We start from the raw sequence: 55,133 nt of genomic DNA on the forward strand, positions 1-55,133 counted from the left end.
CGCACGGCAGTGCCGGCGGCGACGTTCAGCCGCTTGCCGCGCGCGGCGGCGCGGTCGAACTCCAGGCCGGGGTTGGCCTCGGCGAAGTGGTAGTGGGAGCCGACCTGGACGGGCCGGTCGGCGGCGTTGAGGACGGTGAGCCGGGTGACCTCACGGCCCTCGTTGTAGACGATCGGGTCCGAGGCGAACAGGATCTCTCCGGGAATCACGGGCGCTCCCCCTCAGACGATCGGGTCGTGGACGGTGACGAGCTTGGTGCCGTCCGGGAAGGTCGCCTCGACCTGCACGTCGTGGATCATCTCGGGGATGCCCTCCATGACGTCCTCCCGGGTGAGCAACTGCCGCCCGGACGCCATGAGTTCGGCCACCGTACGGCCGTCCCGCGCGCCTTCGAGGAGGTGCGCGGTGATGAGCGCGACAGCCTCGGGGTGGTTCAGCTTCAGGCCGCGGGCCCGGCGCTTCTCCGCCACATCGGCCGCCACATGGATCAGCAGCCTCTCCTGCTCGTGCGGGGTCAGTTGCACGGCGTCCACCTCACATCCTCGCTCCGGACCGTGCGGGATCCGGTTGCCTCGCCACCGGGCAAAATCGCTGGTGGCGTGGCCGCAGGCTAATTGGGCGGCGTTTCGGCGACGTTAACCGGACCGTGATCCCCGCTCAGTCCCCTCCGTCTCCGCCGTCCCCTCAGCCCTCTCAGTCCCGGGCCTGCGGGTCCCCCATGCTCATCAGCGCCTTCACGCCCAGCTCGACCACCTGGATCGGCACGTCCCCGAAGAGCGCGTACTGGGCGGCGAATCCCTGGGCGAGCGCCACCATGGTCCGCGCGACGCTGAGCGCGGGGATGTCGGCCCGCATCATGCCGGCGTCCTGGTACGCCTCGACGATCCCGATCCAGGCCGCGCGGACCTCGGCGAAGCCGTCCGCCAGGATGGCGTGCAGTTCGGGATTGCGCAGCGTCTCCGCCCACACCTGCACCATCAGCCGCGCGTACAGGGACTCCCCCGCCTCCCCCAGCGACGGCTGTCGGTGCAGGATCCGGCGCAGGGCCGCGCCGATCAGCACGTCCGGCGGCGGAGGCGGGCCCTCAGCCGCGGCCTCCTCGAACGCCTCGCGCACCTCGCCGAGGACCGTGGCGACGATCGCGGCGATCAGCTCCTCCTTGCCGCTGAAGTACCGGTAGACCGCTCCGGCGGAGAGGTCGGCCTCCTTGAGGACGTCCTGCATGGACGTGGCGTGGAAGCCGTTGCGGGCGAAGCAGCGGGCGGCGGCGTCGAGGATCTGGCGGCGGCGAGCGTCCAGACGCTCCTGGGATACGCGGGGCATGCCGCCAAACGTAAAACGAACGTTCCTTCTTGACAAGCGCGGCACCCGGGAGCATGGTGAAGTCAAGAAAAACGAACGATCCTTCTTTTTAGGGAGTGCCCATGTCCGCCCCGTCCGCTGCACCCACCGCGGCCGCCGCACCGGCCGCCCCCACCGGCCCGGCGACCCCGGGAAATTCGGTACCCCCGGGCCGCCGCATGGTCGCGATCATCGTCCTGATCCCGCTCGTCGCGGCGCTCGCGCTCTGGGCCTTCGCCTGGCCCAACGCCCGGACCGCGCCCCGCGACCTGCCGCTCGGCGTGGCCGGACCGGCGACCGCCGTGGCCCAGGTCGAACGGCAGCTGGAGCAGCGGGACGGCGCGTTCGAGATCCACCGCTACGCCGACGAGGCGGCCGCGCGGGAGGCCATCGAGGACCGGACCGTATACGGCGCAATGGTCGTCACCCAGGCCGGGCCGAAGCTGCTCACCGCCTCGGCCGCGAGCCCGATGGTCGCCCAGCTGCTGCAGCAGGCCGTGGCACAGCAGGCCGCCGAGGAAGGCGTCCGGGTGACGACGACCGATGTGGTGGCCAGCCCGGCGAGCGACCCGCGGGGCTCGGCCTTCGGTTCGAGCGTGCTGCCGCTGGCCCTGGCCGGTACGGCGTCCGGCGCCCTGGTCACCCTGCTCGGACTGCGCCGGGGGCGTGCGGTCGGCGCGTTGGCCGGGGCCGCCGCGCTGGTGGGGACCGCTGCCGCCACCCTCGCCGACAGCTGGCTCGGTGTGCTCGGCGGTCACTGGTGGGCCGAGGCCGGTGTGCTGAGCCTGGCGACCCTGGCCGTCGGCGCCACCGTGGCCGGACTCGCCTCACTGCTGGGACGGGCGGGCCTCGGTCTGGGCGCCCTGCTGATCGTCTTCCTGGGCAACCCGTTCGCGGGCGCCTCCTCGGCACCCCAGATGCTCCCCGAGCCGGTGGGCGCCCTCGGCCAGCTCCTCCCGCCGGGTGCGGGCGCCTCACTCCTGCGCTCGGTCTCCTTCTTCGACGGCGCCGGCGCCCTGACCCCGGCCCTGGTGCTGACCGCGTGGGCCGGCCTCGGCCTGACGGCGGTCCTCCTGGGCGACCTGCGCGGGCGCCGCACCCGGCCCACCGAGCGGTCCACCCCTGAGCCGTCGCCGGCCCCGACCGCCGCTCACTGACCCACCGGCGACCGCTCCACCAGACCGGCCGTGCGCCCCCGCTGTAGCGGACGGGGGCGCACGGCCTTGGCGTCGGCGATCGAGCAGAGCCGTCCATCGAGGAGAGCCGTCCGCGGAGGCACTCGCCCCGGCGCTAAGAAGCCCCCGACCCCCGATGCTCGGCCGCGATACCGAAGCGCTGCTGCTCGCGTGAGGCGGGTGCGATCTCGTGGACTCGGGAGACGGCGCTGATCACCGGCTCGTCGGCCGGCTCCTGGAGCGCTTCGAGCTGCTCCAGGTCGGCTGCCGAGACCAGGGCGACGAGGGGCTTCCCGTGCCGCGTCACGACGACGCGCTCGCCGCCGTAGACCACGCGGTTGATCAGATCGGCGAGCTCAGCCCTGGCTTGCGTCACCGGAATCTCGTAGGCCATGACGTCCAGCTTAGACCGGGCGCCTCGCGCCGCCCTGAGCGGAAGATCCCATTCTGACCCCGGCGCGCTTCGAGACCCCCGCCCCGCGCTTTCGGCAGATCCCCTCCTCCTCGCTACGTACGTCCTGTACATTTTTTACAGAAGTCGATCAGAGGAGGCGTGTCTCATGCCCGCGAACCGACCGTCGGCCCGTCACGTGCTGCCCGAGTTCACCGAGCGCACCAGTGCGGGTCACCGAACGATGGATCCGTATGCGAAGTTGCTGGAAGAACGGATCGTGTTCCTCGGGACGCAGATCGACGACACGTCGGCGAACGACGTGACGGCGCAGTTCATGCACCTGGAGCACCAGGCACCGGACCGCGACATCTCGCTGTACATCAACTCGCCCGGCGGCTCGTTCAGCGCGATGACGGCCCTCTACGACACCATCCGCTTCGTCACCTGCGACGTGGAGACCGTCTGTCTGGGACAGGCGGGTTCGGCCGCCGCGGCGCTGCTCGCGGCGGGCACGCCGGGGAAGCGGTTCATGCTGCCGGGCGCGCGGGTGCTGATCCACCAGCCGGCGGTGGCCGACCGGATCGAGGGGCAGGCCAGCGATCTGGCCATCCAGGCCGAGGAGCTGACGCGCAACCGCCGGAGGCTGGAGGAGATGCTCGTCCGGCACACCGGCCAGAGCCCGGAGCGGATCAGCGCGGACATCGAGCGGGACACGTTCCTCGACGCGGAGGCGGCGGTCGAGTACGGCCTGGCCGATCGGGTGATTCCGGGCCGCAGGACCTCGGGCACGCTCCCCGGCGCGAGGTGAGCCGCGGATGCTCCCACCCGAACTCCCGCCGTTGCCCGCGCTCACCCGCGCCGAGGCCGAGCTGATCGACCGTTACCTGGATGTGGTCGATCTGCTCGGCCGGATCAATCCGGCCCGGCCGGGTGACACATATCGCGGGTTGCGCGCGGCGCAGGCGCTCGTCGCCAAGGCGGCCGCCCTGCGCGATGCGCTCGAACTGATGCACAGGCGCGGGGAGAACGAAGTCCACGCCCCGACGCTCGCGCGCGCCCTTCGGGTCCTGGACGGCGAGCGACGGGCGGGCCGGGTGGCGCTGCCGCCGGAGCCGGAGGACTCACCCGCCTGAACGCGCCTGAACCGATCCCGGGTCGCTCGCCGTACTACTGACGGGGCGTCCGGTCCAGGTTTCGTGCCGTCCGGACGGCCTACTGCGATCGACCCATCGGCCCATACGTCGTGAGGACCTGTGAAGTTGCGCAACATGCCTGGTACCGGGCCGGAATATGTCATTCCGGTGCTGGTGCGGACCTCCTCGACCGGCTGGACACAACCGCTGAAAATGGTCTGTCCACCCGAACGGGCGAGTGGTGAGTAAGACCACAAATCCCCGGTTCCGTTGGGATTTTCGGACTTCTGTGCGCCAAGATCCCTTCCTGACGACAAGCCCCCGCCACAGCGGCGGGGCGATCCGGGTGGACGCCGAGTCCTGCCGCCGCCCGGATGACCGGTCGACAGAAGTGCATCGGCAGGAGTGGAGGACCCAAGCACGACGGGTCGCCGGAACGGTCACGCCATGACCGCGCCGAGCAGCCCTTGGGGTGAAGCCGCGTCAGCGGCCGGGCAACTTCGCCAGCCCGAATCCGACAGGTCATCCTTCACAGGCGGCTGACGAAGGGTTGCGCATGACTGCGCTGAATCGTGTCCCGTCGCTGTTGACCCGGGCCGGCACGGCCTCGGCTCTGACCATCGCCGCTGTCAGCGGCAGCATCGTGGTCCCGGGCGCCGCATCCGGCGCCGAGGCCGCCACGGTGGCGTCGAAGGCACTCAAGGTCGCGGCTTCCAAGAAGGGCTCCCCTTACAAGTACGGCGCCGTGGGCCCGAGCAGGTTCGACTGCTCAGGGCTGACGCTCTACTCGTTCAAGAAGGCGGGCAAGAAGCTGCCCCGTACTGCTCAGCAGCAGTACAACAAGACGAAGCACATCTCCGCGAGCAGCCGCAAGCTCGGAGACCTCGTCTTCTTCCACTCGGGCTCGAACGTCTACCACGTCGGTATCTACGCGGGGAAGGGAAAGATCTGGCACTCGCCGAAGACGGGTGACGTCGTCCGGCTGCAGAAGCTGTGGACGAAGAACGTCTGGTACGGCCGGGTCCGCTGACCCACCGTCGGGGGCGGCGGAGCTCTCCGCCGCCCCCGACGGGCGTGCGACCGGCGGTTTTGGATACCCGTTCGACCATGGCCGACGAACGCACCCGTCCCGCACGCAACGAGACCCCCCTCGAACGCGCCGACCGCAATTTCTCCGAACTGCTCCAGGAGTTGCGCGTCACCCAGACCGGGGTGCAGATCCTCTTCGCGTTCCTGTTGACGTTGGCCTTCACCCCGCGCTTCCCGGACCTGGACTCCTTCCAGCGCGCCACCTACGTCGTCACCCTGCTGCTCGCGGTCCTCGCGGCGACGCTCTTCACCGCCCCGGCCGCCCTGCACCGCTCGCTCTTCCAGCAGAACGCCAAGCCCCTCATCGTCCAGGTGTCGTCCCGGCTGGCCACCGCGGGCCTGATCGTGCTGATGCCGGCCTTCACCGGCTCCGTCCTGCTCGTCGTGGACGTGACGCTCGGCCGGAAGGCCGGGATGGCCGCCGGGGCCGGCACCTTCCTCGTCTGCCTGCTCCTGTGGGCCGCGCTCCCGAAACTGGTGGTCCGCTTCTCCGACCACGCCGACTCGTCGGCACGGTCGGCCACGGACGAGGGCCCCGTCAGGGTTCCTGCGGACCGCCCGCGCTGACCGGCCGCACCGGGACCGTCCACGGCAGTTCGATCGCCACCGTTTTTCCGCCCTCCCGTGTGGGTCTGACGCTGAGCCTGCCGCCGCACTCGGCGGTCAGCCAGCGGATGATGACCATGCCCCGGCCGTTGTCCTGCTGGACGGCGGCCGGCAGCCGTTTCGGGAAGCGTGGATGGCTGTCGGTGACGCCGATGCGCAGGCGCTCGTCCCGGTCGAGGGCGAGGTCCACGGTGAAGGTGGGCGACTGACCGAGGGTGTGCTGGACGGCGTTGGTGGCGAGTTCGGACACGATCAGGCGCACGGTGTCGGCGACGTCGGTGTCGCCCGGCAGGCCCCATTCGGCGAGCACGCCGGCGACGTAGTTCCGGGCCGTGGACACCGAGGCGGGATCGCTCGGCAGAGTGACGGATGCTTCCAGGTGATCTGCCATGGCGAGGCGTCCCTTTCCCACGGGACCGGTGTCCGACAGGGAGCGGATGGTTCGACTACGGTCCCGGACTGGTGCTTCGCGCCAGACTGCCACTACCTGGGCTGTCACGGGTGGCGATCCACCAAGATATGCATATATCTGTCGCTCGAAGCGGTGAACTATCCGACGGCCGACCGTATTTGGGTGAGGGTTTCGTCCATCCTCTGTCGTCACCCCGACTTCGCGCGCCGGGCGGAAGGAGAATCCCATGCAGTACGGTCCGGCGGTGCGCCGCCGCAAGCTCGGTGCCGAGTTGCGTGTCCTGCGCACCCGTTCCGCGCTCACCAGTATCGAGGCGGCCCATCGGGTGGGCTGGCACCAGTCCAAGGTGAGCCGGATCGAGACGGGCGCCAGCGGCGTGAAGCCCGCGGACGTGCGCAAGCTGCTGGACGCGTACGGGGTCGCCGACACCGAGTTACGGGAGCTGCTTTTGGCGCTCGCGGGCTCCGAGGACGGTGGCGGGCGGCACAACTGGTGGCACGCCTACCGGGGCGTACTGCCGCCGACGTACCGGGACTTCATCAGCCTGGAGTCGCAGGCCGGGGGGATGCGGACGCTGGAGACCTCGGTGGTGCCGGGTCTGCTGCAGATCCCCGAGTACGCGCGGGCGGTGACCCGGGCCGCGGTGGAGGGGCTGGAAGACGACAAACTCGACGCGCTCGTGGAAGTGCGGCTGGCGCGGCAGGAGGTGCTGCGCGGGAACCCGCCGCTGAAGCTGAGTGCCGTGCTCGACGAGGGCGTTCTGCGACGTGAGGTGGGCGGTCCCGAGATCATGGCCCGGCAGCTGGGCCGGCTGGTCGAGGCGGCCCGGCTTCCCCAGGTGCGACTGCAGGTGCTGCCGTTCACTGCCGGGGCGCACATCGGCGTCACGGGCCCTTTCGTAATTTTCTCATTTAGGAGCACTTCCGATCTGGACGTGGTTGTTCTCGACCACTTGACGAGTAGCCTCTACCTCGAACGGAAAGAAGACCTCAAGGCGTATGTCGAGGCCTTCAACGCCCTTCAGATCCACGCCCTTTCGCCCGAGGACTCGTTGGATTACATCGCCGGGCTAGCCGCCGGCGCGTAAGGAGGCACCATGTCCGCACTGCCTCGGAACGTACCCACCAGTACCGCACTACGCGGAGTGCGATGGCTGCGCAGCAGTCGCAGCACGGGAATGAACAACTGCGTGGAGACGGCCCGTCCCGCGTCCGGCCGCTGGGCCGGTCTGGTGGCCGTACGCGATTCGAAGAACACGGCGGGGCCCGCCCTGCTGTTCGACCCCGACGCCTGGGAGGGATTCATCACCACGCTGCGGTGACCACCACCGACGGCGTTCGCACTTCCGCTTACGGCGACGCACGGCCCTGACGCCGACTCACGGTCGCGTATCGCCGATGATCCCCACAGCCCGGTCGATCTGCCCCCGTGTGAGATCCGCGCGGGCGGTCAGCCTCAGCCGGGACACGCCGTCCGGCACGGACGGGGGGCGGAAACAGCCGACGGCGAGACCCGCCGCACGGCAGTCGGCCGCCCACCTCACCGCCTGATCCGGCGACGGCGCCCGTACGGAGACCACGGCGGCGTCGGGCCGCACCGCTTCATGGCCCGACGCCGTCAGCCGTGTGTGCAGTTCCCGCGCCACCTCACGGGCGCGTGCGGCGCGCTCCGGCTCACGGCGCAGCAGCCGGAGCGCGGCGAGCGCCGCGCCGGTCGCCGCCGGGGCGAGGCCCGTGTCGAAGATGAACGTCCGGGCCGCGTTGACCAGGTGGTCGATGACCTTGGCCGGGCCGAGCACGGCACCCCCCTGGCTGCCCAGCGACTTCGACAGCGTGACCGTCACGACGACGTCGGGGTCGCCCGCGAGCCCCGCCGCGTGGGGCGCGCCCCGGCCGCCGTCGCCGAGGACCCCGAGCCCGTGCGCGTCGTCCACCACGAGCCCGGCGCCGAACTCGCGGCAGGCGGCCGCGAGGGAGGCCAGCGGGGCGGCGTCGCCGTCCACCGAGAACACCGTGTCGGAGACGGCTACAGCGGGCACCCCGCCGCCCGCGGCCAACGCCTTGCGGACCGCCTCCGGGTCGGCGTGCGCCACGACCTGGGTGGTGCCCCGAGCCAGACGGCAGCCGTCGATGAGGGAGGCGTGGTTGCCCGCGTCCGAGACGATCAGGGAGCCGTGCGGGGCGAGCGCGGTGACGGCGGCGAGGTTGGCCGCGTAGCCGGAGGAGAAGACGAGGGCGGCCTCGAAGCCGCAGAAGTCGGCGAGTTCCCGCTCCAGTTCGGCGTGGAGTTCGGTGGTGCCGGTGACGAGCCGGGAGCCGGTGGCGCCGCCGCCCCATCGGCGCGCGGCCTCGGCGGCGCCCTCGGTGATCTCGGGGTGCCGGGCCAGACCCAGGTAGTCGTTGCTCGCTAGGTCGAGGAGCGGGGAGTCGGCGGGCCGGGGGCGCAGGGTCCGTACCAGCCCGGCCCGGCGGCGCGCGGAGGCCTGCTCGTCGATCCAGCCGAACGCCATGGGTCCTCCGGGGTGGTGTGGGCAGCCCGCGGCGCCGCGCCGTCCTGGACGGCACGGCGAGGGCTTTTGTAGGCAGTGCACAGACACTAACGGCCGGACCAGCCGCCCACGATGTGGCAATACCCACACGTCGATCGCACTCTGTTGTCCGAACCATCCTTGGCCGGGAGCGGTCCCGTAGGACAGGATCGGCTCTCATGGACCTGCTGAACACGCTGGTGGACAAGGGGCTCCGGCGCGAGCCGCTGAGCCGTGCCGAGGCGCTCGCCGTCCTCGGCACCTCCGACGACGAGCTGTTGGACGTGGTGGCCGCGGCCGGGAAGGTGCGCCGGCACTGGTTCGGGCGCCGGGTGAAACTGAACTATCTGGTCAACCTCAAGTCCGGCCTCTGCCCCGAGGACTGCTCCTACTGCTCCCAGCGGCTCGGCTCGACCGCCGGCATCCTCAAGTACACCTGGCTCAAGCCCCACGAGGCGTCGGAGGCCGCCGCGGCCGGGCTCGCCGGGGGCGCCAAGCGGGTCTGTCTGGTGGCCTCCGGGCGCGGTCCGACCGACCGGGACGTCGAGCGGGTCTCGGACACCATCAAGGCAATCAAGGACGAGAACGAGGGCGTGGAGGTGTGCGCCTGCCTCGGTCTGCTCTCCGACGGCCAGGCGGAGCGACTGCGCGAGGCCGGCGCGGACGCCTACAACCACAACCTGAACACGTCCGAGGCGACGTACGGCGAGATCACGACGACGCACACGTACGCCGACCGGGTGGACACGGTCAACAAGGCGCATGCGGCCGGTCTGTCCGCCTGCTCGGGTCTGATCGCGGGCATGGGCGAGAGCGACGAGGACCTCGTCGACGTCGTCTTCTCGCTGCGCGAACTGGACCCTGACTCCGTTCCGGTGAACTTCCTCATCCCCTTCGAGGGCACCCCGCTGGCCAAGGAGTGGAACCTCACCCCGCAGCGCTGTCTGCGGATCCTGGCGATGGTGCGGTTCGTCTGCCCGGACGCCGAGGTGCGGATCGCGGGCGGCCGGGAGGTCCATCTGCGCACGATGCAGCCGCTCGCCCTGCACCTGGCCAACTCGATCTTCCTCGGCGACTACCTCACCAGTGAGGGTCAGGCGGGCAAGGCCGACCTGGAGATGATCGCGGACGCCGGGTTCGAGGTCGAGGGCGCCGACCAGGTGACGCTCCCGGAGCACCGGGCGACCGTGACCGCCGGTGGGGGCTGCGGGTCCGGGGAGAGCGCGGGGTGCGGATCGCACGCGGGGGGCGGCTGCGGGTCGCACGAGAGCGAAGGCGCGGGCGCGGGTTGTGGGTCGCACGCGGGGGGTGGGGTGTGCGGTTCCGCCGCACCGGCCCCGGCCGCCGCGACTCCGACCGGCGAGGCCCGTACGGATCTGGTGGCCGTACGCCGCCGGGGCGCCGGTACCGACCTCGCGCCCAATGCCTGAGCTGAACGGTCCGGGCGTGCCCGAACTGAGCGTGCCCGAGCTGGTGGAGCTCGACCGGCGGCATGTATGGCATCCGTACGGGCCCATGCCGGGCCGGCAGGAACCGCTCGTCGTGGAGTCGGCGAGCGGGGTCCGGCTGAAGCTCGCCGACGGTTCGGGCGAGCTGGTCGACGGCATGTCGTCGTGGTGGTCGGCGATCCACGGCTACAACCACCCCGTCCTGAACGAGACGGCGCGCGAGCAGCTCGGCCGGATGAGCCACGTCATGTTCGGCGGGCTCACCCATGAGCCCGCCGTGCGGCTGGCGAAGCACCTTGTCGACATGTCGCCCGAGGGTCTGGAGCATGTGTTCCTCGCCGACTCGGGATCGGTGTCCGTCGAGGTCGCGGTCAAGATGTGCCTGCAGTACTGGCGTTCGCTGGGCCGCCCCGGCAAGCAGCGCCTGCTGACCTGGCGCGGCGGCTACCACGGCGACACCTGGCAGCCGATGTCGGTGTGCGACCCCGAGGGCGGGATGCACGAGCTGTGGCAGGGCGTCCTGCCCCGGCAGGTGTTCGTGGACGCGCCGCCGGTCGAGTACGAGGAGTCGTACGCGGAGGCGCTGCGCTCGACGATCGAGCGGCACGCGGACGAGTTGGCGGCCGTGATCGTGGAGCCCGTGGTCCAGGGGGCTGGTGGGATGCGCTTCCACTCCCCCGCGTATCTGCGGGTGCTGCGCGAGGCGTGCGACGCGCACGACGTGCTGCTGGTGTTCGACGAGATCGCCACCGGGTTCGGGCGTACGGGCGCGTTGTTCGCGGCGGACCACGCGGCCGTCACGCCGGATGTGATGTGTGTCGGCAAGGCGCTGACCGGCGGTTATCTGACGCTGGCGGCGGCGCTGTGCACCGCGCGGGTGGCCGACGGGATCTCGCGGGGCGAGGTGCCGGTGCTGGCCCATGGGCCCACCTTCATGGGCAACCCGCTGGCGGCGGCCGTCGCCTGTGCCTCGATCGAGCTGCTGCTGGGCCAGGACTGGCTCGCGGAGGTCAAGCGGATCGAGACGGGGCTGCGGGAGGGCCTGGCGCCGGTGCGCGAGGTACCGGGGGTGACGGACGTACGGGTTCTCGGCGCGATCGGTGTGGTGCAGCTCGACCACGCGGTGGACATGCGGGCGGCCACGGAGGCGGCCGTGCGCGAGGGCGTGTGGCTGAGGCCGTTCCGCGACCTCGTCTACACGATGCCGCCGTACGTCACGGGCGACGAGGACGTGGCACGGATCGCGCGCGCGGTGTGCGCGGCGGCCACGGCGGGATGACGGAACAGAAGAGGACGACATGACGGTCCTGGTGGTCACGGGGACGGGCACGGAGGTCGGCAAGACGGTCACCACGGCGGCGGTCGCGGCGGTGGCCGTGGCGTCCGGCCGCTCGGTGGCCGTGCTGAAGCCCGCGCAGACGGGCGTACGGCCGGACGAGCGCGGCGACGCGGACGAGGTGGCCCGGCTCGCGGGTGCCGTCACGGTCCGCGAACTCGCCCGCTATCCGGAGCCGTTGGCTCCGGCGACCGCCGCGCGCCGCTCGGGCCTGCCGCCGGTGCGCCCGGAGGACGTCGCCGAGGCCGCGGCGAAGCTGGCGACCGACCACGACCTGGTGCTGGTCGAGGGCGCGGGCGGGCTCCTGGTCCGCTTCGACGAGGCGGGCGGCACGCTGGCGGACACGGCGCGGCTGCTGGGGGCGCCGGTGCTCCTGGTCGCCTCGGCCGGGCTGGGCACGCTGAACGCGACCGAACTGACGGCCCGCGAACTCGCCGTGCGGGAGGTGGAGTTGGCGGGTGTCGTCATCGGCAGCTGGCCCGGGGCGCCGGATCTGGCCTCGCGGTGCAATGTGGCGGACCTGCCGGTGGTGGCGAACGCTCCGCTGCTGGGGGCGGTGCCTGCGGGGGCGGGGGCGTTGCCGCCCGCCGATTTCCGGGCGGGGGCCGGGAGTTGGCTTGCGCCGGCGCTGGGTGGGGTGTGGGACGCGGTTTCCTTCAGTGCCGCCGAAGCCGCGCCGTAGGGGACCTGTGGCGAATCGACCGCGGGTTCGTCGTGGCTGGTCGCGCCCCGCGGCGGAGCCGCAGATGTGACAGCCCCGCGCCCCTGACGGGGCGCGGGCCGGCCTTACGTATCCGTCTCCCCCAGCAGCCGCACCAGCTCGATCCTCGACCTGATCCCCAACCGCGAGAACACGCCCCGCAGATGGTGGTCGATCGTGCGCGGGCTCAGCAGCAGCCGCGCGGCGATCTCGCGGTTCGTGGCACCCTCCGCCGCCATGCGGGCGATCATCAGCTGCTGGGCGGTGAGGCGGGCGGCGAGATCCTCGGTGCCGGGCGCGGCGGAGGCACGCTCCCCCAGAGCGCGGAGTTCCGCGCGGGCCTGGGACGCGCAGTGCGGGGAGCCGAAGTGGTCGAAGGCCTCCAGCGCGCTGTGCAGGCGGTCGCGGGCCTCGGTGCGGTTGCGGAGCCGCCGCAGGGCACTGCCGAACAACAGTTCCGTACGGGCGCGTTCGAAGTCGCGGGTGCCGGAGGCGTGCAGGTCGAGGGCGGTGCGGTAGTGCTCGACGGCCTCCTCGCCGGTCGCGAGGAGGGCCCGGCAGCGGGCGCTGAGCGCGAGGTCGTCGGCGCTACGGACGGTACGGGCCCAGCGGTCGTAGTCGGCGTGCGCGGCGACGGCCACCCGGGTGTCGCCGGTGCGGACGGCGGCTTCGACGTAGTGCGGGGTGGCGATGTGCCGGATGGCCCGGTGCCCGTGCCCGGGGCCGAAGCCCGCGAGGGCGCGCAGCCGGGCGGCCGAGGCGGCGTACCGGCCGGTGCTCAGGTCGAGGAAGGCGAGCGCGAACATGGCGAGCGCGGCGGGCAGTCCGAGGCCGCGTTCCAGGGCGTAGACGCGGGCGGACTCGGCGCGTTCCCGGCACACCTCCTCGTCGCCGGTGAGGGCGGCGAACATCGCGAGGGCGGCCTGGAGATGGCAGGCCCCGTTGTCCTGCCCGGTGGCGTACGCCTGGCGCAGGGCGTCCACGGCGGCGGCCTCGGCGGCCTTGGGGCGCCCCGTCCAGAACTCGGCGTAGGCCCGGAACTCCATGGCCTGCGGCACGGTCACCGTCTCGCAGCGGGCCCGCGCGGAGGCGGCGGCGCGGGCGGTGGCGGTGAAGGCGCGGGTGTGGTCGCCGAGGAGGAGGGCGGCGATCCCGGAGTGGATGAGCTGGGTGGGGTCGCCGCCGGGACCGCAGCGCCCGGCGGCGGCTTCGAGGACGTCCCGGGCGTCGTCGTAGCGTCCCTCGAACGCGGCGGCGAGGGCGCCGAGGGTGCTGGGCGGGAGGATGCCGAGCCCGTCGGCGACGGCGGCGGCCTCGCGGCACCGGCGGAGGTCCCCGGTGTAGATGGCGGCCTCGGTGGCTCGTGCCAGCAGGTGGGCGGCGCGGTCCGAGGTGTGGTCGCCGACGTGCCGGACGGTGGCGGTGAGCAGGGCGTCGAACGCCTCGGCGGCGTTGCCGGCACGGAGGGCGAGCAGTCCGCCGAGCGCGTCGTCGTCGGTGGCGGCGACGAGGCGGCGGGCCCGGTCACCGTCGCCGGACTGCCAGGCCTCGGCGGCGGCCTGGGCGAGCAGGGGCGCGCGTTCGGCCGGTTCGGGGGTGAGGCCCGCGGCGCGTTCGGCGAGGGCGGAGGCGAGGGTCGGGTCGCCGATGGCACGTGCCACCCGTGCCGCGAGACGGAGTTCGGCGGCGAGGCGGCGGCTGGGTCCGAGGGCGGCTGCGGCCCGGTGCCAGGACCGGCCGGGTCGCTCGCCCTCGCCGCTGAGGACGGCGGCGAGGAGGCGGTGGGCCTCGCGCCGGTCGGCCATGGACGCGGACTCGTAGACGGCGATGCGGGTCCAGGCGTCCCGGAAGACGATGCCCTGGGCCGTGGTGTGCGCGAGGCCCGCCGCCTCCGCCGTGTCGAGGGGGCGGGTGTCGAGCCCGGCGGCGGTGACGGCGCGTGCGTAGGCGTGGGTCGGCACGGGGTACTGGTCGGCGGCGGCGAGGAGCAGCAGGAAGCGGGTCTCGTCGGGCAGGGCCCGTACGTCCCGTCGGTGGGTCCGCAGCAGGGCGGGGGCCAGCGCCAGGGGCTCGGCGGGGAGCGGGTCGAGGCCCGTGAGCTGGCGCCGGGTGAGGGCGGCGGCGAGTTCGGCGGCGGCCCGGGGGTCGCCGTGGGCGGCGTGCAGCAGGCGTACGCGCACGCCTTCGGACAGCGTGGGCACGGTGGCCGACGCTGCGTTCGGGCTCGGCCACACGTTCGTGGGGGGCGGTGGCGAGCGATGCGGAAGTTGTGGGGGGTTCACCGGAGTCACCACGCTCATCACGTTACTTGCGAGTTAACCGACCAGTAAAGACCGGCGATTTCGCCGATGCGGCGCGCGTAGACCCCGCTGACACTCCTGACGAACCCCACCCGTTTCAGGAGGCACCATGCATCGCCGCATGCGCCGTATCGCCACGGCTCTCGCGACCGTGACCAGCACGCTCCTTCTGTCGCTCACCTTCTCGGCGTCCTCCGCCCAGGCCGCCACCCACAACCCGGTCGTCTTCGTGCACGGACTGAGCAGTTCGTCCAGCAGTTGGGACGACTGGGTCGCGTACTTCAAGGCGGACGGTTACACCGCCTCGGAGCTGCACTCCTGGTCCTACGACTGGGGCCAGTCCAACGCCACCACGGCGGCACAGCTGAAGACCAAGATCGACAGTGTGCGCGCCTCCACGGGCGCCGCGAAGGTCGACGTGGTAGTGCACTCCATGGGCGCGCTCAGCTCCCGTTACTACCTGAAGAACCTCGGCGGGACGGCGTACGTGGACGACTTCGTCTCCACGGCCGGTGTGAACCACGGGACGACCGTCGCCGGTTGGTGCCGGTGGCTCTACACGTCCTGCGGCGAGATGTACACCGGCAGCTCGTTCCTGACCTCGCTGAACTCCGGTGACGAGACGCCGGGCAGTGTGTCCTACGCCAGCTACTGGTCGAACTGCGACGACGCGCTCACGCCGGACACCACCGCGATCCTCAGCGGCGCGACGAACGTCGAGGTCGGCTGCGTCTCGCACAACGAGATGAACAACGACCACGGCGTGTACGAGCAGGTCCGCAACTTCATCGCCTGACCCCTCCCCCACCCGTCGCACAGTCGTTCCCCACGGCCGTGCGACGGGTGAGTTGGCGCTTCCCGGGGGAGAATCGCGGTATCCGCACCGCCCTCTTCGGGAGGTCCTCATGGCCCGCGCCCGCGCCGCGAAGGACGCCGTGCACCACCCCCTCTTCGCCCGGTTCTACGCCCGACTGAGCGTGTCGGCGGAGCCGAGGATCGGTCCGCTGCGTGACGAGTTGCTCGCCGGGCTGTCGGGGCGCGTCATCGAGATCGGGGCCGGCAACGGCCTGAACTTCGCCCGCTATCCCGGCGCCGTCTCCGAGGTGGTGGCGATCGAACCCGAGCACTCGCTGCGGCGGCTGGCCCTGGAGGCCGCCCTGCGCGCCGAGGTGCCGGTGGACGTGGTGCCGGGCGCGGCGGAGGCGCTGCCGGTCAAGAGCGAGGCGTTCGACGCGGCCGTCGTGTCGCTGGTGCTGTGCAGTGTGCGGGACGTACGGCGCTCTCTGAGCGAGGTGCGCCGGGTGCTGCGCCCTGGTGGTGAGCTGCGGTTCTTCGAGCACGGCCGGGGCGGTGGACGGGCCATGCGGACGGCCCAGCGGGCGCTGGACGCCTCGGTGTGGCCGCTGCTGTTCGGCGGCTGCCATGTCTCGCGTGACCCGGTCGACGCGCTCCGGGCCGCCGGGTTCGAGGTCGGGGCGGTCCGGGAGCTTCTGGTGCCCGAGCAGGGGCCTAGGCTGCCCAGCTCCTACTGTGTGCTGGGCCGGGCGCGGCGGCCTGGCCTCACTGACTCCACTGACGCAGCTCCCGCGTGATCTCGTGCACGCCGGCCTCGCCGCTCTTGACCAGTCTGGCCAGTTCGCGCACCTGTTCGGCGGAGGTGACGACCTTGACGCCGCTGGCCACGAGGTAGCCGTAGGCGACGGCTGAGGCGAACAGCGCGTTGGAGCGCTCCAACGCCGTTACGTGCACAAGGAGTTGGAGCAGGGCGGCGGCCCGGGCGTGCGGGGTGTCGTAGACGGCGACGTCGAAGATGTGGGCCTCGTGCCGGGCGACGGCCGCGACGAGGGCGCCCCAGTCGGTGACCTGGGGATCGCCGGGCGTCTTGCGTTCGGCGACCATCAGGAGCCAGGCGAGGTCGATGCGAAGCTGACTCAAGGGATCAGTGACGTCCCTCGCGCCCGTTCTCGGGCTCGGTGCCGAACTCCTCGGCGAAGACCGCCTCGTACTGCTTCATGAAGTCGGCGGCGGACTCGACGAAGGTGTGACCCGCCTCGCCGGTGTCCTGCCGGACCAGTTCCTCGATGTACCGGTTCACACTCATCCCGCGCTCCAGGGCTCGTTCTCGGGCGGCTCGGGCCGTGTCCTCGTCCACCCGCACGTTCAGCTGGGTCTTGGCCATGACTCGACGCTAGCGCCGAAGTGCTAGCGGAGCAAGGGCGCCTTGACCCACGCCAACTGGGTGCCCCTTACACCGACCCCCGAAGCCCGACCTACGACGGAGACGGCCTCGACCCTCGGGGGGATTTCGGCTGTGCCCTGGGCCACACTAGGCTCGGCCGAGAACGCCCGGAATTCGAACTGGTTCGAGCCTGGAGGCCGTTTTGTCCACTGCTGCCGCTGAGCACACCCTCGGCCGCGCGGAAGCCGAGGGCATCGCCGCCCGTGCCCGGGGCCTGACGAAGGCGTACGGCTCGGGCGAGACGACGGTGCTCGCCCTCGACTCGGTCGACGTGGACATCGCACGCGGCCGCTTCACCGCCGTCATGGGCCCCTCGGGCTCCGGCAAGTCCACGCTGATGCACTGTCTGGCCGGGCTCGACACCGTCTCGGCCGGACAGGTGTGGCTCGGGGACACCGAGATCACCGGGCTCAGGGAGCGCGACCTGACCCGGCTGCGCAGGGACCGGATCGGCTTCATGTTCCAGTCCTTCAACCTGATCCCCACACTGAACGCGGCCGAGAACATCACCCTGCCCATGGACATCGCGGGCAAGAAGCCCGACGAGAAGTGGCTGGACCAGGTCATCGACACCCTCGGACTGCGGGACCGGCTGAAGCACCGGCCCGCGCAGCTCTCCGGCGGCCAGCAGCAGCGTGTCGCCTGCGCCCGCGCGCTCGCCTCGCGGCCCGAGCTGATCTTCGCCGACGAGCCCACCGGCAACCTCGACTCCCGCGCCGGGCTCGAAGTGCTCGGCTTCCTGCGCGAGGCGGTGGACCAGCTGGGCCAGACGGTCGTCATGGTCACCCACGACCCCGGTGCCGCCGCCCACTCCGACCTGGTGCTCTTCCTCGCGGACGGGCGGATCGTGGACCGGATGGAGCGCCCCTCGGCCGACGCGGTCCTGGAGCGCATGAAGCGGTTCGACACCGTCCGGGCGACCGTCGCCCCCGAGAGCGGCCCGACCACCGAGGCCACCGACACGACCGAGGCCACCGACACCGACAAGGACTGAGACCGTGCTCAAGGCGACCCTGCGGAGTTTCCTGGCACACAAGGGGCGGCTGCTGCTCTCGGCGCTCGCGGTGATCCTCTCCGTGGCGTTCGTCGCGGGCAGTCTGATCTTCTCGGACACGGTCACCCGTACCTTCGACCGGCTCTTCGCCTCCACCTCCGCCGATGTGACGGTGGGCCCCAAGGACGACGAGTTGGAGGGCCAGCTGCCGACCGGGGCGGTGGAGACGGTGCCCGCCTCGCTCGCCGAGCGGATCGCGGGCATCGACGGCGTCGCGGAGGCCCACGTCGACGCGTCCGTGGAGAACGTCACCGTCGTCGACAGCGAGAACGAGTCGGTGGGGCCGACGACGGGCGCCCCCACCATCGCCACCGGCTGGCACCCCACCGACCGCAGCCCGGTGAAGCTGACCAGCGGGCACGCGCCGGAAGGCCCCGGCCAGGCGCTGCTCGACGCGGACACCGCCGAGAACAAGGACGTGCGGATCGGCGACACCCTGGCGGTCCTGGCCGGGCCGGGCTCCTTCGAGGTGCAGGTCGTCGGCATCGCCACCTTCACCACCACCAATCCCGGCTCCGCGCTCGTCTTCCTCGACACCCGGGTCGCGCAGACCGAGCTGCTCGGCGATCCCGACGCCGCCACCGGCATCTCGGTGACCGCCGAGCCCGGGGTCAGCGACGAGGTGCTCGAGCAGCGGATCGCCGAGGCGCTGGGGCCGACGGCGTACACGTACGAGACCGCCGACGAACAGGCCGAGTCGGCGGCCGCCTCGCTCGGCGGATTCCTCGACGTCATCAAGTACGTGATGCTCGGCTTCGCCGGGATCGCGACGCTCGTCGGGATGTTCCTCATCGTCAACACGTTCTCGATGCTGATCGCCCAACGCACCCGTGAGCTGGGCCTGTTGCGTGCGCTGGGAGCCGACCGGCGGCAGGTGCGGCGATCGGTGCTGACCGAGGCGGCGCTGCTCGGCCTCGTCGGGTCGACGCTCGGCCTCGCCACCGGCATCGGACTGGCCTTCGGGCTGATCGCGCTCATGGGCGCCTTCGGGATGAACCTGAAGTCGACCGAGATGGTGATCGGCGTGGGGACGCCCGTCGCGGCCTACGTCGTCGGACTCGGCGTCACGTTCGTGGCGGCCTATCTGCCGGCGCGGCGGGCGTCGGCCGTGTCGCCGATGGCGGCGCTCGCGGACGCCGAGATCGCCGGGGTCGGGCGGCCGCTGAAGGTGCGCGCGGTGGTCGGCGGAGTCGTCGGGGCGGCCGGTGCCGCCGCGCTCGTGGGGTGCGCGGTGTCGTCGGACACTGGGTCGGCGGCCTCCCTGCTCGGCCTCGGGGTGGTCCTCACCCTCGTCGCGACGGTCATCGCGGGACCGCTCCTCGTACGGCCGGTCATCCGGGTCCTGGGCGGGGCGTTCCCCGCGCTGTTCGGCTCCGTGGGCCGGATGAGCCAGCGCAACGCCCTGCGCAACCCACGCCGGACCGGGGCCACCGCCGCCGCGTTGATGGTGGGGATCGCGCTCGTCGGCGGCATGTCCGTGGCGAGCGCGTCGATGACGAAGTCCTTCGACCAGGAGATCGACAAGACCCTGGGCGCCGACTTCGTCGTCCAGAACCAGAACTTCCTGCCGTTCCCGCAGGAGGTCACCGACAGGATCCGCGCCACCGACGGCGTCGGGCTCCTGGTGCGGCAGCGGTTCACCCCGGTCGCGGTACGGCTGCCCGACGGCGACCGGGTCGAGACGACCGCCGCGGCCTACGACGCCCGGCTCGACGAGGTCGCGAACGTCACCTACGCCCGGGGCGACAGCGCGGCCGCCCTCGCGGAGGGTGCCATCGCCATGGACGTCGACTTCGCGCGGGAGCACGACGTGACGGTCGGCGACACGCTCCCGGTGCGGTTCCCCGCCGGGAAGAACGCCGAGCTGAAGGTGGCCGCCCTCACCGACCAGGACACCGGCGACGGCTTCGGGATGCGGGGCGGGCTGTTCTTCGGCATGGGCACCATCGAGACCCAGGTGCCCGACGGGCAGGACTCGGCCCTGTATGTGAACACCGGCTCCGGCGCGGGCGCCGACGAGCTGCGCGCGAACCTGGAGCGGACGCTGAAGGCGTATCCGCAGGTGCAGGTCCGCGACCAGGCCGACTACAAGGAGCTGGTGCGGGGCCAGATCGCCGTACTGCTCTACCTGGTCTACGCGTTGCTGGGCCTCGCGATCGTCATCGCGGTGCTCGGCGTGGTCAACACCCTCGCCCTGTCGGTGGTGGAGCGCACCCGGGAGATCGGACTGCTGCGCGCGATCGGGCTGGCCAGGCGGCAGTTGCGGCGGATGATCCGGCTGGAGTCGGTGGTGATCGCCGTGTTCGGAGCCGTCCTCGGGCTCGCGCTGGGGCTGGTCTGGGGCGTGTGCGTGCAGCAGATCCTGGCGCTCCAGGGAATGAAGGCGCTGGCGATCCCGTGGGGCACGGTCGTCGCCGTCGTGATCGGCTCGGCGGTCGTGGGCGTGGTCGCGGCCCTGCTGCCGGCGCTGCGGGCGTCCCGGATGAACGTGCTGGCGGCCATCGCGCACGAATGATGTACTCGTCGGTGTGCCCGACTCAAGTCCCTTTCGAGTGAGGAGAGTTCATGCCGCGCCCGTTCCGCTTCGGAGTCAATCTGCTCAGCCCCACATCGGGCGGGGAGTGGCGGGCGAAGTGCCGCCGCGCCGAACAGCTCGGCTACGACGTGATCCTGGTCCCCGACCATCTGGGCATGCCGGCACCGTTCCCGTCCCTGGTGGCCGCGGCGGAGGCGACCGAGCGGCCGCGGCTCGGCACGTTCGTGCTCAACGCGGGTTTCTGGAACCCGACGCTGCTCGCCCGTGAGGTCGCCACCACGGACGCGCTGACCGGGGGGCGGCTGGAGCTGGGACTCGGCACCGGGTACGTGGCGGCCGAGCACGAGAAGGCGGGGCTGCCGTGGGGGTCGCCCGGCGAGCGGGTCGACCATCTGCTGCGCACGGTCGAGGAGTTGGACCGGTTGCTCGGTTCCGACGACCTCCCCCACTCTCGGCTGCGCTCGAGCGGGGGGACCCCCATGCCGCGCCCCACGCAGCGGCCCCGGGTGCCGCTGCTGATAGGCGCCAACGGCGACCGGATGCTCCGCGTCACCGCCGAGCACGCGGACATCGCGGCGTTCACGGGCGCGCGGACGGTCGCGGGCGGGAAGCTGGAACCGCTGACCGCCGAGGAGCTGGACGAACGGGTCGGCCGGTACCAGGAGTTCGCCGCCGGGCGGAAGGAGCCCGCCGAACTCAACCTGCTGATCCAGATCGTCGAGCTGACCGAGGACCGGGCCGCCGCGGTGCGGCCGTGGCTCGGCCACCTGCCGAACCTCACCGAGGAGCAGGTCCTCCAGCTGCCGCTGGTCCTGGTGGGGACACTGGACGAGATCGTCGCCCAGGTCCTGTCCCAGCGCGAACGGTACGGCTTCTCGTATCTGACCGTCCTGGAACCGAACATGGAGATCTTCGCGAAGGTCATCGAGGCGCTACAGGGCAGATGAGACGCCCCCTCGCGACCCGGACGCCGGTCGGACCTGTGCTCCCAGTCGCGGACGACTCCGGGGAACCGGGAGGCGTCACCGGGAGGCGTCACCTCGAGGGTCCGACCACTCGATCACGAAACTCCTGGAAAGCGTGCCAGCCTGACGTCCGCCCAGGAGCCATCAGGCTCCCATCGGAGCAGTCGAGTGCCTTGCACCGCAGAGCGTCGGCGAGACGGAGCACGGGCGTCAGCACGTCGTCACCGGAGCCCCGGATGTGCAGCATGATCGAGTCCACCGGGTCCTGTGAGCCGATGTTGAGCTCGATGGACCACGTGGGGCCGCACAGTTTGCCCCAGGTGGGGTCCGAGAGGTCAGTTTCGGGGCACGCCCGGGCGACAGCCGCGAGTACGTCGTGCCGCCGGCCGAGCGGGTCCGGGGTGTGGTCGGCGGGGATCTCCTGCACCGAGGTGAGGTCGTCGGGCAGGCGGAGGAGGAGTACGTCCCAGCTCATGGTGGCCTTCCAGTCAGGACGTGAGGAGCCGTGGCAGGGCCGCTGTCGCAAGGCCCCCTACGTCACTCCCGCGTCGCAATCGCTGTTTGCGACATTCTGACGGACGGGACTGACACCGGTGTTCCGTCACGCTTCGCGCATGTCCCGGCCCACGCCCCCAGTGGGGCACGCAGCGGAGGCGGGGGGTGGGGGGGCTCTGTCAGTGGTGCCGTGGATGATCGGGCCCATGACACATGGTTCCCGAGGTGCCCTTCGGGCCTTCGCCTTGCGGCGTCCTTCGCCGGAGATCTGCGGCAGTGGGTCGGTCCGCTGCGCGCGGGCGATGTTCACCTGGCAGTGCGGCTGATGGCGGCCGCACCTCCCGCCTGGGGAGTCCAGTACACGTTGACCCTGCCGAATGAGGATGCCGCCCGCGCCGCCGCGGCCGAGCTGGCCGGGATGAGGCACCGGTTGACGGCCGTGCGCGTCTGCGATCACTTTCGGTTCGTTCCGTCGAGCTTCTGGTACCGCATGCCGTCCATGGACCCGGAGCTGGAAGGGTGGTGGCAGGTCTTCTCGCTGGCCGTGTACAGCGGGCACGAGCGCGGGGCTCTCGCACCGTTCCTCCGCGGCGAACGCATACGGGTGGCCGCCGTCGCCCGTGCCCACGGCGGTTTTCAGCAGGGGCAGAGCGAGGGGCATGCCGCGACCCTCGAAGGGGCCTTCACCACGGACGGCCTGGCCCATGACCAGGTCGGCGCCGAGGTCCCCGTTCCCGTTCCGCTGCCCGAGGATCCCGCGCGACCTCCGGACGGACCGCCGTGGGACCGCTGCGGAGTCGGCGAGCCCGCAACCACGGTCCGGGCCGTGGTGGCGGCCGCGGAGCGCCTGTACGGCGGTGCGGAGAACGCGCCCGATGCCGTGGAGTGGCTGCTCGATGAGGAGTTCGCGTTCGGCGAGCCCTATGGCGCGACGGGCGAGTTCCTCGGCGAACTCGCGGACGCCGTGGCCCACCAGGGCACCTGCACCGACACCACGGTCGAGTCCGTCCCCTTCCTCACGGAGCTGGTCTGTGACGACGGCGTCGCTCCCGGCACCCGCCTGGTCCTGCTCTGCGATCTGTTGCGGCTCGGCGCCTCGGGGCCGGCAGCGGCGGTCTCCGTGGCCGACCGCGTCGTGGCGCTCGGGGGCGCATGGGAGGAGTCCGCGGCGGAGTGCCTGACACGGCGGGCCATCGTCGGCGAGCTGCCGAGACTGCTGTCCCGCTGGGAGGAGGAGAGCGACGCGGTCAGATTCGCTCTCGCCGCCCTCACGGCGGTCTGCGGGGCGCATGACCAGCGCACAGCGTCGAGGTTGGCCACGCTCCCGGCTCCGGCGGGCAGTTCGCGCGCCCACGTCGTGTCGCTCATGGCGGCACTTCTCGGTGACGACCGGGAAGCCCTGATTTCGGCTGTGGACCGGCTGGCCGCGTGGCGGCCGAGCGTTGCCGAGAAGGGCGCCGGCCCGAACGTGGACGTGCGGAATCTGGGACTGGCCGTCCTTCCGGACCTCGTCCTCGAAGACCTGTGGTCAGGGATCACGGCGGAGGTGTGATCCCTCGGTGCCGGTGGTCGACGCCGCCCGAGGAACCGGATGGCAATCGCGGGCTGCTCACCGCCCCCGGCACGGAAACCGTTCGCCAAGCGGAACGGCTTTCTGCTTGGCTCCCCCCATGAGTGATCTTCACATCCGCTGTGCCACCCTCTCCGACATCGACGCCGTGCTGCGGTTCTGGCGCGAGGCCGCGGAGGGAACGAGCATCAGCGACGACCACGACGGAGTCGCCCGGCTCATCGCACGCGACCCCGAGGCCCTGCTTCTCGCGGAGCGAGACGGCCTCCTCACCGGAACCGTCATAGCCGGCTTCGACGGATGGCGATGCTCCGCCTACCGACTGGCCGTCCACCCCGACCACCGACGGCAGGGCATCGCCACCGCCCTGCTGGAAGCGGCCGAACAACGCTTCGCCGCCCTGGGCGGACGACGGGTCGACGCGATGGTGCTGGAAGCCAACGAACAGGCCCACCACACGTGGGCCGCGGGTGGCTACCACCGCGAGGACCACTGGCGGCGCTGGGTCAAGCCTTTGTAGGCGATGTTCGTGAGCGGCGGCCGGGCCCAGCATGCCCGGCAGGCGGCCGGGTACGCGTCGGAGGAAAAGCAGCGGCGGCGATGAGGACGAGCCGCTCGCAGACCGACCGCCTTGCACCGGGGAACGGGTGACCGACACGCCTTTGCCGATCCTTTACCATGGGTGGACCCGTCAACCTCTACGGAAAGGTTGTGAGCGTCCGCCCATGGGCGAGCCTCCCAGTACCAGCGCCGGCGCCCGACGTCGCGCGATCCTCCCGCCCCTGTCCGACCATGGGACGGAGGTGACCCGATGACCGAAGTGCTCCTCCTTCTGGTGGCGGTGCTGCTCTCGGTGATCTGTGGCGCCTTCGTCGCCGCGGAGTTCTCCCTCACCACGGTCGACCGGGGCCGCCTGGAGCGGGCCGTGGAGCGCGGCGAGCGGGGTGCCGCGGGTGCCCTCAAGGCCGTACGGAATCTGACGTTCCAGCTCTCCGGCGCCCAGCTCGGCATCACCGTCACCAACCTGGTGGTCGGCATGCTCGCCGAGCCGTCCATCGCCAAGCTGATCGCGGGCCCGCTGGAGGCGGTCGGCGTACCGAGCTCCGCGTCGCGTTCGGTGGCCCTCGTGATCGGTACGGCCCTGTCGACCGTCGTGCTGATGGTCGTCGGCGAGCTGGTGCCCAAGAACTGGGCGATCTCCGCGCCGCTGCCGGTGGCGAAGAAGGTGGCGAACCCGCAGCGCTGGTTCAGCGCCGCGTTCCGGCCGTTCATCACCCATCTCAACAACACCGCCAACCGTCTCGTACGGCTCTTCGGCATCGAGCCGGCCGAGGAGCTGGCCTCCGCGCGCGGTCCCCAGGAGCTGGCGGCCCTCGCCCGCCACTCCGCCAAGGAGGGCGCCCTGGAGGAGGACACCGCCGAGCTGTTCGTGCGCACGCTGAACCTGGCCGATCTGACCGCGGAGAACGTGATGACCCCGCGCGTCCAGGTCATCGCCCTCGAAGCCCAGGCGACCTGCGAGGACGTGGCCAACGCGACCCGGGCCACCGGCCTGTCCCGCTTCCCCGTCTACCGGGGCGGCCTGGACTCGGTCATCGGCACCGTGCACATCAAGGACGTCCTCGCCGTGCCCGCCGAGCGCCGGCTGCGCACGTCCGTCGCCGAACTGCTGCGCGAGCCGCTGCTCGTGCCCGAGTCACTGACCGTCGACCGGGTCCTCGACCGGCTCTCCGGCAAGCGCACGATGGCCGTCGTCATCGACGAGTACGGCGGGACCGCCGGCGTCGTGACCCTGGAGGACATCGTCGAGGAGGTCGTCGGCGAGGTCCGCGACGAGCACGACCCGCACGAGACACCCGACCTCGCCCCCGTCGGCACCGACGAGCACGGCCGGGAGCTGTACTCGGCCGACGGCTCGGCCCGCACCGACCAGCTCGCCCGCGTCGGCCTGCGCGCGCCCGAAGGGCCGTACGAGACCCTCGCGGGCCTCGTCGCCACCGAACTGGGCCGTATCCCGGCCGTCGGAGACAGCGTGGAGGTCGTCGGCTGGCGGCTCGACGTGGTGGACGCGGCCGGGCGCCGGGCCGCACGGGTGCTGCTGCACGCGCCGGTGGCGTCCGCCGAGGAGCACAAGGAGGAGACCCGATGACCGCCGTCCAGCTGCTGATCGGTTTCGCGACGCTGGTCGTCAACGCCTTCTTCGTGGGCGCCGAGTTCGCCCTGATCTCCGTACGCCGCAGCCAGATCGAACCGTACGCCGAACAGGGCGACCGCAGGGCCCGCAGCGTGCTGTGGGGTCTGCAGCACGTGTCCGCGCTGATGGCGGCCGCGCAGCTCGGCATCACGCTGTGCACCCTGGTCCTCGGTGTCGTCGCGGAACCGGCGATCGAACACCTGCTGGAGCCGCTGTTCCACGCGGTGGGTGTGCCGGAGGGGGCCGGGCACGTGATCTCCTTCGTGATCGCCCTGACGCTCGCCACCTATCTCCACATGCTGCTCGGCGAGATGGTGCCGAAGAACATCGCCCTCGCGGAGCCGGTGCGCAGCGCCCTGCTGCTCGGTCCGCCGCTGGTGACCCTGTCGCGTGCGCTGCGCCCGGTGATCTTCACGATCAACGCCTTCGCGAACGCGCTGCTGAAGCTGATGCGGATCGAGACGAAGGACGAGGTCTCGGCGACCTTCTCGGACACCGAGCTGGCCCGTCTCGTCGCGGACTCCAGCGAGGCCGGCCTCATCGACGACCGCGCGCAGGAGCGGCTGCGGGACGCCCTGGAACTGGGCCGCCGGCCCGTGCGGGACGTGGTGCTCCCGCTGGAGCGGGTCGTCTACGCGGGCATGGGGGTCACCCCTGAGGAACTGGAGCGGCTGTCGGCCGAATCCGGCTTCTCCCGCTTCCCCGTGGTGGACGAGGGGCGCCGGATCGTGGGCTACCTCCATGTGAAGGACGCGCTCGACGCGGCCCCGAGGGACGTGCCGTTCTCCGTCCGGGACATGCGGTCCATCGCCCGGGTCCGGGAGACCACACCGCTGGACGACGTCCTCACCGCGATGCGCCGCAGCCGCACGCATCTGGCTGCCGTGCTGGGCGGTGACGGACGACTCGCGGGCATCGTCACCATGGAGGACGTCCTCCGGGAACTGTTCGGCCAGCCGACCGTCTGAGGCATCCGGCCGATCGCCGCCCGGTCCGCCGTCCGGTCCGCCGTCCACCGCCGTCCGCCTCGGGCCGGGGGGCGGCTGGCCGGTGGCGGCTGACAGCTCACGGTTGGCGGCTGACAGACGGCCGATGGCGGCGACGGAGGGCGGACGGCGGGTCGGCGGGTCGGCGGGTCGGCGGGAGAGGGTGACCGACCGCTGGGTATGTGCTTCGGGGTACCATTTTCGACGCCATGCAGACGAATTCCAGCCCCGCCGGCCCTCCCGCCCCCGGCCCAGGTCCCGCCTACTCCAGCCTCGTCACGGTCGGGGACTCCTTCACCGAAGGCATGTCCGACCTCCTCCCCGACGGTACGTACCGTGGCTGGGCGGACCTCCTCGCCGGCCGGATGGCCGCGCGGACGCCCGGCTTCCGGTACGCCAACCTCGCGGTGCGCGGGAAGCTGATCGGCCAGATCGTCGCCGAGCAGGTGGAGGTCGCGGCCGCGATGGACGCGGACGTGATCACCCTGGTCGGCGGCCTGAACGACACGCTCCGGCCGAAGTGCGACATGGGCCGGGTGCGCGGCCTGCTGGAGGAGGCCGTGGAGCGCCTCGCCCCCTCCTGCAAGCAGCTCGTCCTGATGCGCAGCCCCGGCCGCCAGGGCCCCGTCCTGGAGCGGTTCCGGCCACGCATGGAGGAGCTGTTCGCGTGCGTCGACGACCTGGCCGCCCGGCACGGCGCCCTCGTCGTCGACCTATACGGCGCTGCCTCGCTGAGCGATCCCCGCATGTGGGACGTGGACCGGCTCCACCTGACCGCCGAAGGGCACCGCCGGGTCGCCGAGGCGGTCTGGCAGACGCTCGGCCACGAGGCGGAGGACCCGGAGTGGCGGACGCCGATGCCGGTCATGCCGCCGCCCGGGTGGACCGCCCGCCAGGTGGCCCACGCGCGGTTCGCCCGGCAGTACCTGCTGCCGTGGATCGGCCGCCGCCTCACGGGCCGATCGTCGGGGGACGGCCGGGCAGGCGCCCATTTCAGCGCTGAGCTGGGCAAGGCCTTCTGGGTCACCCCTGCGGACCACACAAACCCCGGCCCTGTGACGGACTGGCGACGGGTGGGGCCCTGACCCGGAGCCTCGCCCGGCCGCCTGCACCGACCGCCCGGGGAAGTCCTTCAGGCCGAGGCACCGCGAACGAATCCCGGTAGCGTAGGGAGTCGTCGCCCAGGGAGACGTGCGTGAGCACCACCGTGATCAACCTCAAGGGCCGCATCCATGACTTCGGCCCGCGGCTGGAGAACGCCCCCGACGACCTCGTGTACGTCGGCCGCCGCTGGACCATGGGCCACTGGGACCTGCCCGAGCACCCGCTCTACAACCCATTCCAGTACGACACCGCGAAGAAGAAACGGGACGGGACGCGGGTCGAGATCATGGTGAAGTACCGCGAGTACCTCATGGCGCGACCGGAGCTCCTCGCCCTGGTGCCGGAACTGCGCGGCAGGACGCTGGCCTGCTGGTGCTCTCCGGAGCCGTGCCACGCGGACATCCTGGCGGAACTGGCGGACGCGTAGCCCCCGCCCTGCGGATCGTCGCCGCACGTCGGCAGCATGAGAAGTCACTCATTCCCCTCTCACACCTGACTCACCGGGGCGGCTCAAGCTGAAGGTCAGCTGAAGACACCTTCGCTTCACCTTGCGTTCACCCGGAGGACACCATGTCGCGCATCCTGGTCGTGGAGGACGAGCCACACATAGCGACCCTCGTGGTCAAGGCGCTGCGCCGGGACGGGCATGACGTCGTACTGTCCGAAGACGGCGAAGTGGGGCTGTTCATCGCCGAGGCGGACGGCGTCGACTGTGTCGTTCTCGATCTCGGCCTGCCCGGACTGCCGGGCGGGGCGATGCTCGGGATGCTGCGCGAGGACCATCAGGAGCTGCCGGTCGTGGTGCTGACCGGGTACGACGATCCCGAGCACCGGGCGGAGTGTCTGGCCGCCGGGGCCAATGTGTTCCTGACCAAGCCGTTCACCGTCACCGCGCTGCGCGGCGCGGTCCGTGAGCAGCTCGCCGTGGCCGGGGCCGCGGCCGCCTGGGGCTGCCGATGAACCGCGTGGTGATCCTCACCGACGCCCGGTATCTCGCGCAGCGTATGCCGGGAGCCCTGGTCGACGCGTTGCGTGGACGGGAGGCGCCCGCCGTGCTGGCCCCGGCGGACCGGTTGGTCGCCGAGGTCGGGGCGGACGAGGACCCCGCACCGGGGCGGGTGGCGACCCGAAGGGCGCTGCTCGCGCTGCAGCCGGGTGACCTGGTCGTGCCCCGGACCCGGAACGCGTTCGCCCTGTCACTGCTGCTGCGGGCCCAGTTGAGCGGTGTGCGCACGGTCAACCGTTGGGAGGCCGTCCAGGCCGTACGGGACAAGCCGTACACCGTGCAGCTCCTGGCCCGGGCCGGGGTGCCCACACCGGTCACGTTCCTCGCCGACCGGCCGGACTCGTTGGCCGACCTGCCGGACACGGCCTGGCCGTTGCTGCTGAAGCCCCCGTACGGCGACAACGGCCTCGGGATCGTACGGGTGGACTCCCCCGGCGAGCTCCGGCGGCTGCCGTGGTCCGAGGGCATGGTGCTGGCCCAGCACTACGTCGATGTGGCGGGGGTCGACGTGAAGCTGTACGGAGCGGGCGACGTCGTGTGGGCGGTGCGGCGCCCCTCGCCGCTGCTCCCGCCGGCGGAACGGGGCGAGCCGGTTCCCCTGCCGGTCACCGACGAGTTGCGGACGCTCGCGCTCGCCTGCCGGGACGCCTCCGGCCTCGAACTGTACGGCGTGGACGTACTCCCGTCCCCCGACGGGCCGCTGGTGGTCGATGTGAACGACTTCCCCAACTACACAGGTATCGCCGAGGCCCCCGACGCGGTCGCCGATCTCGTCGAGTCCCGGCTGACGGAGGTGGTCCCCCTATGACCGCGACCCTGGCCGGAAGGCGCATCGTCCTGGTCCACGGCAAGAAGCCCACACCCCACTCCATCGTCTGGACCGTGCTGGCGGGACTGCGTGCTGAGGGCGCCCGCATCGGCACCTGGCAGGACGCCCCGGATCTTCCCCGGTCCGTCTTCACCGGCGCCGACCTGGTCATCCTGCGCTCCGTCCACCCCGCCACCGCGGATCTGGCGCGGGCCGGCGCCCCACCGGAGGCCTCGTGGTGCAATCCGCCGGAGGCCACGGCGATGGTCGCGGACCGGGTGGAGACCTGGCGGCGGCTCCTGGCGGCGGACCTCCCGGTGCCCGCCGCGCGGGTCGTGCGCGATCCGCGGGCGGTGACCGCCATGGCGGCGGAGGGGCCGGTGGTCGCGAAGACCCCGCTGGGCAGCCGTGGGGAAGGGGTGACGGTGCTGGAGCGGGGCGACAGCCGTCCCGTCGCCGGCCGGGGCCCCTGGCTGGTCCAGGACCGGGTCCCGGGCGACGGCTGGGACCGCAAGCTGTTCGTGATCGGGTCGCACGTCCACGGCACGCTGCGCCGCTGGCCGGCCCGGGCGCTGTCGGACAAGGTGGGCCGGCCGCTGCGCCTGGACTCCCGCCTGGCGGCACTGGCGCTCGCCGCGGGCGACGTGTTCGGGCTCTGCGCCTACGGCGTGGACGTGATCGACGGGCCGGACGGACCGGTGATCGTCGACGTGAACGCCTTTCCCGGGTTCAAGGGAGTACCCGGTGCGCCCGGTTTCCTCTTCGACCACCTGCTGGGCCACCTGTAGGGAGCCGCCATGCGCGTAGTCGTCGTCGGTGCCGGAAAACTGGGGTGCGGCTATCTGGTGCCCCTGTTCCTCGAAGCGGGACATGAGGTGGTGCTCGGCTGCCGGACCCGTGACACGGCGGATCGCATCCGGTGCGTCGGCGGTTGGCGTGTGCGGGTCACCGGGGGGAGACCCGAGGAGGTCCACGACGTCACCACCGTGTCGGTGGGCGCGGACCTGGACGAGGCCGTGACGGCCGCGGACCTGGTCGTGCTCAGCGTCGGTGTGGCCAACGCCGCCGAGGCCGCCCGGAGCCTGGTGCCCGGGCTCGTCGCCCGCCGAGGGCGGCCGGTGGATGTGTGGGTGGTGGAGAACGCCGAATGCGCCCACCGGGTGAACGAGGCGCTCCGCGACACCGCCGCGGCCCGCGGAGTACCGCTCCCCCCGATCGGGGTCGCCGGGGCGGTCGCACGGGTGGCCGTGGGCCATGGCTGCTGGCGCGAGCCGGGGGTGCCCGAGTTCCTCCGCGACACCCCGCGGCAGCTTGCCGTCGACGCCCGTCCCCTGCTCACGGCACCGCCCACGCTGCCCGGCGTGCGTACCACCGGCCAGTACCGCGCCCGGCTGCACGAGAAGCTGTTCGTCTACAACGCGGGTCACGCGCTCGCCGCGTACCTCGGCTGGCTGCGCGGCCACCGCACCGTCGACGCGGCGATCGGTGACCCATTCGTCCGGCCGGTGGTGGCCGGCGCCCTGCTGGAGGGGCGGCGCGCGATCCTCGCCGCGTATCCGGGACTGCGGCGGGGCCCGCAGGTGGACCAGTGCGGCGACGTGCACGGGCCGGTGGCAGAGGCGCTGGCCCGCTACGGCAACACCGAACTCGCCGACCCGGTCACCCGGGTGGCCCGCGAACCGCTCCGCAAGCTCTCCCCGGGCGACCGCCTCCTGGGCCCGGTCGCCCTGCTGCGCGGAACCCGCCACCGGGTCCCGGCGCACTTCGCCCTGGGCATCGCCGCGGCACTGCTGTACGGGTACGACGACGAGGCGGTGCCCGCGGCCGACACATCGGCGCGGCGCCTGCGCCGGCTGCTGGACGAGCGGGGTGTGTCCGCCGTACTGGCCGGTGTGTGCGGCCTCGCGGCCGACGACCCGTTCGCCGCCGCGATCGCCGTCCGTTACCACGGTTTCGTGTTCACCGACGACGGCGTGCGCTTCCCGCCGACGGCCCCGCTCCCCGACATCGTCGCCCGCGCCGACGCCGTCTCCCGCCGGAGGGAGCCGCTCCCCGGTCAGGTGGCGCGGTGAGCCGTCCGCGGGTCTGCGTCCTGATCGAGGCGGGCGCGGACCCGGGCCGCAATCCGCTGCTGCGACCGCTTCACTCGGCGCTCGCCGCACGCGGCGCGCGGTGCACGGCCTTCGACGCCACCGCGCCGTGGAGCCCGTGCGACCTGCCGCCGGCCGAGGTGTTCCTGATCAAGGGCGGCGATCCCGCGGTGCTCGGTGCCGCCGGGGCCGTGGCCGACGCGGGCGGCGTCTGTCTCAACGGTCTGGACACGACACTGCGGGTCATCGACAAGGCCCGGGTCCTGGCGCTGCTCGGCCGGGCGGGGCTGCCGGTCCCGGCGACGACCGTGGCGGCCGACGCCGACGCGGTGGCGGGGCTGCTGCGTGCGGCAGGAGCTCCCCGGTTCGTGAAACCGCTGTGCGGGCGGCTCGGCCGGGGAGCGGGTGTGCTGTCCCCGGGGGAACGCCCGGAGGGCACCGGCCCCTGGCTGGTGCAGGAGGTCGTGGACGGGCCCGGCTACGACTACAAGGTCTGCGGTGTGGGCCGCCGGGCCGCGGTGCTGCGGGTCCGGGTCGAACCCGGCCGCCTCGACGTGCCGCGTGTGCCCGTGCCCCATCCGGACCCGTGTCTGACGCGGCTCGGGCTGCGTACCGCCGAGGTGTGCGGACTGGTCTGCTGGGGCATCGACGTCGTCGTGGGCGCCGACGGTCCGGTCGTCGTCGACGTCAACACCTTCCCCGGCTACCGGGGTGTGCCGGACGCGGCCGTATGGATCGCGGACGCGGCCCTCGCCACGGCGGACACCCGCGTGGGTGGCGGGAGGCCGGCATGGGCGTATTGAAAAGCCTCCACCGGGCCGGTGTCCTCGGCCCCCATCCGGTGCGGGCCGTCGTCGTGGAGGGCTTCACCACCCGGCTCGCGTTCGGCGTGGTGATCTTCGCGATGCCGTTGTACGCCCGGCAGCTGGGCATGTCACTGACGGAGATCGGCGCGCTCGTCGCGATGAAGGCGCTGGTCGAACCGGCCGTGAAACCCTTCATGGGCCGGGCGGTGGACCGGTGGGGTGCCCGCCGCGGATATCTGACCGCGGTGACGGTACGTCTGGTCGCGTCGGTGCTGCTGTTCACCGCCACGACACCCGCCTCGCTGTACGCGACGCGCCTGGTCCAGGGCGCCGCTTCGGCGGCACGCGATCCGGCGTCCATCAGTGTGATGGCCGACTCCGGCGAGCGGAGGCTCGGGCGGGCCTTCTCGCTGTCGTTCGGCGCGAAGGACCTGGGCGCCGTCTCCGCGGGGGCGCTCGGCGGACTCCTGCTGGCCGGGAGCGGCAACGACTTCCGGCTGCTGTGGGCCTTCGTCGCGGCCATCTCCCTCGTACCGGTCGTCGTGGTCTGGCTCTGGGTGCCGCCTCCCGAACGGAAGCCGCCGGACTCGGTACCCGCCGGCCCCGCCGCGAAGAGCGGTGACCCGACGGCCGTCGAGTCACCGGGTGGGCACTCGCTGAAGGACCGGAACCCGGCAGGGTCACGGTTGTTCGCCGACCGTCGGCTACGGCTGCTGTGCGCGCTGGGGCTGCTCGCCGGAGTGACCGCCCACATGACCCACGGTCTGTTCCCCATCCTGGCCGCCGAGGTCGCGGGCCTCACTCCCGGGCAGATCGGCGCCATCTACTCCGCGTCCGTGTTCGTACTGCTCCTGGTCGGGCCACTGGCAGGCCTGGCCGCCGACCGGTTCGGCGCGGCGCCGCTCACCGGAGCGCGCGGGATCGCCAACGCGCTGTCCTCCGTTCTGTACCTGGCCTTCCCGACAGCCGCCGGCATGCTGAGCGGCCGACTGGTCGACGACGCGGGAAAGGCCGCTTTCCGGCCACCGTGGGGAAGCCTGCTGGCCCAGGCGGCGCGCGGAGCCGGGCCCCGGGGCGGCCGAGTCGCCGCAGGCCTCGACACCGCGCTGTCGGTCGGCGAGGCCGCCGGGCCGGTCATCGCCGCCATGCTGTGGGACGTGTGGGGTCTGGCGGTGTTCCTGCTGGTCCGCGCCGCTCTGGGCATCGCCACCGAGTTGCTCGTCACCCGGCGTCTGGTTCATACCGCGCCCGCGCGCGCGGAGCGGATCCGACCCTGACGGGCGTACCGGGAGTGCCGGGGGTGGCGGCGCAACTCACGATGAGTGCGATGAAGACGACCTTGCGGAACCGGGTGCGCACCCTCACCGTGGTGCGGTCGGTCCGCGTGCGTGTGCTCGCCTCCATCCTGCTGCTCACCGCACTGGGGATGACGCTCACAGGGGTCGCGATCTATGTGGTGCAGAAATCCCGGATCGACCACCGGGTACGGCTGCATGTGAACCGGGAGGCCACGGAGTTCGAGCTGTTCCACGCCACCGCCGTCGATCCGGAGACCGGCAAGCCGTTCGCGTCCCTGGAACGGCTGCTGCTCACCGCCACCCGGCGCAACGTTCCCGACGAGCACGAGGCGCTGCTCTCCCTGATCGACGGCGCCGTGCGCTATTCGACTCCCGAGTCCAAGGCGGGACTCCTCAGCGCCGACCGGGCCTTCCTGCGCACGGTGCACACGGTGATCGACGGCGAACGGCCGGCTCTCAGGGTCGTCGACACCACGGCGGGACGCGTGCAGCTGGCCGTGCGTCCCGTGACCCGTCAGGGGCGCACGGGAGCCTGGGTCATCGCGCACTGGACCGAGAGGGAGGCGGCCGAGTTCGCCGACGTCATGCGGGCCTACATCGTCACGGCACTCGGGGTTCTGCTGCTGGCGGCACTCGTCGGCTGGTTCGTGACCGGTCGGCTGCTGGCGCCCATCACGGTCATGCGGCGCACGGCCCTGCGGATCACCGACACCGACCTCACCCAGCGGATCAGGGTCAGCGGCAACGACGACCTGTCCGAACTGGGACGCACCTTCAACGTGATGCTCGGCCGTCTGGAGAAGGCGTTCACCGATCAGCGGCACTTCCTGGACGACGTCGGGCACGAGCTGCGCACCCCGATCACCGTCGTGCGCGGCCATCTCGAACTGGTCGACAGCCGCGAACCGGCCGAGGTGGACGAGGTCAGAACACTGGTGATCGACGAGCTGAACCGGATGGCGCGCATGGTCGACGACCTGCTGCTGTTGGCGCGGGCGGAGCAACCGGATTTCCTGCGCCTCGCGGCGGTCGACGTCGGAAGCCTGATCGACGAGGTCTGCGACAAGGCGCGCGCACTCGGCGACCGCCGCTGGCGGGTGGACGCCCGGGCGGAGACCGAACTGCGCGGCGATCACCAACGTCTCACCCAGGCCCTGCTGGAACTGGCCCACAACGCGGTCACGCTGACCGGGGAGAACGACACGGTCGCTCTGGGCTCCGCGGTCGACGAGGCGGACGGGTCCGTGCGGCTGTGGGTCCGCGACACCGGCCCGGGAGTCACGCCCGACGACGCGGCCTGCATCTTCGGCCGCCACCAGCGCGGCGCCTCGTGCCGCCGCGGCGGTTCCGGGCTGGGCCTGTCCATCGTCAGAGCCATCACCGAGGCGCACGGCGGACGCGTCGTGCTCGACTCGCACCCCTGGCGCGGTGCCACGTTCACCCTCGTCATCCCACGAGATCTCGCCGCCCGGCACAGCGGCCTCCCGACCCGGGCTCCTGTCCGATGAGCCGGATCCTGATCGCGGAGGACGAACCGCGCATCGCCGCCTTCCTGGAGAAGGGGCTGCGGGCCCAGGGGTTCGTCACCACGGTGGTCGGCGACGGAGCCGCCGCGCTCGACCGCGCCACGAACGGGGAGTGCGACCTGCTCGTCCTCGATCTCGGGCTTCCCCTGATGGACGGCTTCACCGTGCTGCGCCGGCTGCGGCTGGAGCACGCGGACCTGCCCGTCGTCATCCTCACGGCACGCGACTCGACCGACGACACGGTCGCCGGACTCGAAGGCGGCGCCGACGACTACATGGTCAAGCCGTTCCAGTTCGCGGAACTGCTGGCGCGCATCCGGCTGCGGCTCCGGGTGAACCGTACGGCGGAGCCGACCGTGCTGCGGCACGGCCGCCTCTCCCTGGACCTGCGCACCCGGCGGATCCGTGTCGACGGTCGTGTGGTGGATCTGACGGCCAGGGAGTTCGTCCTGACGGAGTGCTTCCTGCGCAACCCCGGCCAGGTGCTCTCGCGCGAGCAGTTGCTGTCCCAGGTCTGGCGGTACGACTTCCATCCGGGCTCGAACATCGTGGACGTGTACGTCCGCTACCTGAGAAACAAACTGGGCCGCGATCGCATCGAGACCGTACGGGGCATGGGCTATCGCCTGACCGACCCCCCGGACCAGCCCGAACAGGGCGCGTGACCCGCCGCGGGTGCCGGGTAAACTCCGTCCACGTGACTTCTGCGCCAGCCAAGCCCCGCATCCCGAACGTCCTCGCCGGACGCTACGCCTCCGCCGAGCTCGCCACGCTCTGGTCGCCCGAGCAGAAGGTGAGGCTGGAGCGGCAGCTCTGGCTGGCCGTGCTGCGGGCCCAGAAGGACCTCGGCATCGAGGTGCCGGCCGAGGCGCTCGCCGACTACGAGCGGGTCCTCGACACCGTCGACCTGGCCTCCATCGCCGACCGCGAGAAGGTCACGCGGCACGACGTGAAGGCGCGGATCGAGGAGTTCAACGACCTCGCCGGGCACGAGCACGTGCACAAGGGCATGACCTCCCGCGACCTCACCGAGAACGTCGAGCAGCTGCAGATCAGGCTCTCCCTGGAGCTGGTCCGCGACCGTACGGTGGCCGTGCTGGCGCGCCTCGGCAAGCTCGCCGGTGAGTACGGCGAGCTGGTCATGGCCGGCCGGTCGCACAACGTGGCCGCGCAGGCCACCACCCTCGGCAAGCGGTTCGCGACCGCCGCCGACGAACTGCTCGTGGCGTACGGCCGGGTCGAGGAGCTGCTCGCCCGCTACCCGCTGCGCGGCATCAAGGGCCCGGTGGGCACGGCCCAGGACATGCTGGACCTGCTGGGCGGGGACGCCGGCAAGCTGGCGGAGCTGGAGGACCGGATCGCCGGGCACCTCGGCTTCGCGCAGGCGTTCACCTCGGTCGGCCAGGTCTACCCGCGCTCGCTGGACTACGACGTGGTGACCGCGCTGGTGCAGCTGGCGGCGGCGCCGTCCTCCCTGGCGAAGACGATCCGGCTGATGGCCGGGCACGAGCTGGTGACCGAGGGCTTCAAGCCCGGTCAGGTCGGCTCGTCCGCCATGCCGCACAAGATGAACACGCGCTCGTGCGAGCGGGTCAACGGCCTCATGGTCATCCTGCGCGGCTACGCCTCGATGACCGGCGAACTGGCGGGCGACCAGTGGAACGAGGGCGACGTGTCCTGCTCGGTGGTGCGCCGGGTCGCGCTGCCGGACGCCTTCTTCGCGCTGGACGGTCTGCTGGAGACCTTCCTGACCGTCCTCGACGAGTTCGGCGCGTTCCCGGCGGTCGTCGCGCGTGAGCTGGACCGCTACCTCCCCTTCCTCGCCACGACCAAGGTGCTGATGGGCGCGGTGCGCGCGGGCGTCGGCCGTGAGGTCGCGCACGAGGCCATCAAGGAGAACGCCGTCGCCTCCGCGCTGGCCATGCGTGAGCAGGGTGCCGAGCGCAACGAACTGCTCGACAAGCTCGCCGCCGACGACCGCATCCCGCTGGACCGTGCCGGGCTGGACGCGCTTATGGCCGACAAGCTCTCCTTCACGGGGGCCGCCGCCGACCAGGTCGGCGTCGTCGTCGGCCGGATCGAGGAGATCGTGAAGCAGCGCCCGGAGGCCGCCGGCTACACGCCGGGAGCGATCCTCTGACCCGCTGGACCCAGGCCGAACTGGAGGCCGCCCGCGACCGGCTGGTGCCGGACGTCACCGCGGACGGCCTCCGGGTCCTTTTCTGCGGCATCAACCCGGGGCTGATGACGGCCGCCTCGGGCCACCACTTCGCCCGCCCCGGCAACCGTTTCTGGCCCGTCCTGCACCTGTCCGGCTTCACGCCCCGGCTCCTGAAGCCGTCCGAGCAGGGCGAGCTGCCGTCGTACGGGCTCGGCATCACCAACGTCGTCGCCCGTGCCACGGCGCGCGCCGACGAGCTGACGGCCGAGGAGTACGTGGAGGGCGGCCGGCTGCTGACCGCCAAGGTGGAGCGGCTGCGCCCGCGTTGGCTCGCGGTGGTCGGTGTGACCGCGTACCGCGCCGCCTTCGGCGACCGCAAGGCCGCTGTCGGACCGCAGGGGCGGACGATCGGGGCCTCACGCGTGTGGGTGCTGCCCAACCCCAGCGGGCTGAACGCGCACTGGACCGCGGCGACGATGGCGGAGGAGTTCGCCAGGCTGCGCGTGGCGTCGCAGGACTGACCGACCGCCCGGCCCGCGGTCGGGGTCGGGGTCGGGGTCGGGGTCACGGAGGGTCTGTCTCCGTTATCAGCGCGACGAGCTGGAACGGCAGCTCCTTGTCCCACTGGGAGACCCCGAGGGCGACCCAGCGGCCGTGGCCGTCGGCCTGCCAGAGGTGCACATCGGGCACGTGTGAGCTGAGCGGGCCCCAGGGCTCGGGTATGTCCTCGCCCTCCTGGTAGCGGCTGGACACGCTCCACAGACTGAACACGTCCGGCGGCCCCCATCGCTCGGCGAGGCGCTCGGACAGGGCGTCGCGGTCCGCCTCGAACTGGACCTCCGTCTCCTCCCGTTCCATACCGTCGTCGTCCCAGAAGTCCTCGCTCGTCGCTAACTCGGCGAGGTGGTAACCGGGGCCGGCCGTGCCGACGTCCGACCGGCCGTGCGCCGTGGGGAACTCCTCGGAACACAGCCGGTCGATCGTGACGAGATGCCGCGCGATGGTCATGTGCTCCAGTAAAGCTCGCGCCACTGACAATTGGCACGGCGTCAGGACACGGGGCGGGACACGAGGCCAGGCGGCGGTGTCCAGGGGCCCTGGGGGATTGCGCAGGTCGGGGGCGGCGGGCACTCGCCGGGGTGCGCCGTGGCGAGTACGATCCGGCAGACACGGGCGCGAGCTGGGAGGACGGGCGTTGGGGCCACTGACCGGCGGGGATCCTTCTCTGCTTCGAAGAATCAACTCGGCCGTGGTGCTGCACGCGCTGCGGGCCACGGACCACGCGACGCTGACCGAGATCACCAGGGTCACCGGGCTGTCCCGGCCCACGGTCGAGGGCGTCGTGGAGGGGTTGGTCGAGGCCGGTCTGGTGGTCGAGCGGGCCGCCGAGGAGGGCGCCGCCAGGCGGCAGGGGCGCCCGGCGCGGCACTACCGGTTCCGGGCCGAGGCCGGCCATCTGCTGGGACTGGATGTGGGCTCGCACCGGGTGGCGGCGCTGCTCGCGGACCTCGACGGGCGGGTGCTGGGCTCGCTGTCCAAGGAGATCTCCGAGTCGGCGTCGGCGGACGAGCGCCTGGAGCGGCTGCGCTCGACCGTCGCCGAGCTGCTCCGCAGGTCGGGTGTGTCGCGCGATTCGCTGCGGGCCGTCGGCGTGGGCAGCCCGGGGGTCATCGAGGCCGGCGGGGCCGTACGCCTGTGCGCGGCCCTGCCGGAGTGGACGGGCCTGAACCTGGGCGAGCGGCTGAGCCGGTCCTTCAAGTGCTCCGTGCTGGTGGAGAACGACGCCAACGCGGCCGCCGTCGCCGAGCACTGGAAGGGGGCCGCCACCGAGTCCGACGACGTGGTGCTGGTGCTGGCGGGGCTGAGCCCCGGCGCCGGTTCGCTGATCGGCGGGCGGCTGCACCGGGGGTACGGCGGCGCGGCCGGGGAGATCGGGGCGCTGCACCTGCTGGGCCGGGAGGCCACCCCCGAGGCGCTGCTGTCCACCACGGGCGAGCCCTTGCACCCGCTGGACGAGCAGGCGGTCGCCGAGGTCTTCAAGCACGCGCGCGAGGGCGACGTACGGGCCCGTGAGGCCGTCGACCGTTTCATACAGCGCCTCGTCCACGACGTGACGGCCCTCGTCCTGGCCCTCGATCCCGAGCTGGTCGTCGTCGGCGGCTGGGCGGCCGGCATCGACGACGTCCTCGACCCCCTCCGCCGCGAGCTGGCCCGGTACTGCCTGCGCCCGCCCCGGGTCGCTCTCTCCCGGCTGGGCGAGGCGGCCGTCGCCATGGGCGCGCTGCGGCTCGCCCTGGACCACGTCGAGGAGCAGCTCTTCGCGGTGGAGGGCACGGTGACGGCGCGCCGCTGAGCCGCCGCCGGGCACGAGTACGCCGTGCCCCGCGAGAGGGAGCACGGCGGGTACGGCCGGGAGGCGCTGCCCGCGTCGTCAGGACGCGTGGCGCTCCGGGCCGTGGTGGATCTCGACGCCGCCCGAGGCACCGAAGGTCAGGCGGCACGTGTCAGCACGGTAGGTGGCCAGGGAGACGGCCGCCGTGCGTCCCTCGGCGAAGAAGCGGGTGGTGACGACCAGGACGGGCGCGCCGGGCAGCCGGTCCAGCTCCTTGGCGTCGTCCGCGCGGGCGGAGCCCAGCTCCACCGAGCGGTCCTGTCCCTCCAGCTCCAGGCGCTGCAGCTCACGCAGGACGGCACGCGCGCGTGCGGCACCGGAGGGGGCGTCTATGGCGGAGAGGGCGGGCACGGAGGCCGCCGGGATGTAGAGCAGTTCGGCGGCGACGGGCTGACCGTGCGACATCCGGGAGCGGCGTACGACGTGCACCTGCTCGCCGTGGACGCTCTCCAGGATGGCGGCGACCGCGGCGGGCGGTGCCGAGGTTGTGCAGTCCACGGCCTGCCAGGCGTCGCCGACGGTGCCCGGCCACGCGTGCTGCTCGGTGCCGACGGCGACACCCACGCGCGGGGGCGCGACCGTGGTGCCGACACCGCGGCGGCGCTGCAGTCGGCCCTCCAGTTCGAGCTGCTCCAGCGCTTGGCGGAGGGTGGCCCGGGCGACGCCGAAGCGGGCCGCGAGGTCACGTTCGTTGGGCAGGATCTCCCCCACCGAGAACTCGGAGTCCAATGCCTCAGTGAGCACGGTCTTCAGATGCCAGTACTTCGGTTCCGGCACCGTTTCCAGCTGCTGGGTCCCCACCCTGTCCTCCGCTGCTTCGCCGTGGCCCGGCGGCGTTTTTAGCGCCCTTGTTTATTAAAGGTTGTTGCACTTTCTTGCGACCATAGGCGTGCCCCCACCCTTGGTCAAGACCAATCATCGAACCCTCGGGCATTCGACAGATCGGACGCCGGGCAGCGTTCATCAAGGCTTCACGGCCGCCAGGGAGAGCAGCTTCTCGGGGTTGCGGACGATGTAGACGCACTGGATTCGCCCGTCGGCGACGTCGAGTTGGAACACGCTGTCGACCGTGTCGCCGGTCAGGAGGACCACGGCGAAGCCGCCGTTGATCTCCATGAAGCGGAACGAGGCGTCCCGCACACCCTTGCCGGCCGCGCCGTGCACGAACCGTCCCACCTTGTCGGCGGTCTCCAGGACCCGCACCGGGGCCTTGCCGATGCCGCCGCCGTCGCCCACCAGACGGACGTCGGGTGCGAGCAGCGCCATGAGTCCGTCGAGGTCGCCGCCTTCCGCGGCGGCGAGGAATTTCTCCGTCAGCTCGCGGCGTTCGACGGGATCGACCTCGTAGCGCGGGCGCCGCTCGTCGACGTGTCTGCGGGCCCGCCCGGCGAGCTGGCGCACGGCCGGCTCGGCGCGGTCGATCATGGCCGCGATCTCGGCGTACGGGTAGCCGAAGGCCTCCCGGAGCACGAACACGGCGCGTTCCAGCGGCGAGAGGGACTCCATGACGACCAGGACGGCGAGGGAGACGGTGTCGGCGAGGACGGCCCGCTCGGCGGTGTCCGGGACGGTGTCCGCGTAGTCGGTGACGTACGGCTCGGGGAGCCATGGGCCGGGGTAGGCCTCGTTGCGCGCCTGCACCTGGCGCAGCCGGTCGATGGCGAGGCGGGTGGTGACACGGACCAGGTAACCGCGCGGTTCGCGGACATCGGAGCGGTCGGCGCCGGACCAGCGCAGCCAGGCCTCCTGGACCACGTCCTCGGCGTCGGCGACCCGGCCGAGCATGCGGTAGGCGACTCCCATCAGGACGGGGCGGTGCTCTTCGAAGACGTCGATCGCGATGTCGGTGGTCACCGTTCCATCCCAACCCGAGGGGCGGGGCCGTGTCCAGGCGATTCCCGCGTTGCGCGCGGCTTGTTACTCCCGGGGACTACCCGCCGGTAGCAGTTGCTGACAAGCTGTCTACGACCGCCGTGCGCCGGCGTGTCCATCCGCCCAGACGAGGAGTCGCACCATGTCCGCCGCCACGGTCTCCTTCCAGGTCCCCTCCCCGCTCGGCCCGCGATCCGTGACGGTCTCCTACACCCGCGAGGGCACCGGTGAGCCGTTGCTCCTGCTGCACGGCATCGGCCACCACCGGCAGGCCTGGGACCCGGTGACGCACATCCTGGCGGCGGAGCGCGAGGTCATCACCGTCGACCTGCCCGGCTTCGGCGCGTCGCCCGCGCTGCCGGACGGCCTCACCTACGACCTGCCGACGACGACCGCCGTCTTCGGTGCCTTCTGCGAGGCGCTGGAGCTCGACCGCCCCCATGTGGCGGGCAACTCCCTGGGTGGTCTGCTCGCCCTGGAACTGGGCCGCGAGAAGCTCGTACGGTCCGTCACGGCGCTGTCCCCGGCGGGGTTCTGGAACGAGGCCGAGCGGCGCTACGCGTTCGGCGTGCTGCTCACCATGCGGCACATCTCGCGTCGGATGCCGCTGTCGCTGGTCGAGCGGTTGTCCCGGTCGGCGCTCGGCCGCACCGCCCTGACGAGCACCATCTACGCCCGTCCGAGCCGCCGTTCACCCGAGGCGGTGGTCGCCGAGACGCTCGCGCTGGCGGGCGCCACCGGGTTCGACGAGACCCTCCGGGCCGGTGGCAGCGTCCTGTTCACCGACGACATCCCCGGGCTCCCCGTCACCGTGGCCTGGGGCACCCGGGACTGGCTGCTCGTCCGACGTCAGGGCGTCCGCGCCAAGCGGGTCATCCCCGGCGCCCGGCTGGTGCGGCTGCCCGGCTGCGGCCACTGCCCCATGAACGACGACCCCGCGCTGGTCGCCCGCGTCATCCTCGACCACAGCCGCCGACCCGCCCTCCACAGCAGCCGACGACCCGCCGTTCACGGCGGTCGCCGCCCAGCAGTGGGTCAACGCCCCCGACCCCAGGGCGACCCCGGCGCCCACCAGCGCGCTGCCGACGGCCTGCGCGGCACCGTAGGAGCCCGTGCCGACGAGGGGCGCCGTGCAGGCGGCGGCCACCGGAATCAGGCCGGAGAAGAGGGTGGCGCGCTCTGCGCCGATGCGCTGCATGCCCATGTACCAGCACACGAAGCCGACCACCGTGACCACCGCCGCCTGCCACAGCAGCGCGACCGACTCCGTGCCGTCCGGGCGGCGCAGCCACGCGCCGCCGTCGACGGCCACGCCGACGACGGCCGACTCGACCGCGGCCACCGCGCACACGGTCGCCGACAGCAACCGCGGTCCGAGCGGTCGCAGCACCGGCACGGCCAGCACCGCGAAGCCGATCTCGCCCGCCAGCGCGCACACCGAGAAGACGATGCCCGCGCCGTCCGTACGGCCCCAGCCCTGGACGGTGAACGCGCCGGCCGCCACCAGCAACGCCCCGTGCAGGACGAGCCGTTGGGGTCGCCGCCCCTCCGTCAGCGGGACGAGGACGGCCACGGCCACCGGGGCGCAGCCCACGAAGACCCCCGGCACCGCCGGTTCCGCCGAGCGTTCGGCGGCGAGCACGGCGATGTTGAAGCCGACCATGCCGACCGCCGCGAGCAGCCCCAGCCGCGCCCACTGCCGTGCGGTGAGACGGCGCAGCGGTGCCGTGCCGTCCCGGCCGAGCAGCGGGAGCAGCAGGAGACAGGCGAGGCCGTAGCGGAGGAACTGGCCGCCCGCGTACGGGTAGTCGCCCAGGACGCTGTTGGCGGTGAAGGAACCGCCGACGAGCACGCAGGCGAGGGCGGCGAGGAGGGCACCGGAGATCGCGGACGGGGTCCGGGGTGTGCCGGTCGTAGTGGTCGGGATGGTGGGCGTGGGCTTCATGGTCGCGACGTTAGGGAGGTCGGCGGTCCGGCTTAAGGTCCACTTCCATGACGTCATCGGGGACCAATTCCGACCAAGGCCACGCACTCTCGGGATCCGCTCCGTGGGCCGCCGCCTGGGAACTGCTGCTGCCCGTCGCGGACGCGCCCGCACGCGCGCGTGGACGCACGTTGCAGGCGGCGCTGCGGGAGGCGATCCGGTCGGGGCGACTGGCGCGGGGGACGCGGCTGCCGGCGAGCCGGGAGCTGGCCGCCGACCTCGGGGTCTCGCGGGGGCTGGTGACGGAGGCGTACGAGCAACTGGTCGCGGAGGGGTATCTGCGCAGCGGCCGGGGCGCCGGGACCTGGGTGGGCGCCGCCGTGCGCACGCCCGCGCTGCCACGCGCGCGTGACCTCGCTCCGCGTCCGCCGGGCGCCCGCGCCGACTTCGTGCCCGGGACGCCCGACCTGTCGCTGTTCCCCCGTGCGGCGTGGGCGGCGGCCCAGCGCGGGGTCCTCGCGGAGCTGCCGCATCACGAGCTGGGCTATCCGGATCCGCGCGGGCTGCCCCGGCTGCGCACCGCGCTCGCCGAACTGCTCGCCCGGCGGCGGGGCGTGGTCGCCGACCCGGAGCGGATCGTCGTCGTCTCCGGGGTGGCCCAGGCCACCACGCTGCTCGGATCGGTGCTCCACGCGCGCGGGACACGCGTCGTCGGCGTCGAGGACCCCGGCAGCCCCGAGCACGGGACGCTGTACGCCGCCACCGGGCTCGACACCGTGCCGTTGCCGCTGGACGAGGAGGGGCTGGCGGTCGGGCCGCTGCGGGAGTCGGGGGTGCGGGCGGTGGTGACGACGCCGGCGCACCAGTTCCCGACCGGGATCGCGTACTCCGCGCGGCGGCGGGGCGAGCTGCTCGACTGGGCGCGGGCGGTGGACGGGCTGATCGTCGAGGACGACTACGACGGGGACTTCCGCTACGACCGCGCGCCCGTGGGGGCGTTGCAAGGGCTCGACCCCGAACGGGTCGCGTACACGGGGTCCGTGAGCAAGTCCCTCGCGCCGGGGCTGCGGCTCGGCTGGCTCCTCGTACCGGCGTGGCTGGCGGAGGAGGTCGTCGAGCGCAAGCGGACGATGGATCTCGGGCATCCCACCCTCGACCAGGCACTCTTCGCGCGGTTCGTGGAACGGGGGGACTACGACCGGCAGTTGCGGCGGTGTCAGCGGGCGTACCGGGAGCGACGTGACGTGCTGGTGTCCGCGCTCGCCGAGCACTTTCCGGGGGCGGAGGTGTCGGGGATCGCCGCCGGGTTGCATGTCATCGTGACGCTGCCGGAGCGGTACGGGGTGGTGGGGCGGTTTCTTGAGCGGGCCGGGGAGGGTGGGGTGGGGGTGCGGGGGTTGGGGGCGTATGGGCGGGTGCCGGATACGCGGGTGCGGTTGGTGTTGGGGTACGCGCATCTTTCTCCTGTGCGGATTCGGGAGGGGGTGGGGGTGTTGGCGGGGGTGGTGGGGTGACGTCAGGGTTTCTCGCCCCCGCCGCCCCTACCCGTCCCATCCTCAAGGGGCTGCGCCCCTTTGGCCCCCAGGCGTCCGTTCGGTGGGGGCTGGTCGCGCAGTTCCCCGCGCCCCTGAAAGGCCTACGGCCATTTCGGGGCGAAAAAGCAGGGGCGCAGCCCCGCTTTTTCAGGGGCGCGGGGAACTGCGCGAGAAGCCCCACCGGGCCCGCACCCGACAACGCACCCCGTACCCCCGCACTCTCCCGCGGTGTCGGCTTCCCCCTAGGCCCGCGCAGTTGTTCACTTGTCGTTTCCGTGTGCGCTGCGGCGTGCGCGTAGTTGTGGCTGTGCACATTGGCCGGATCCGTCGCTGGAGGCGCATTCATGTCACACCGTCCGCCGAGTTCCCTGCCCGGTCGCCGCAGCGTGCTGCGCGGCTCGTTCGCCGCGTCGGCGGCGCTGGCGCTGCCCGGTTCCGTCGCGCTCGGTTCGGCGCCGGCGCTGGCCCTGTCGGGGCGGCCCGAGGCCGGCTGGGGTGTGCAGGCCGGGGACGTGACCGCGCACTCCGGGCTGGTGTGGGTGCGGTCGGACCGGCCGGCCCGGATGATCGTCGAGACGTCCGCCACCGAGTCGTTCCGCAACCCGCGCAGATGGCACGGCCCGCTGCTCGGCGCCGGTACCGACTTCACCGGTACGACGCGGCTGCGCGGGCTGCCGTCGGGCGAGCAGATCCACTACCGGGTCCTGCTCGCCGATCCGCACGACCCGCGCCGCACCGGTGAGCCGGTCACCGGCACGTTCCGTACGACGTCGCTGAAGCGGCGCTCCGGGGCGCGGTTCGTGTGGTCGGGCGACCTGGCGGGGCAGGGCTGGGGCATCAACCCGGACCGGGGCGGCTACCGCATCTTCGACGCGATGGGCGCGCTGGACCCGGACTTCTTCCTGTTCAGCGGTGACACCATCTACGCGGACGGTCCGATCGCGGCGACGGCGGCGCTCCCCGACGGCGGCACCTGGCGGAACGTCACCACCGAGGAGAAGTCCAAGGTCGCGGAGACGCTCGCCGAGTTCCGGGGCAACTTCCGCTACAACCTGCTCGACGAGAACCTCAAGAGGTTCAACGCCCAGGTCCCCGCGATCGTGCAGTGGGACGACCACGAGGTCACCAACAACTGGTACCCGGGCGAGATCCTCACCGACAGCCGGTACACCGAGAAGAGCGTGGACGTGCTGGCGGCGCGGGCACGGCGGGCGTTCAGCGAGTACTTCCCGATCTCGACACTGCGGCCGGGCTCCCAGGAGGGCCGGGTGCACCGCGTGGTACGCCACGGCCCCCTGCTGGACGTGTTCGTGCTGGACATGCGGACGTACCGCAACGCCAACTCGCCCGACACGCAGACCACCGACCCCGTGGGCATCCTCGGCGCCGAGCAGCTGGCATGGCTCAAGCGGGAGCTGGCGCAGTCGCGCGCGGTGTGGAAGGTGATCGCTTCCGACATGCCGCTGGGCCTGGTCGTGCCGGACACCGGGGACGGCAAGCCGAACATCGAGGCCGTCGCGCAGGGCGACGCGGGGGCGCCGCTCGGGCGGGAGCTGCAGATCGCCGAACTGCTGCGGTTCATCAAGCACCGGAAGGTCACCGGCACGGTGTGGCTGACGGCCGATGTGCACTACACCTCGGCGCAGCACTACCAGCCGTCGCGGGCCGCCTTCACCGACTTCGAGCCGTTCTGGGAGTTCGTCTCCGGCCCGCTGAACGCCGGCGCCTTCCCGGCGAACGCGCTGGACGGCACCTTCGGCCCCGAGCGGGTGTTCGTCAAGGCGCCGACCACGGCGAACGTCTCTCCGGCGGGCGGCTACCAGTTCTTCGGCGAGGTCGACATCGACGGCCACAGCGCGGAGTTGACGGTGCGGCTGCGGGAGCAGGACGGGACGGTGCTGTACACGAAGGTGCTCCAGCCGGGGCTCGTCGGGCAGTGACGGTCACCTTTGGCATCGACTAGGACAGCACCAGTCGTACAAAAAGAAATAAAAGGTGCGGATCGATGCTTTTACCGGGCAGTCACAAAGCGTTTGTGATCACGCAACACCGTTCGTTCACAGTGGCCACATGACTCCAGACATGTCTGATGTGACGCGTGCGAAGAACGGTCGCCCGGTGCGCCACCGGTTGCTGTCGGCCACGGCGGGGCTCCGCGGCTGGTGGGAACGGCGCCACGGTCACGCGCCGCCGCCGAGTGATACCGACGCCCGGCCGCCGCTCGCCGAGGGGCGGCAGGCCGGGCCGTCGGAGGCGGTCCTTCCGGTGGTCTCCGGTGTGACCCTGATGTGGCGCATGCGGACGACCGTGAAGGACCAGCCGGGTTCGCTGGCCGCGCTGTGCACGGCGCTCGCGGAGCTCAGGGTCGACATCCTGAGCCTGCAGACGCATCCGCTGGCCGAGGGCACGGTGGACGAGTTCCTGCTCCGGGCGCCCGAGGAACTGTCGGCCGCCGAGATCGGCCGGGCCGTGGCGGAGTCGGGCGGCACCGGGACCTGGATCGAGCGCGGTGACGCCCACGACCTGGTGGACGCGCCGACCCGGATCCTCGGTCTGGCCACGCGCACGGCACTGGACGCGGCGGAACTGCCGCTCGCGCTGCGGCAGTTGCTCGGCCGCTGCACCATCCGCTCGCTGCCCGCCACCGCTCCCGGCTCGGGCCGGGCCCAGGAGAGCGTCCCGGTCGAAGGGGCCCTGGAGGACACGGTGATGCGGTTGCGGGCGCCGGAGGGTGGCGTGATCACGGTGGAGCGGCCGTACCTGCCGTTCACGCCGACCGAGTTCGCGCGGGCGCGGGCGCTGGTGGAGCTGGACGCGCGGCTCGGGCCCCGCATCCCGCGCAGCCATGACGTCCTGACCCTGCCGGAGGGCAACGACATCACGGTGCGCCGCGCCGACGCGGGCGACCTGCGGGCGGCGAAGGCGATGCACGAGCGGTGCTCCGCACGCACGCTCACCATGCGGTACCACGGGCCCGTGGGTGACGCCGACCGGTATCTCAAGCATCTGCTCAGCCCACGTTTCGGGCGGACGCTCGCCGTGCAGACGGCCTCGGGGCGCCTCGTCGGGCTGGGACACCTTCTCTGGGACGGCGACGAGACCGAGATCGCGCTGCTCGTCGAGGACGAGTGGCAGCGGAGGGGCATCGGCAGTGAGCTGCTGCGTCGTCTGGTGGAGATGGCGGCCGGGGCCGGGTGCGAGAACGTGTACGTGGTGACGCAGGCGTCCAACACGGGCATGGTGGCGGCGATGCGGGGTCTTGAGCTGCCGCTCGACTACCAGATCGAGGAGGGGACGCTGGTGATCACCGCGCGGTTGTCCGAGGTGGGGGTCGTCGAAGCGGTGGAGGGTCGGAGCAGGGGGTGACGGGTGGGTCGGGTGCGGTGGGCGGGGGCAGCCCCCGGCCACCTGGCCCGACCCGGCCAGCTAGCGGGCGGCTGCCTCGGCCGTGATCCGTTCGCCCGGTGTCCCGGCGATCCGGTCCCCCAGCGCACCGTCCAGGTCCGCCCACAGGTCCTCGATGTCCTCCAGGCCCACCGACATCCGCAGGAGCCGGTCGCTCACCCCGGCACCGCGACGGTCCGCCTCCTCCACGATGCGGTGGCTGATCGAGGCCGGGTGCTGGATGAGCGTGTCCACGCTGCCGAGGCTCACCGCCGGGGTGATGAGGCGGACGGCGGCGATGACGTCGTGGGGGTCGCCGTGTACCTCGAAGGCGATCATGGCGCCGCCGATGCGCGGATAGTGGACGCGGGCGACGCGCGGGTCGGCGGCGAGGCGGTGGACGAGTTCGGCGGCGGTCGCGGAGGCCGCCCGGACGCGGACCGGGAGCGTGGACAGGCCCCGCAGGAGGAGATAGCCGGCGAGCGGGTGCAGGACGCCGCCGGTGGCGAAGCGGACCTGCCGGAGCCGTCCGGCGAACTCCTCGTCGCAGGCCACGACCCCGGCCATGACGTCCCCGTGCCCGCCGAGATACTTGGTGGCACTGTGCAGGACGAGCCGGGCGCCCTGTTCGACGGGGCGTTGCAGGACGGGCGTGGCGAAGGTGTTGTCCGCGAGGAGCGGGACCGAGCCGCAGGCGTGCGCGAGGGCCCGCAGGTCGATTTCGGCGAGGGTCGGGTTGGCCGGCGACTCGACGAGGACCAGACCCGTGTCGGGGCGCAGCGCGTCCGCGACGCCGGCCGGGTCGACCCAGGTGACCTCGGTGCCGAGCAGCCCGGCGGTGAGGAGATGGTCGCTGCAGCCGTACAGGGGCCGTACGGCGACGACGTGCCGCAGGCCCATCGAGGCGCGGACGAGGAGGACGGCGCTGAGGGCGGCCATACCGCTGGCGAAGGCGACCGCGCTCTCAGTGCCTTCGAGACGGGCGAGGGCGGTCTCGAAACGGGCGACGGTCGGGTTGCCGAGCCGGCCGTAGATCGGCGGGCCCTCCGGCTGGGCGCCGTCACCGGCGAAGGCGTCGATGCGGGCGGCCTCGCCCCGGCTGTCGTACGAGGGGTACGTGGTCGACAGGTCGATCGGCGGGGCGTGCAGGCCCTGGCGCGCGAGGTCGTCGCGGCCGGCGTGCACCGCCTCGGTGGCGAGTGCTCTCGGCGTGGTGCGTGCGTGGTCGTACGCGTGCGTGCTCGCTGAGTTCATGGACGTCAGGGTGAACATCGACCGGACGTCGGCGTTCGAACGCCGTGCTACGTTCGAACAATGGCCGATTCCGTCGTACTCGATCCGGTGGACCTCCATCTGCTGCGGCTGCTGCAGAACGACGCCCGGACGACGTACCGGGACCTGGCGGCCCAGGTCGGGGTGGCGCCGTCCACCTGTCTGGACCGGGTGACACGGCTGCGCCGTGCGGGCGTGATCCTCGGCCATCAGCTGCGGCTGGATCCGGCCAAGCTGGGGCGGGGGCTGGAGGCGTTGTTGTCGGTGCAGGTCCGGCCGCACCGGCGGGAGTTGGTGGGGCCGTTCGTGGAGCGGATCCGGGCCCTGCCGGAGTCGCGGACCGTCTATCACCTCACCGGACCGGACGACTATCTCGTGCATGTCGCGGTGGCGGACATGGCGGATCTGCAGCGCCTGGTCCTCGACGAGTTCACGTCACAGCGCGAAGTCGCACGGGTGGAGACCCGGTTGATCTTCCAGCAGTGGGAGTGCGGGCCCCTGCTGCCGCCGGACGCGGATCGGCCCTCGCCCTGAGTCGGGGAACGCCGACCGGCCTCGGACGCTGATCACGCCCTGAGCGGAATCCGGCCGACGTAAGGCCCAAGCGCCTGGTAAGCAGCTGACGCCGGCCCCGTGGCCGTACCAAGATTGTCGGCATGTCTGACACCAAGAGCCCCCTGCCCCGTGAGGTCGCCGACGCGTATGTCGACGATCTCATCGCCCTCGACCCCGTGACCGGTACGTATCTGGGCGTGAAGGAGAGTTCCGGCAAGTTGCCGGACACCTCGCCGGCCGGGCAGGAGGCCCGTGCGGAGCTGATCCGGACGACGCTCGCGCGGCTCGACGAGGCGGAGCGGCAGCCGGGCGCGGACAGCGACGTCGAGCGCCGGTGCGCGCGCCTGCTGCGCGAGCGGCTGACGGCGGAGCTGGCCGTGCACGAGGCCGAGGAGGGGCTGCGCGCCGTCGGCAACATGGTCACGCCCCCGCACGAGGTGCGTGAGGTCTTCACGATCACCCCGGCGGAGAGCGAGGAGGACTGGGCGGCGATCGCCGAACGGCTGCGCGCGGTGCCGACGGCCTACGCCGGGTACCGCGAGTCCCTGGCGCTCGGGCTGGAGCGGAAGCTGTACGCGGCCCCGCGCCCGACCGCGACCTTCATCGGCCAGCTCACCGAGTGGGCGGACACGGACGGTTCGGGGCGCGGCTGGTTCGAGGACTTCGCGTCCGCGGGCCCCGAGTCGCTGCGCGCCGAGCTGGACGAGGCGGCTCGTGGCGCGACCCGGGCCGTGGTGGAACTGCGCGACTGGATGCGCGACGTGTACGCCCCCGCGGTCGAGGGGGCACCGGACACGGTCGGCCGGGAGCGCTACGGCATGCTGGTCCGCTACTTCACGGGGTCGGACCTGGACCTCGACGAGGCGTACGCGTACGGCTGGGCCGAGTTCCACCGGCTGCTCGGCGAGATGAGGCAGGAGGCCGCGAAGATCCTGCCCGGCGCCGAGACACCCTGGGTGGCGCTCGCGCACCTAGACGAGCACGGCCGGCACATCGAGGGCGTCGACGAGGTCCGCGACTGGCTGCAGTCGCTGATGGACGAGGCGATCGAGGCGCTGGACGGCACCCACTTCGACCTCGCCGAGCCGGTCCGCAAGGTCGAGTCGTGCATCGCCCCGCCCGGGGGTGCGGCGGCCCCGTACTACTCGGCCCCGACCGAGGACTTCTCCCGCCCCGGCCGCACCTGGCTGCCGACGATGGGGGCGACCCGCTTCCCGGTGTACGACCTGGTCTCCACCTGGTACCACGAGGGCGTTCCCGGCCATCACCTCCAGCTCGCGCAGTGGGTGTACGTCAAGGACGACCTGTCGCGCTACCAGGCCACGATCGGCGGGGTCAGCGCCAACGCCGAGGGCTGGGCGCTGTACGCGGAGCGGCTCATGGACGAGCTGGGCTTCCTCAAGGACGCGGAGGAGCGGCTCGGCTACCTGGACGCGCAGATGATGCGCGCGGCCCGGGTCATCGTCGACATCGGTATGCACCTGGAGCTGGAGATCCCGGCGGACTCGCCGTTCCACCCGGGCGAGCGCTGGACCGTGGATCTGGCCCAGGAGTTCTTCGGCGCCCACAGCAGTCGTCCGGCGGACTTCGTGGAGAGCGAGCTGACGCGTTATCTGACGATGCCGGGTCAGGCCATCGGCTACAAGCTCGGCGAACGTGCCTGGCTGCTCGGCCGGGAGAAGGCCAAGGAGCGCCACGGCGAGGCCTTCGACGCCAAGGCCTGGCACATGGCGGCGCTGTCCCAGGGGTCGCTGGGCCTGGACGACCTGGTGGACGAGCTGTCCCGCCTCTGATCCCGACCGGCCGGGCCCCCACCGCCACCTGCAGCGGGGGCCCGGCCGCCCCGCTGTCGGTTCCGGCGCCGGGCAATCGCGCTCCCGGCCGGCCTCACCTCACCTGTCGGTCAGCGGTCTCACCCTGATCAGGCCCAGCCAGGTCTCCGGGCCCGTCGAGACCTGGGCTGCGCTGATCCCGTACGGGCCGGGGGCCAGCTCCACCCGTACGTGGTCGGTCTCCCGCAACGACCTGCCGGGCCAGACGGCGTCGAGGAGGACGACCGGTCCCGGCACACGCCAGCGCAGCTCCGGCTCCCAGGCCGCGGTGTCGAGCGCCGCCGGAAGTCCCGCGAGGAGTTCGGTCTCGGAGTCGGCCGCGTAGCAGCGGACGAAGACGCCGTGCCCGGGCAGATACGCGGTGGGGGCGGGTTCGTCGCCGAGGACCAGGGCGCGGGTGTCGCCGACCGGCAGCAGGCCCACGGGTCCGTCGACGTCACAGGCGCGGTCGTAGTCCGAGGACGTCTCGTCGCCGTCGGCGCCCGCCCAGAACGGCAGTACCGCCTCGGGTATCGCTATGAGCGGCCCACCGCTCGACTCCACCCACCGCACCACATCGGGCACCACCGCCGCGTCCGCGTATCCAGCCATGCCCAGAAGTTACACGGCGGAGCCCGAGGTGAACTCGCCGCCCCCGAGCGCTTCTTGACAGACTGTCAGCAACTGGGTCGGCCACGGGACGGCAACCGGGTCAGCAGCCGCAGTCCTCGGCGTCCACGGGCGCGGTCAGCGGGTCGGCGGCGCGGCGCGCCTCGCCCTCCCAGGTCTCGTAGGCGAAGCCCTCGCGCGCCCAGTACTCGAAGCCGCCGAGCATCTCCTTGACCTGGAAGCCGAGTTCGGCGAGGGCGAGGGCCGCGCGGGTCGCCCCGTTGCAGCCGGGGCCCCAGCAGTAAGTGACGACCGGCACGGACTTGTCGAGCAGTTGCTCGGCCTGGTCGGGGATGAGGGCGGTGGGCAGGTGGACCGCGCCCGGGACGTGCCCCTGGTCCCAGGACGCGGTGGAGCGGGAGTCGAGGACGACGAAGCCGGGGTCGCCGTCGGCGGCGAGGGCAGCGGCCACGTCGGAGACGTCGGCGTGGAAGACCAGGCTGGCCCGGAAGTACGCGGCGGCCTCGGCCGGGGCGGCGGGGGCGACCCGCAGGACGGGGTTGAGGCGCAGGCCGGGGTTGACAGCGGATGCGGTGGCGACGGTCATGAGCTGGCCTTTCCCTCGGGGAAGCCCTTGCTTCCCTCACCGGAAATCTACGTCGGACGATCATCCGCCTGAAGAGGCGATCCACGGCCAGGACCTTGAACGGCCGGGGATTCCCCTGCTATCCATCGAGCATGACCGCGAATTCCCCGTATCTGCCCGATGCCACCGACTGGCGCATCCTGGAGGTCCTCCAGCGCGAGGGCCGGGCCAGCTTCGCCGAGCTCGCCCGAGCCGTGTCGATGTCGGCGAGCGCGGTGACCGAGCGGGTGCGGCGGCTGGAGGAGGCGGGCGTGATCCGGGGCTACGCGGCCGTCGTGGACCCCGAGCGGCTGGGGCTGCCGATCCTGGCGTTCGTGCGCCTGCGCTACCCCAACGGGAACTACAAGCCGTTCCACGATCTGGTGGCCGTCACGCCCGAGATCCTGGAGGCGCACCACGTCACGGGCGACGACTGCTTCGTGATCAAGGTCGCGGCCCGTTCGATGCGTCATCTGGAGGAGGTGTCGGGCAAGATCGGCGCGCTCGGGTCGGTGACGACGAGCGTCGTCTACTCCTCACCACTCCCCCGCCGCCCGCTGGGCCACTGACCTCGCCACCGCACGAACCACCCAGCCCACCGACTCACCAGCTCACCGACCCCGCTGCCGTACGACCGATCCCGTCCGCTCCTTCACGACCTCCAGCTGGGCGTGGACGCGGCGGCGCAGGTCGGCGACGTGGCTGACGATGCCGACGCTGCGGTCGCGTTCGCGCAGCGCGTCGAGGACGTCGAGGACCTCGTCGAGGGTCTGGTCGTCGAGGCTGCCGAACCCCTCGTCGATGAAGAGGGTGTCGAGCCGTACGCCACCCGCCTCGTCGGTGACGACGTCGGCCAGACCGAGGGCGAGCGCGAGGGAGGCGAAGAACGTCTCGCCGCCGGAGAGCGTGGCCGTGTCCCGCTCCCGCCCCGTCCAGGCGTCGACGACATGCAGCCCGAGGCCGCTGCGACCGCGTCCGGCCCGGTCGTCGGAGTGGACGAGGGTGTAGCGGCCGGAGGACATCCGCTGGAGCCGTACGGTCGCGGCGGCGGCGACCTGTTCCAGCCTGGCGGCGAGGACGTACGCCTCCAGGCGCATCCTGCGCTCGTTGTCGGCGGAGGTGCCGGCCGCGAGCCCCGCCATCCGGGCGACACGGTCGTACTCCTCGCGCAGCGGTGCCAGCCTTCGTACGGAGGCGGTGGCGCGGGCGGAGAGCCGGTCGAGCTCGGTGCGGCGCCGCTCGGCGGCGTCCCACGCGGAGACGGCGTCCTGCAAGCGCCGGGCGGCGGCCTCGGCGTCCCGTTCGGCGGCCTGGAGGTCGGCGGGCGGCTGCCCGCCCGCGGCGGTCGTCTCGGCCTCGGCGAGCACGGCTCTCACGGCCGCCTCCTCCGACTGCCAAGCGTCGAGGCGGTGTTGCAGGTCCCGGTGGGCGGCGTCGTCGAGCACGGCGGCCGCCGCGTCGCGCGGGGTGTCGAACCCGGCCCGGAACGCCGCGTCGGCGAGGCGCGCGTCGGCGTCCTTCAGGCGTTGCGCGGTGTCGTCGGCCACCCGGGCCGCCTCGGCGGCGCCGCCGAGCCTCGCGGCCCGCGCCTCCAGCCGCCCGGCCAGCTCGGCGACGCTCTCGGCGTCGCCCCGGGCCTGCGTCAACTCGGCCTCCAGCGTGGCCCGTTCCCGCCCCAGGGTGTCGCGTCGGGTGTCGCGGGACGCGGCCCTGACCGCGGCCTCCTGTCGTGCGGCGGCCCGCCGGTCGCGCTCCTGTTCGGCGTGGAGCAGGGCCTCCTGCGCGGGGTGGAGGTCGACGGCGCGCCGCCGGGCCTCGGTGTGCTCCCGCTCCAGCTCCGCCACCGTCTCCGCGA

General features: G+C 72.4%; 55 protein-coding genes, 2 pseudogenes and 1 riboswitch (2 of these 58 cut by a window edge). Of the genes and pseudogenes, 39 read left to right on the forward strand and 18 right to left on the reverse strand.

Annotated elements, in window-relative coordinates:
• The 3 genes from PUR53_RS30480 to PUR53_RS30490 form a co-directional block, all read right to left on the reverse strand.
• Positions 1-209, reverse strand: the 5' portion of a protein-coding gene (locus tag PUR53_RS30480; protein WP_329910322.1) for an urease subunit beta. Its footprint begins 103 nt before the window's first position; the window shows 209 of its 312 coding nt (coding positions 1-209); its start codon is at positions 207-209; its stop codon lies off the left edge, out of view.
• A gap of 12 nt (positions 210-221) precedes the next feature.
• Positions 222-524, reverse strand: a complete 303-nt coding sequence (locus PUR53_RS30485; RefSeq protein WP_329910389.1) for an urease subunit gamma — start codon at positions 522-524, stop codon at positions 222-224.
• Positions 525-693: 169 nt separating this feature from the next.
• Positions 694-1,323, reverse strand: coding sequence for a TetR/AcrR family transcriptional regulator (locus PUR53_RS30490; protein ID WP_329897521.1), 630 nt, complete (start codon positions 1,321-1,323; stop codon positions 694-696).
• A gap of 101 nt (positions 1,324-1,424) precedes the next feature.
• Here PUR53_RS30490 and PUR53_RS30495 point away from each other — a divergent pair, with 101 nt between their 5' ends.
• Positions 1,425-2,498, forward strand: coding sequence for an ABC transporter permease (locus PUR53_RS30495; RefSeq protein ID WP_329910323.1), 1,074 nt, complete (start codon positions 1,425-1,427; stop codon positions 2,496-2,498).
• A 133-nt stretch (positions 2,499-2,631) separates the two neighbouring features.
• Here the strand turns inward: PUR53_RS30495 and PUR53_RS30500 are convergent, their stop codons facing one another.
• A complete protein-coding gene (locus PUR53_RS30500) occupies positions 2,632-2,910 on the reverse strand; it encodes a type II toxin-antitoxin system Phd/YefM family antitoxin (protein WP_329897523.1) in 279 nt (92 codons plus the stop codon).
• A 166-nt stretch (positions 2,911-3,076) separates the two neighbouring features.
• Here PUR53_RS30500 and PUR53_RS30505 point away from each other — a divergent pair, with 166 nt between their 5' ends.
• The 4 genes from PUR53_RS30505 (at position 3,077) to PUR53_RS30520 (ending at position 5,699) form a co-directional block, all read left to right on the forward strand.
• The gene (locus PUR53_RS30505) at positions 3,077-3,718 is read left to right on the forward strand and encodes an ATP-dependent Clp protease proteolytic subunit (RefSeq protein WP_329897524.1); all 642 of its coding nucleotides are present in this window, start codon (positions 3,077-3,079) and stop codon (positions 3,716-3,718) included.
• Between the two features lie 7 nt (positions 3,719-3,725).
• Positions 3,726-4,043, forward strand: a complete 318-nt coding sequence (locus PUR53_RS30510) for a hypothetical protein (RefSeq protein WP_329897525.1) — start codon at positions 3,726-3,728, stop codon at positions 4,041-4,043.
• Between the two features lie 382 nt (positions 4,044-4,425).
• Positions 4,426-4,596, forward strand: a riboswitch (cyclic di-AMP (ydaO/yuaA leader).
• Positions 4,597-4,599: 3 nt separating this feature from the next.
• Positions 4,600-5,073 carry a C40 family peptidase gene (locus PUR53_RS30515; RefSeq protein ID WP_045562372.1) on the forward strand — a complete coding sequence of 158 codons (474 nt, stop codon included), beginning with the start codon at positions 4,600-4,602 and terminating at the stop codon, positions 5,071-5,073.
• A gap of 77 nt (positions 5,074-5,150) precedes the next feature.
• Positions 5,151-5,699, forward strand: coding sequence for a DUF6328 family protein (locus tag PUR53_RS30520; protein WP_329897526.1), 549 nt, complete (start codon positions 5,151-5,153; stop codon positions 5,697-5,699).
• On the opposite strand, the gene PUR53_RS30525 is transcribed toward PUR53_RS30520, so the two are convergent.
• Complete coding sequence (locus tag PUR53_RS30525; RefSeq protein ID WP_329897527.1) at positions 5,671-6,129, reverse strand: ATP-binding protein; 459 nt, start codon at positions 6,127-6,129, stop codon at positions 5,671-5,673. The genes PUR53_RS30520 and PUR53_RS30525 overlap by 29 nt on opposite strands.
• A gap of 247 nt (positions 6,130-6,376) precedes the next feature.
• Here PUR53_RS30525 and PUR53_RS30530 point away from each other — a divergent pair, with 247 nt between their 5' ends.
• Together PUR53_RS30530 and PUR53_RS30535 are read left to right on the forward strand one after the other, a co-directional pair.
• A complete protein-coding gene (locus PUR53_RS30530) occupies positions 6,377-7,237 on the forward strand; it encodes a helix-turn-helix domain-containing protein (RefSeq protein WP_329910325.1) in 861 nt (286 codons plus the stop codon).
• A 9-nt stretch (positions 7,238-7,246) separates the two neighbouring features.
• Entirely contained in the window at positions 7,247-7,471 is a 225-nt protein-coding gene (locus tag PUR53_RS30535) for a DUF397 domain-containing protein (RefSeq protein ID WP_319242864.1), read from the forward strand.
• A 57-nt stretch (positions 7,472-7,528) separates the two neighbouring features.
• On the opposite strand, the gene PUR53_RS30540 is transcribed toward PUR53_RS30535, so the two are convergent.
• A complete protein-coding gene (locus PUR53_RS30540; RefSeq protein ID WP_329910326.1) occupies positions 7,529-8,659 on the reverse strand; it encodes an 8-amino-7-oxononanoate synthase in 1,131 nt (376 codons plus the stop codon).
• Positions 8,660-8,856: 197 nt separating this feature from the next.
• Here PUR53_RS30540 and bioB point away from each other — a divergent pair, with 197 nt between their 5' ends.
• Genes bioB through bioD form a run of 3 tightly spaced genes read left to right on the forward strand, consistent with a single transcriptional unit; the run spans position 8,857 to position 12,143 of the window.
• Positions 8,857-10,107, forward strand: a complete 1,251-nt coding sequence (gene bioB, locus PUR53_RS30545; RefSeq protein ID WP_329897530.1) for a biotin synthase BioB — start codon at positions 8,857-8,859, stop codon at positions 10,105-10,107.
• 16 nt (positions 10,108-10,123) lie between these two features.
• Complete coding sequence (locus tag PUR53_RS30550) at positions 10,124-11,404, forward strand: adenosylmethionine--8-amino-7-oxononanoate transaminase (RefSeq protein ID WP_443080378.1); 1,281 nt, start codon at positions 10,124-10,126, stop codon at positions 11,402-11,404.
• A 19-nt stretch (positions 11,405-11,423) separates the two neighbouring features.
• Positions 11,424-12,143, forward strand: coding sequence for a dethiobiotin synthase (gene bioD, locus PUR53_RS30555; protein WP_329910328.1), 720 nt, complete (start codon positions 11,424-11,426; stop codon positions 12,141-12,143).
• 104 nt (positions 12,144-12,247) lie between these two features.
• Here the strand turns inward: bioD and PUR53_RS30560 are convergent, their stop codons facing one another.
• Positions 12,248-14,461 carry a helix-turn-helix transcriptional regulator gene (locus tag PUR53_RS30560; protein ID WP_329910329.1) on the reverse strand — a complete coding sequence of 738 codons (2,214 nt, stop codon included), beginning with the start codon at positions 14,459-14,461 and terminating at the stop codon, positions 12,248-12,250.
• A 109-nt stretch (positions 14,462-14,570) separates the two neighbouring features.
• On the opposite strand from PUR53_RS30560, the gene PUR53_RS30565 reads away from it, so the two are divergent.
• On the forward strand, positions 14,571-15,257 hold the full coding sequence (locus tag PUR53_RS30565) for an esterase/lipase family protein (protein WP_329897534.1): 687 nt from the start codon (positions 14,571-14,573) through the stop codon (positions 15,255-15,257).
• A gap of 109 nt (positions 15,258-15,366) precedes the next feature.
• The gene (locus PUR53_RS30570; RefSeq protein ID WP_329897535.1) at positions 15,367-16,053 is read left to right on the forward strand and encodes a class I SAM-dependent methyltransferase; all 687 of its coding nucleotides are present in this window, start codon (positions 15,367-15,369) and stop codon (positions 16,051-16,053) included.
• Here the strand turns inward: PUR53_RS30570 and PUR53_RS30575 are convergent.
• Positions 16,022-16,396 carry a fic family toxin-antitoxin system, toxin component gene (locus tag PUR53_RS30575; RefSeq protein WP_329910330.1) on the reverse strand — a complete coding sequence of 125 codons (375 nt, stop codon included), beginning with the start codon at positions 16,394-16,396 and terminating at the stop codon, positions 16,022-16,024. The two genes, PUR53_RS30570 and PUR53_RS30575, sit on opposite strands and share 32 nt — an antisense overlap.
• Before the next feature lie 4 nt (positions 16,397-16,400).
• Complete coding sequence (locus PUR53_RS30580; protein WP_184896821.1) at positions 16,401-16,640, reverse strand: toxin-antitoxin system HicB family antitoxin; 240 nt, start codon at positions 16,638-16,640, stop codon at positions 16,401-16,403.
• 202 nt (positions 16,641-16,842) lie between these two features.
• Here PUR53_RS30580 and PUR53_RS30585 point away from each other — a divergent pair, with 202 nt between their 5' ends.
• From PUR53_RS30585 to PUR53_RS30595, 3 genes are read left to right on the forward strand one after another with little or no spacing between them, the layout of a single operon-like run.
• Entirely contained in the window at positions 16,843-17,694 is an 852-nt protein-coding gene (locus PUR53_RS30585) for an ABC transporter ATP-binding protein (protein WP_329897537.1), read from the forward strand.
• Positions 17,695-17,698: 4 nt separating this feature from the next.
• Positions 17,699-20,269, forward strand: coding sequence for an ABC transporter permease (locus PUR53_RS30590; protein ID WP_329910331.1), 2,571 nt, complete (start codon positions 17,699-17,701; stop codon positions 20,267-20,269).
• 50 nt (positions 20,270-20,319) lie between these two features.
• On the forward strand, positions 20,320-21,237 hold the full coding sequence (locus tag PUR53_RS30595; protein WP_329910332.1) for an LLM class F420-dependent oxidoreductase: 918 nt from the start codon (positions 20,320-20,322) through the stop codon (positions 21,235-21,237).
• Between the two features lie 88 nt (positions 21,238-21,325).
• Here PUR53_RS30595 and PUR53_RS30600 read toward each other — a convergent pair whose 3' ends face one another.
• On the reverse strand, positions 21,326-21,730 hold the full coding sequence (locus tag PUR53_RS30600; protein WP_329897540.1) for a hypothetical protein: 405 nt from the start codon (positions 21,728-21,730) through the stop codon (positions 21,326-21,328).
• Positions 21,731-22,114: 384 nt separating this feature from the next.
• Here PUR53_RS30600 and PUR53_RS30605 point away from each other — a divergent pair, with 384 nt between their 5' ends.
• The 16 genes from PUR53_RS30605 to mug all read left to right on the forward strand — a co-directional run bounded on the left by PUR53_RS30605 (position 22,115) and on the right by mug (position 37,820).
• The gene (locus tag PUR53_RS30605) at positions 22,115-23,302 is read left to right on the forward strand and encodes a hypothetical protein (RefSeq protein WP_329910334.1); all 1,188 of its coding nucleotides are present in this window, start codon (positions 22,115-22,117) and stop codon (positions 23,300-23,302) included.
• A gap of 118 nt (positions 23,303-23,420) precedes the next feature.
• Positions 23,421-23,840, forward strand: coding sequence for a GNAT family N-acetyltransferase (locus PUR53_RS30610; protein ID WP_329897542.1), 420 nt, complete (start codon positions 23,421-23,423; stop codon positions 23,838-23,840).
• Between the two features lie 291 nt (positions 23,841-24,131).
• Positions 24,132-25,469 carry a hemolysin family protein gene (locus PUR53_RS30615; protein WP_329897543.1) on the forward strand — a complete coding sequence of 446 codons (1,338 nt, stop codon included), beginning with the start codon at positions 24,132-24,134 and terminating at the stop codon, positions 25,467-25,469.
• A complete protein-coding gene (locus PUR53_RS30620; RefSeq protein ID WP_329897544.1) occupies positions 25,466-26,482 on the forward strand; it encodes a hemolysin family protein in 1,017 nt (338 codons plus the stop codon). The genes PUR53_RS30615 and PUR53_RS30620 overlap by 4 nt, the downstream gene beginning before the upstream one ends.
• A 227-nt stretch (positions 26,483-26,709) precedes the next feature.
• Positions 26,710-27,585 (forward strand): SGNH/GDSL hydrolase family protein, encoded by an 876-nt coding sequence (locus PUR53_RS30625; protein ID WP_329910335.1) that lies wholly within the window; start codon positions 26,710-26,712, stop codon positions 27,583-27,585.
• A 110-nt stretch (positions 27,586-27,695) separates the two neighbouring features.
• Positions 27,696-28,031, forward strand: a complete 336-nt coding sequence (locus PUR53_RS30630) for a DUF4326 domain-containing protein (RefSeq protein ID WP_329910336.1) — start codon at positions 27,696-27,698, stop codon at positions 28,029-28,031.
• Between the two features lie 143 nt (positions 28,032-28,174).
• Positions 28,175-28,564: a response regulator transcription factor gene (locus PUR53_RS30635; protein ID WP_239752233.1), complete on the forward strand. Its 390-nt coding sequence runs from the start codon at positions 28,175-28,177 to the stop codon at positions 28,562-28,564.
• Complete coding sequence (locus PUR53_RS30640) at positions 28,561-29,418, forward strand: ATP-grasp domain-containing protein (RefSeq protein WP_329910337.1); 858 nt, start codon at positions 28,561-28,563, stop codon at positions 29,416-29,418. Before PUR53_RS30635 ends, PUR53_RS30640 begins: the two co-directional genes overlap by 4 nt.
• Positions 29,415-30,206: an ATP-grasp domain-containing protein gene (locus PUR53_RS30645; RefSeq protein WP_329910339.1), complete on the forward strand. Its 792-nt coding sequence runs from the start codon at positions 29,415-29,417 to the stop codon at positions 30,204-30,206. The genes PUR53_RS30640 and PUR53_RS30645 overlap by 4 nt, the downstream gene beginning before the upstream one ends.
• A 9-nt stretch (positions 30,207-30,215) precedes the next feature.
• Positions 30,216-31,490 (forward strand): hypothetical protein, encoded by a 1,275-nt coding sequence (locus PUR53_RS30650; protein WP_329896835.1) that lies wholly within the window; start codon positions 30,216-30,218, stop codon positions 31,488-31,490.
• On the forward strand, positions 31,487-32,311 hold the full coding sequence (locus tag PUR53_RS30655) for an ATP-grasp domain-containing protein (RefSeq protein WP_329896834.1): 825 nt from the start codon (positions 31,487-31,489) through the stop codon (positions 32,309-32,311). Before PUR53_RS30650 ends, PUR53_RS30655 begins: the two co-directional genes overlap by 4 nt.
• A complete protein-coding gene (locus PUR53_RS30660) occupies positions 32,299-33,591 on the forward strand; it encodes an MFS transporter (protein WP_329896833.1) in 1,293 nt (430 codons plus the stop codon). The genes PUR53_RS30655 and PUR53_RS30660 overlap by 13 nt, the downstream gene beginning before the upstream one ends.
• Positions 33,592-33,641: 50 nt before the next feature.
• Complete coding sequence (locus tag PUR53_RS30665; protein WP_329896832.1) at positions 33,642-35,120, forward strand: sensor histidine kinase; 1,479 nt, start codon at positions 33,642-33,644, stop codon at positions 35,118-35,120.
• Positions 35,117-35,803, forward strand: coding sequence for a response regulator transcription factor (locus tag PUR53_RS30670; protein ID WP_329896831.1), 687 nt, complete (start codon positions 35,117-35,119; stop codon positions 35,801-35,803). The genes PUR53_RS30665 and PUR53_RS30670 overlap by 4 nt, the downstream gene beginning before the upstream one ends.
• A gap of 32 nt (positions 35,804-35,835) precedes the next feature.
• Positions 35,836-37,278, forward strand: a complete 1,443-nt coding sequence (gene purB / locus PUR53_RS30675) for an adenylosuccinate lyase (protein WP_329896830.1) — start codon at positions 35,836-35,838, stop codon at positions 37,276-37,278.
• 44 nt (positions 37,279-37,322) lie between these two features.
• Positions 37,323-37,820: a G/U mismatch-specific DNA glycosylase gene (gene mug, locus PUR53_RS30680; protein WP_329896829.1), complete on the forward strand. Its 498-nt coding sequence runs from the start codon at positions 37,323-37,325 to the stop codon at positions 37,818-37,820.
• A 43-nt stretch (positions 37,821-37,863) separates the two neighbouring features.
• Here mug and PUR53_RS30685 read toward each other — a convergent pair whose 3' ends face one another.
• Positions 37,864-38,307: a hypothetical protein gene (locus tag PUR53_RS30685; RefSeq protein WP_329896828.1), complete on the reverse strand. Its 444-nt coding sequence runs from the start codon at positions 38,305-38,307 to the stop codon at positions 37,864-37,866.
• Positions 38,308-38,494: 187 nt separating this feature from the next.
• On the opposite strand from PUR53_RS30685, the gene PUR53_RS30690 reads away from it, so the two are divergent.
• Entirely contained in the window at positions 38,495-39,652 is a 1,158-nt protein-coding gene (locus PUR53_RS30690; protein ID WP_329896827.1) for an ROK family transcriptional regulator, read from the forward strand.
• Between the two features lie 78 nt (positions 39,653-39,730).
• On the opposite strand, the gene PUR53_RS30695 is transcribed toward PUR53_RS30690, so the two are convergent.
• Together PUR53_RS30695 and PUR53_RS30700 are read right to left on the reverse strand one after the other, a co-directional pair.
• Positions 39,731-40,492, reverse strand: a complete 762-nt coding sequence (locus PUR53_RS30695; protein WP_329896826.1) for a GntR family transcriptional regulator — start codon at positions 40,490-40,492, stop codon at positions 39,731-39,733.
• Positions 40,493-40,654: 162 nt separating this feature from the next.
• Positions 40,655-41,545, reverse strand: a complete 891-nt coding sequence (locus PUR53_RS30700) for an RNA polymerase sigma-70 factor (protein WP_329896825.1) — start codon at positions 41,543-41,545, stop codon at positions 40,655-40,657.
• 160 nt (positions 41,546-41,705) lie between these two features.
• Here PUR53_RS30700 and PUR53_RS30705 point away from each other — a divergent pair.
• Positions 41,706-42,455, forward strand: a pseudogene (locus tag PUR53_RS30705) (alpha/beta fold hydrolase); the annotation flags it as partial.
• Between the two features lie 651 nt (positions 42,456-43,106).
• On the opposite strand, the pseudogene PUR53_RS48320 reads toward PUR53_RS30705, so the two are convergent.
• Positions 43,107-43,565, reverse strand: a pseudogene (locus PUR53_RS48320) (EamA family transporter); the annotation flags it as partial.
• Here PUR53_RS48320 and pdxR point away from each other — a divergent pair.
• From pdxR to PUR53_RS30725, 3 genes are all read left to right on the forward strand, one after another.
• Positions 43,556-45,001, forward strand: coding sequence for a MocR-like pyridoxine biosynthesis transcription factor PdxR (gene pdxR / locus PUR53_RS30715; RefSeq protein ID WP_329910340.1), 1,446 nt, complete (start codon positions 43,556-43,558; stop codon positions 44,999-45,001). The pseudogene PUR53_RS48320 and the gene pdxR sit on opposite strands and share 10 nt — an antisense overlap.
• Positions 45,002-45,366: 365 nt before the next feature.
• Complete coding sequence (locus tag PUR53_RS30720) at positions 45,367-46,962, forward strand: alkaline phosphatase D family protein (protein WP_329910341.1); 1,596 nt, start codon at positions 45,367-45,369, stop codon at positions 46,960-46,962.
• A 142-nt stretch (positions 46,963-47,104) separates the two neighbouring features.
• Entirely contained in the window at positions 47,105-48,388 is a 1,284-nt protein-coding gene (locus tag PUR53_RS30725) for a GNAT family N-acetyltransferase (protein WP_443078096.1), read from the forward strand.
• 60 nt (positions 48,389-48,448) lie between these two features.
• On the opposite strand, the gene PUR53_RS30730 is transcribed toward PUR53_RS30725, so the two are convergent.
• A complete protein-coding gene (locus PUR53_RS30730) occupies positions 48,449-49,660 on the reverse strand; it encodes a trans-sulfuration enzyme family protein (protein WP_329910342.1) in 1,212 nt (403 codons plus the stop codon).
• A 60-nt stretch (positions 49,661-49,720) separates the two neighbouring features.
• Here PUR53_RS30730 and PUR53_RS30735 point away from each other — a divergent pair, with 60 nt between their 5' ends.
• Both PUR53_RS30735 and PUR53_RS30740 read left to right on the forward strand, forming a co-directional pair.
• Positions 49,721-50,212, forward strand: a complete 492-nt coding sequence (locus PUR53_RS30735) for an Lrp/AsnC family transcriptional regulator (protein ID WP_033528993.1) — start codon at positions 49,721-49,723, stop codon at positions 50,210-50,212.
• Between the two features lie 122 nt (positions 50,213-50,334).
• Positions 50,335-52,026 (forward strand): DUF885 domain-containing protein, encoded by a 1,692-nt coding sequence (locus PUR53_RS30740; protein WP_329910343.1) that lies wholly within the window; start codon positions 50,335-50,337, stop codon positions 52,024-52,026.
• A 99-nt stretch (positions 52,027-52,125) separates the two neighbouring features.
• Here the strand turns inward: PUR53_RS30740 and PUR53_RS30745 are convergent, their stop codons facing one another.
• Both PUR53_RS30745 and PUR53_RS30750 read right to left on the reverse strand, forming a co-directional pair.
• Entirely contained in the window at positions 52,126-52,656 is a 531-nt protein-coding gene (locus PUR53_RS30745) for an immunity 21 family protein (protein ID WP_329910344.1), read from the reverse strand.
• A 100-nt stretch (positions 52,657-52,756) separates the two neighbouring features.
• Positions 52,757-53,260 (reverse strand): rhodanese-like domain-containing protein, encoded by a 504-nt coding sequence (locus PUR53_RS30750; protein WP_329910345.1) that lies wholly within the window; start codon positions 53,258-53,260, stop codon positions 52,757-52,759.
• 131 nt (positions 53,261-53,391) lie between these two features.
• Between PUR53_RS30750 and PUR53_RS30755 the strand changes: the two genes are divergently transcribed.
• Positions 53,392-53,847 carry an Lrp/AsnC family transcriptional regulator gene (locus PUR53_RS30755; RefSeq protein ID WP_239752256.1) on the forward strand — a complete coding sequence of 152 codons (456 nt, stop codon included), beginning with the start codon at positions 53,392-53,394 and terminating at the stop codon, positions 53,845-53,847.
• A 42-nt stretch (positions 53,848-53,889) separates the two neighbouring features.
• Here the strand turns inward: PUR53_RS30755 and PUR53_RS30760 are convergent, their stop codons facing one another.
• Positions 53,890-55,133: the end of an SMC family ATPase gene (locus PUR53_RS30760; RefSeq protein ID WP_329910348.1), read on the reverse strand. 1,747 nt of this gene lie beyond the right edge of the window; only the last 1,244 of its 2,991 coding nucleotides appear in the window; the start codon falls outside the window, past its right edge; it ends in the stop codon at positions 53,890-53,892.

This window comes from Streptomyces sp. SP18BB07 (assembly GCF_036322545.1).
Lineage (GTDB): Bacteria > Actinomycetota > Actinomycetes > Streptomycetales > Streptomycetaceae > Streptomyces > Streptomyces deccanensis.

What these genes read in the sequence shown, in the direction of transcription:
- PUR53_RS30500 (WP_329897523.1), bottom strand. Translation starts at nt 2,910, where the DNA reads ATGGCCTACGAGATTCCGGTGACGCAAGCCAGGGCTGAGCTCGCCGAT.
- PUR53_RS30735 (WP_033528993.1), top strand. Translation starts at nt 49,721, where the DNA reads ATGGCCGATTCCGTCGTACTCGATCCGGTGGACCTCCATCTGCTGCGG.
- PUR53_RS30490 (WP_329897521.1), bottom strand. Translation starts at nt 1,323, where the DNA reads ATGCCCCGCGTATCCCAGGAGCGTCTGGACGCTCGCCGCCGCCAGATC.
- PUR53_RS30560 (WP_329910329.1), bottom strand. Translation starts at nt 14,461, where the DNA reads ATGAGCGTGGTGACTCCGGTGAACCCCCCACAACTTCCGCATCGCTCG.
- PUR53_RS30670 (WP_329896831.1), top strand. Translation starts at nt 35,117, where the DNA reads ATGAGCCGGATCCTGATCGCGGAGGACGAACCGCGCATCGCCGCCTTC.
- PUR53_RS30565 (WP_329897534.1), top strand. Translation starts at nt 14,571, where the DNA reads ATGCATCGCCGCATGCGCCGTATCGCCACGGCTCTCGCGACCGTGACC.
- PUR53_RS30685 (WP_329896828.1), bottom strand. Translation starts at nt 38,307, where the DNA reads ATGACCATCGCGCGGCATCTCGTCACGATCGACCGGCTGTGTTCCGAG.
- PUR53_RS30515 (WP_045562372.1), top strand. Translation starts at nt 4,600, where the DNA reads ATGACTGCGCTGAATCGTGTCCCGTCGCTGTTGACCCGGGCCGGCACG.
- PUR53_RS30725 (WP_443078096.1), top strand. Translation starts at nt 47,105, where the DNA reads ATGTCTGATGTGACGCGTGCGAAGAACGGTCGCCCGGTGCGCCACCGG.
- PUR53_RS30525 (WP_329897527.1), bottom strand. Translation starts at nt 6,129, where the DNA reads ATGGCAGATCACCTGGAAGCATCCGTCACTCTGCCGAGCGATCCCGCC.
- PUR53_RS30535 (WP_319242864.1), top strand. Translation starts at nt 7,247, where the DNA reads ATGTCCGCACTGCCTCGGAACGTACCCACCAGTACCGCACTACGCGGA.
- PUR53_RS30530 (WP_329910325.1), top strand. Translation starts at nt 6,377, where the DNA reads ATGCAGTACGGTCCGGCGGTGCGCCGCCGCAAGCTCGGTGCCGAGTTG.
- PUR53_RS30615 (WP_329897543.1), top strand. Translation starts at nt 24,132, where the DNA reads ATGACCGAAGTGCTCCTCCTTCTGGTGGCGGTGCTGCTCTCGGTGATC.
- PUR53_RS30595 (WP_329910332.1), top strand. Translation starts at nt 20,320, where the DNA reads ATGCCGCGCCCGTTCCGCTTCGGAGTCAATCTGCTCAGCCCCACATCG.
- PUR53_RS30620 (WP_329897544.1), top strand. Translation starts at nt 25,466, where the DNA reads ATGACCGCCGTCCAGCTGCTGATCGGTTTCGCGACGCTGGTCGTCAAC.
- PUR53_RS30640 (WP_329910337.1), top strand. Translation starts at nt 28,561, where the DNA reads ATGAACCGCGTGGTGATCCTCACCGACGCCCGGTATCTCGCGCAGCGT.
- PUR53_RS30580 (WP_184896821.1), bottom strand. Translation starts at nt 16,640, where the DNA reads ATGGCCAAGACCCAGCTGAACGTGCGGGTGGACGAGGACACGGCCCGA.
- PUR53_RS30665 (WP_329896832.1), top strand. Translation starts at nt 33,642, where the DNA reads ATGAAGACGACCTTGCGGAACCGGGTGCGCACCCTCACCGTGGTGCGG.
- PUR53_RS30505 (WP_329897524.1), top strand. Translation starts at nt 3,077, where the DNA reads ATGCCCGCGAACCGACCGTCGGCCCGTCACGTGCTGCCCGAGTTCACC.
- PUR53_RS30730 (WP_329910342.1), bottom strand. Translation starts at nt 49,660, where the DNA reads ATGAACTCAGCGAGCACGCACGCGTACGACCACGCACGCACCACGCCG.
- PUR53_RS30625 (WP_329910335.1), top strand. Translation starts at nt 26,710, where the DNA reads ATGCAGACGAATTCCAGCCCCGCCGGCCCTCCCGCCCCCGGCCCAGGT.
- PUR53_RS30520 (WP_329897526.1), top strand. Translation starts at nt 5,151, where the DNA reads ATGGCCGACGAACGCACCCGTCCCGCACGCAACGAGACCCCCCTCGAA.
- PUR53_RS30570 (WP_329897535.1), top strand. Translation starts at nt 15,367, where the DNA reads ATGGCCCGCGCCCGCGCCGCGAAGGACGCCGTGCACCACCCCCTCTTC.
- PUR53_RS30610 (WP_329897542.1), top strand. Translation starts at nt 23,421, where the DNA reads ATGAGTGATCTTCACATCCGCTGTGCCACCCTCTCCGACATCGACGCC.
- PUR53_RS30720 (WP_329910341.1), top strand. Translation starts at nt 45,367, where the DNA reads ATGTCACACCGTCCGCCGAGTTCCCTGCCCGGTCGCCGCAGCGTGCTG.
- PUR53_RS30635 (WP_239752233.1), top strand. Translation starts at nt 28,175, where the DNA reads ATGTCGCGCATCCTGGTCGTGGAGGACGAGCCACACATAGCGACCCTC.
- PUR53_RS30660 (WP_329896833.1), top strand. Translation starts at nt 32,299, where the DNA reads ATGGGCGTATTGAAAAGCCTCCACCGGGCCGGTGTCCTCGGCCCCCAT.
- PUR53_RS30650 (WP_329896835.1), top strand. Translation starts at nt 30,216, where the DNA reads ATGCGCGTAGTCGTCGTCGGTGCCGGAAAACTGGGGTGCGGCTATCTG.
- PUR53_RS30740 (WP_329910343.1), top strand. Translation starts at nt 50,335, where the DNA reads ATGTCTGACACCAAGAGCCCCCTGCCCCGTGAGGTCGCCGACGCGTAT.
- PUR53_RS30495 (WP_329910323.1), top strand. Translation starts at nt 1,425, where the DNA reads ATGTCCGCCCCGTCCGCTGCACCCACCGCGGCCGCCGCACCGGCCGCC.
- PUR53_RS30510 (WP_329897525.1), top strand. Translation starts at nt 3,726, where the DNA reads ATGCTCCCACCCGAACTCCCGCCGTTGCCCGCGCTCACCCGCGCCGAG.
- PUR53_RS30645 (WP_329910339.1), top strand. Translation starts at nt 29,415, where the DNA reads ATGACCGCGACCCTGGCCGGAAGGCGCATCGTCCTGGTCCACGGCAAG.
- PUR53_RS30750 (WP_329910345.1), bottom strand. Translation starts at nt 53,260, where the DNA reads ATGACCGTCGCCACCGCATCCGCTGTCAACCCCGGCCTGCGCCTCAAC.
- PUR53_RS30745 (WP_329910344.1), bottom strand. Translation starts at nt 52,656, where the DNA reads ATGGCTGGATACGCGGACGCGGCGGTGGTGCCCGATGTGGTGCGGTGG.
- bioB (WP_329897530.1), top strand. Translation starts at nt 8,857, where the DNA reads ATGGACCTGCTGAACACGCTGGTGGACAAGGGGCTCCGGCGCGAGCCG.
- PUR53_RS30755 (WP_239752256.1), top strand. Translation starts at nt 53,392, where the DNA reads ATGACCGCGAATTCCCCGTATCTGCCCGATGCCACCGACTGGCGCATC.
- PUR53_RS30600 (WP_329897540.1), bottom strand. Translation starts at nt 21,730, where the DNA reads ATGAGCTGGGACGTACTCCTCCTCCGCCTGCCCGACGACCTCACCTCG.
- PUR53_RS30540 (WP_329910326.1), bottom strand. Translation starts at nt 8,659, where the DNA reads ATGGCGTTCGGCTGGATCGACGAGCAGGCCTCCGCGCGCCGCCGGGCC.
- bioD (WP_329910328.1), top strand. Translation starts at nt 11,424, where the DNA reads ATGACGGTCCTGGTGGTCACGGGGACGGGCACGGAGGTCGGCAAGACG.
- pdxR (WP_329910340.1), top strand. Translation starts at nt 43,556, where the DNA reads ATGACGTCATCGGGGACCAATTCCGACCAAGGCCACGCACTCTCGGGA.